This window comes from Candidatus Pelagibacter sp. HIMB1521 (genome assembly GCF_052047875.1).
GTDB lineage: Bacteria > Pseudomonadota > Alphaproteobacteria > Pelagibacterales > Pelagibacteraceae > Pelagibacter.
The window spans coordinates 57,316-114,986 of record NZ_JBNAIZ010000003.1 but is presented as its reverse complement, the minus strand read 5'-3'; the positions used below and the strand labels follow the sequence as shown (position 1 = coordinate 114,986).

Below are 57,671 nucleotides of genomic sequence, written 5' to 3'. Positions count from 1 at the left end.
AATTAAATTTGCACTCTTCTGGAGGAACAAAATCGTTATTTTGATGAATAAGTTTTTTCGCCTCTTCAAAAAGACTGTTTCTATTCATGATTTTTTTATCCTCAGGTTTTAAGTATTTTAAAGGCTCTGCTTCTACAGGAGAAGTTGCAGTTTTTGCGTATCCAATAATATCAAATACTTTTAAAGGAGCATAATCAGGATCAGATTTTGCCTCATTAGTTTGTGACCATCTCCATAACATTTCTTTACATCCACCTCCAGCTGGCACTAATCCAACAATTGTTTCTACAAGACCAACTACAATATTTGTGTGTGATGCAACAAAGTTACTTTGAACTAAAACCTCAAAACCACCGCCTAAAGTAAGACCTGAAGGTGCAGAAACTACTGGGTACTTAGAATATTTTAATGTTTTACAAGTATCCTGAAAGTATTTAATAAATTTTTCTATAGATTTGAAATCATTCTTGTCTGCAAAATTCATCGTATAACTCAAATTCACACCTGCAGAAAATTGCATACTTTCATTCATAACAATGAGCGGTTTGTCAGTTGCATTTTTTAATGCATCCATTGAGTCGTAATCTAATGCACAAGCTTTTGTAGTAAATTCGACAATATTAAAATCTTTAAAACGGTGAATTTCAGCAGAATTATTTTTATCTACTTTTATTGCTGTTGGTCTAATTTTTCCTAGTGTTTCGATATCAGTATATAATTGTCTTTCTCCATAAAAGTTTTCATCTTTTGATTTAGATAAATTTTCTAAAAATTTATTATTTTCAAAATTATCTATCCTTGAAAAAAAGTTTTCAACTCCAATTGATTTTAACATTTCAAAAGGACCCATTGCCCAATTGAAACCAAGTCTCATTGCTTCATCTATATCGTTGAATTTGTCTGTAATTCCTGGAACTAAAGAAGACGCGTATTTAATTATTTTAGAAATTACTTCCCAAGCATATTCTCCATATTTATCTTTTCGATTAATTAAATTATTAATATCTATAGTCTCAACTCCTAAATCTATTTTTTTTGAGGTTGTATATTCACCTGTTTCTAAATTGATAGCTTCTAATACTTTTTGGTTTCCACTTTTATTCATTCTGTAAAAACCACCTTTTCCTTTTCGTCCAGTGTAACCAGTATCAATCAATTTTTTTACAAGTGGTATTTCTTTTGCGACAATTTGAAATTCATCATTATCAGAAAGTTCTTTAATAAAGCTTTTTAAAACATCAGCCATCAAATCAATTCCAATTAGATCATATAAGCCAAAAACTCCTGTTTTAGGTATACCCATTGGTCTTCCAAAAACTGCGTCAGCTTCTTCAATTGATAATTTCATTCTAAATGCTTCTGTCATTGCTACCTGCATTGCATAAACACCTATTCTATTTCCTAAGAAACCAGGTGTATCATTACAAACGATCGCACCTTTACCTAATTCAATTTCACAAAATTTTTTAAGAGAATTGATTTTATTCAAATCATTATTTTCATTTTTTACAATTTCTAATAATCCCATGTATCTAACTGGATTAAAGAAGTGAGTTATGCAAAAATCCTTTTTTTCTTCTTCAGTTAATTTTTCTGACAAAACTTTAATTGGGATAGATGATGTGTTTGATGAAACAATTGCCCCCTGTTTTCTGTTCTTAAATATTTTTTCATAAATATTGTGCTTTATATCAATTCTTTCAACAACAGCCTCAACAACCCAATCAGCTTCTTTTACTACATCAAAATTATCATTAATATTTCCAACTTTAATATTTTCAATTTTGGTTTTATCTAAAAGCAATGGAGGTCTTGATTTATGAATTCTGTCTCTAGCTTTTTCAGATATTTCTGTTGTTAAATCTAAAAGAGTTACAGGCACATTTGCGTTACACAGGTGTGCTGCAATTCCACTACCCATCGTACCAGATCCAATAACAACTACTTTTTTAATATCCATAATAAATAAACTTCTATTGAATTAATCAAAAACTTGAAATAAGACAAATTTCCTGATTAATTAAATTGGTAAGCTATATAAATTAACACAATATTAAAGAGAAAAATGTATAATTCAGTAATAGCTGGTTACTCCAGATCACCTTTTGCAATGGCAAATAAAGGAAAATTAATAGATGTAAAACCAGTTAATCTGCTAGCTGAAGTAATAAAAAATCTTGTTTCACAATCAAAAATTAACCCAAAAGAAATTGATGATGTTGTTATTGGTTGCGCTTTTCAGGTTGGTGAACAATGTTTTAATATTGGAAGATTGGTAACTTTTTTATCAGATCTAGATATGAGAGTTCCTGGTATGTCTGTAGACAGATGGTGTGGATCTTCAATGGAGGCAATTCATATTGCGGCAGGAAAAATAGCAATGGGATCAGGCAAGATATTTATTTGTGGAGGTGTTGAAAGCATGACTAGAGTTAGAACTGGCTTTGATCCTTTACCCTACCCTTATTCTGATGAAGAAAAACAAAATCCACATTTATATTTATCCATGGGAATTACTGCTGAGAATGTTGCTAAAAAATATGATATTTCAAGAACAGAACAACAAGAGTTCTCTTTAGAAAGTCATAGAAAAGCAAATGAAGCCCAACAAAAAGATAAATTCAAAAGTGAAATTACTAAGATAGGTGATTGTGAAATTGATGAAAATATTAGACCTAATAGCACAATGGAAAAACTAGATAGTTTAAAGTTAGTATTTGATCAAAATGGAACAGTAACAGCTGCAACTTCATCTCCTCTAACTGATGGAGCTGCTGCAACTCTTATATGTGAAGAAAACTTTGCTATAGAGAATGGTTTAGAAATTCTTGGGAGAATAAAATCTACTGCTGTTGAAGGATGTGATCCAAACTATATGGGCTTAGGACCAATTTCAGCAACTAAAAAAGCTTTGGATAGAGCTAAAATTTCAATAAAAGACATTGATATTGTGGAGTTAAATGAAGCTTTCGCATCTCAATCACTAGCTTGTATCAAAGATTTAGAAATAGATATTAATAAAGTAAATTTAGATGGGGGTGCAATTGCTTTGGGGCATCCTTTGGGTGCAACAGGTGCGAGGATTACAGGAAAAGCTGCACAACTTTTAAAAAGAGAAAATAAAAAATACGCTCTTGCTACTCAATGTATTGGTTTAGGAATGGGAATTGCAACAATAATTGAATCAGTTTAATTTTATCTATTAATTCCTCTTAATCTTTCAGATCTTCTTCTTAATAGTTCTGCACTAATTAATATTAAAGTTGAAAGAATAATTAAACATGTTGCAACAGCTAAAATTGTTGGACTAAGCTGTTCTCTCAAACCAGTCCACATCTGCACTGGAATTGTAGTATTTTCTAAACCAGCAAGAAATAAAACAACAACTACCTCGTCAAATGAAGTCACAAATGCAAATAGACCTCCTGAAATTACACCTGGTAATATTAAAGGAAGAGTAATTTTCATAAAAGTGTTTACGGGGTTGCTTCCTAGGCTAGATGCCGCTCTTGTTACACTATGATCAAATCCTGATAATGTTGCTGTTACAGTAATTACAACAAATGGAGTTCCTAGGATTATATGAGCAAAAACTATTCCAGTATGTGTTGCTGCTAAACCAACTTTGGCCATGAAAAAGAATATTGCAACACCTGATATAATTAACGGAACAATCATTGGTGAAATTAAAGTAGCCATTATAATTCCCTTATAAGGCATGTGCCTACTGCTTAAACCTAACGCAGCCAATGTACCAAGTATTATCGATCCTATCGTTGCAAATATTGCAATTATAAAACTATTTTTTGCAGCTAGTCCCCAAGGGTTTTTAGTTCCATAGACCATATCTTTATACCATCTTAGAGAAAAAGCGTCAGGATCGAGATTTTTCATTCCCTCAGAAAAAACTAAAAATTCTTCAGCATTAAATGATAATGGAAATATTACGAATAAAGGCGCAACTAAAAAGAAAAATACAAAAGCACAAATGGCTAAATAAACATAATGCCAAATTCTATAACGAGTTTCTGTATAACTTGGTAATGCCATCTTTATCCTAATTTAATATTATCAACTCCAACTAATTTATTATAAATCCAATACACAACTAAAACTCCAGTTAACAACATTAATCCCATCGCAGATGCAAAACTCCAGTCCAAAGTTGTTTTCATATGGTATGCAATCTGGTTACTTATCAAAGTTCCAGAGGCGCCTCCTACTAATGCTGGAGTAATGTAATATCCAATTGCCAATATAAATACTAATAAACATCCCGCTCCTATACCTGGAATAGTTAATGGGAAATAAACTTTCCAAAAAGCAACAAAAGGTGTTCCTCCTAAAGATTTTCCAGCTCTCATTAAACTAGGAGAGATTGTTTTCATAACACTGTAAAGTGGAAGAACCATAAATGGCAATAATATCTGTGTCATCGCCACATAAGTGCCTACTTTATTATACATCATTTCAGGCCTGTTATCGTCTGCAACTAATCCTATCATGACAAAGAAATCATTAACGACTCCTTGCTGCTGTAATAAAATCATCCAACTTGCAGTTCTGACTAATAATGAAGTCCAAAATGGTAGAAGAACACAAATCATTAATAAATTAGAGTACTTCATTGGTAATGTAGCTAATAAATGAGCAATAGGGTAACCCATTGCAAAGCAAAATAGAGTTACAAAAAAAGCAATTTCAAGCGTTCTTAGCCACAAAATTCTATGAATTCTTCTATCTTCATCTACTTGAGCAATACTCCCATCAGCAGCATAATACATGTCCATACCTTTTAGATACTTGGCTAATGTGTAAGGTGGCGCTGTTCTTTTAATAGCTTGCCAATACTCAACTTTACCCCAGTTTTTATGGACCTTCATCATCTGCTCTTTAATACTTGCGCTTTCGTCAATCTTTTTTCTTTTAATATTTCTAAACAATCTTTTAGTTGTTGAATTAAACCCGTTTTTTTCTTTATTTAATCTTTGACCAAGTTTTCCGTGTTCTTGTTTTTCAACAAGGGCTTTGTAATCATAATAAAAAGCAGAAAAAACTTCCTCAGGAGGTAGTTCTTGTCCATCCCAATTTTCCATTTCCTTAAATGTTTTAGGAAGCATATTTGTAATCATTTTGTCATCAATACTTCTCGTAAACATCTCACCAATTGGAAATATATAGGTGATGACTAAAAATAATAACAAAGGAGCAACTAGAAGAAAGGCTTTAACCTTATTCTTCCGTTCGGCTTTCTTCAAACTGACCTCTAATGGTATTCCGTCAGTTGTTAAAATTTGTTTTGCTTCAGAGCTCATAAAAAAATAGGGCGGTTAATTAATAACCGCCCTAAATATATTATATAAATTCAGTGATTAAAACTGAAATTATAGGCCTGCTTTGAAAGCTTCCCACTTCTCACCAATCTCTGTTCCATAGTCAGCCCAGAAGAATGGGTCTACTAAGAAATAGTTTTTAGTGTTAGCAGGAGCAGTTGGCATTTGAGGCATCATTTCTGTTTTACCATCTTTGTACCATGGCTCACCAGCAGTGATTACATCAAGAGAAGATTTTCTCCATGGAGCGTATGCAATGTACTTCGCGCTACCAGCTAACATTTCAGTGTTAGTCATCATAGCTAAAGCTTTTTTAGCATTCGCTTCATCTGGACCACCCTTAACTAAAGCAAAGTATTCGTAGTCAAGACCTTGACCATCCCATACTTGTTTAATTGGAGCACCTTCACCAACTTCAGCATTAAAGAATCTTCCGTTCCAACCAGTTGCCATAACAACTTCACCGGCAACTAATAATTCAGGTGGTTGAGCACCTGCAGACCAGAATACACATCCACCATTTGGATCTGTACATAGTGTTTTAATTTTAGCTAACGCTCTGTCGATTCCACCGTCTGATAAAAGTTTTCTATAAACTCTTTCACCGCCGTCACCTAACTTCACGCCATCCGCAGCTAAAGCAATTTCTAAATTAGTTAAAGCACTAGTGTAGATTGCTCTTTTTCCTGGGAATTTTTTAGTGTTAAAGAAGTCTTTAATAGTTTTAGGCTCTTTACCACCGAATGCTCTTGTGTCAAAAGCATAGTTCCAAGAATATAAGATGTTTCCTACAGCACATTCACTTGGCATTTCTGTGAAGAAGTCTTCACTTGCAGGAGTTCCATCTGGTGCAGCTGGGAAGTCTTTGTCAAAATCAAATTTAACAAATAAACCTTCGTCACATCCGTTAATTGTATCGAATGCAAATAAGTCTATGATATCCCAAGTAATAGCACCTGCTTCTTTTTGTGCTTTAATTTCTGACAAACCACCAGAATAATCAACCCAGTTGATTTCTACTCCTAGTGCCTTAGCAGTCGGATCACCATACCCTAACTTTTGAGACTCTGTATAAGCTCCACCCCAAGATGCAACAGTAACTGCAAATGCTGATGAAGTTATTGAAAGAGCAAAAGAAAGAGCAAGTAATAATTTACTTAATTTTTTCATTATTCCTCCGTTTAAACGTTAATATAAATTAATTTATATAAAGAAAGTACACCAAAATGAGCAAGTGAAGTCAACAGCTCATTTTATCTAATATTATTTCAGAATTTATTTGAAACTATTTAGGATCTAAAGCTCTAGCATCAACACTGTTCCAACCAATGTTGATATCTTCTTTTACTTTTAGCTCAAGGTTTGAGGTGCTATTTGGTACTTTTAAAATAAACTCAGAACTACCAAGTAAATCCAGTCTAACTCTTGTGTGGTCACCATGGTAAATTACCTCTTCTATTTTTCCAGTGAACATATTATCCATTTTGTCAGTTGGATTTATCAATGCTCTTTCTGGTCTTAAAGATACTGTAGTTTTTTCACCTTTTGATTTTACCGAAATAGGATTAGCTAATATTTCTGCTTTACCTAATTTAACTTTACATTTATCTTTATCTATATCAGAGACTTCACCATTAAATGTATTATTTTCACCAATGAATTCTGCAACAAAAGAGTTAACTGGTTTCTCATACAGTTCTGCTGGATCAGATAACTGTTGAACTTTACCATCATTAAATACAGCTATTCTATTTGACATAGTAAGAGCCTCACTTTGGTCATGAGTTACATAGACAACTGTTACACCAATGCTTTCATGAATGTGTTTAATCTCATACTGCATACTCTCTCTTAAATTTTTATCTAATGCACCAAGTGGTTCATCCATCAAAACAACAGCAGGATCAAAAACAAGGGCTCTTGCAACAGCTACCCTTTGTTGTTGTCCTCCAGAAAGTTGTGCTGGCATTCTAGACTCAAATCCATTTAAAGAAACCATCGACAAAGCTTTATCTACCTTTTTATCAATTTCATCTTTTTCAACTTTTCTAACTCTTAAAGGAAAAGCTAAATTTTCATAAACTGTCATATGTGGAAACAGTGCATAATTCTGGAACACCATTCCAATTCCTCTTTTATGAGGTGGAATGTTTGAAATAATATTTCCGTCTAATAAAATTTCTCCATTAGTTGGAGTTTCAAATCCAGCTAACATCATTAGGCAAGTTGTTTTACCTGAACCAGATGGTCCAAGCATCGTTATAAATTCACCTTCAGCAATATCTAATTGAAGATCTTTAACGACAAGTACTTTACCGTCATAACTTTTATCGACTTTATCAAATTTTACGAATTCTGGATTTTTAGACATAAAGTTGATTATTAAACATTTGTGAAAGTAGAATTCAATAGTAAATTAACTCTTGATATGAAGCTCTTTTGGAAAATTACAAAATAACTCTGAACCGTTTTCTGTAACTCTGATAGCCTCAGACGCCTCTACGCCCCAATCTCCAAATTGCATCACAGCAATCATATGAAAACAAACATTTGGCTGAAGCACTGTCTTGTCTCCTTTATATATATTAAGTGTATGCTCTCCCCAATCAGGAGGGTAACCTATCCCTATTGAATAACCAGTTCTTGATCTTTTTTCGATGCCATATTTATCGAGTATTTTCCAAAAAGCTTGAGCAACATCATCTACAGTATTTCCTGCTTTAATTGCACTAATACCAGAGTTTAAAGCTTCAATAGTTTTATTCATCGTATCAATTTTTAATTGATTAGGCTTTCCAAGTAAGACTGTTCTAGCCATTGGCGCATGATATCTTTTATAAACTCCAGAAAGCTCAATAATTGTGGCTTCTCCCTCAACAAATTTATCTTGAGTAGCAGTCAAATGTGAAGCAGAAGTACCTTTTCCTGTTGGAAGAAGAGTTGCAATACTAGAATATTCACCACCAAATTCCTCTGTTCCATAAAAAAGTGCTTTTTGAATTTCACCAACTGCATCACACTGCCTTACACCAGGTTTAATAACTTCCATTGCAGTTTTCATTCCTTGTTCTGAAATTTTTGCTGCAGATTTCATATAATATATTTCTGCATCAGATTTTGTAAATCTTGCCCAATTCACTAATCGATCACTGTCTTTTATTTTAGCATTTGGCAAACCTTGTTTTATTTTTTCGTAACAAAAAGCTGTAAAATAGTGAGCATCCATCTCTAACCCAATTGATAAATTATCCCATTTTCTCTCTTTAATAATTTCAACTAATCTATGGTAAGGATGTTTTGGCCAAGTATGAATGTACTCTTCATCATACACTAAAATATTTTCATCTTTTAAATAAGTTTTTATATAAGCCCCACCTGCATCTTGAGCTCTTACAAAACATAATGGTTCATCAGCATTTACATGAACGATTGCACATTGAGCATAATAGAATGACCAGGCGTCATAACCAGTTAGATAATATAAATTATTTGTGTCATGAGAAATTAAAAGTTCGATGCCTTTTTCTTGCATCATTTTTTGAACTTTTTTTAATCTTTGTTTGTATTCTTCTTTAGTAAATGACATTAGTTTGCCTCAAATAGTTTTCCAAATCCCTCAACAGAGTTATTTTTATTTATTTTAACAAGTGTATCCCAAATTAATGCTTGATTACTAGATAAAACTATTGTGTTTAATTTTTTTTCAAGTTTATCAATAATTGGTAACACAGGTAATGCTGTGCACGAAACAAACAAAGCCTCTGCCCCATTTAAATCAATTTTAGATAATACTTCATATAAATAATCTTGATCTACTTTACCAATGTCATAATCAGCTTCGATATCAAAGTAAGAATTAGAAGTAATTTCAAAACCTTCTGTTTTAAAATAATCCAAAACCTCATCATTTAGTTTTTTACTATAAGGTGTGAACAAAGAAATTTTTTTTATATTTAATTTTTTTAAAGCTTTAATTGCTGCAGTGCTCGGCGTTGTAACATCAGCCATTGGTTTTGCTGCTTTTACTTTTTGTTCAATAGAATAATATCCAGCTGCAATGGTCCCAGAGGTACAACCATAAACAACACAATCAATATCTTGATCTGGTAAAATATCTTTTGTAACCTCAGTTACTTTATTAGACATTTTAATCAGGTTTTCTCGAGTTAATGGATTGTAACACTCAATACGGTTTACAAAAAAATCAATTTCTCTGTCTTTTATGACATTGATGAAATCTCTCTCAATCATAAAATCACTTGCAAGAGCTATTAAACCAACTCTTGGATTTGATTTACTAATATATTTTGGATCTATTTTTGTTGAATTCATATTTTAAAAGATGAATATATCAGAAGTTCTTTAATAATCATTAATATTAAATTAACGAAATGAATTTAAAAGATACCTTCATTGCATCACTGGTTCCAATTTTTTTAGGCTTTGGTTTTGTCATTGCAAAACCAGCATTCGAATCTTTTCCACCAATTTTATTAATGGGTTTAAGATTTGTATTTGCAGCATCAATTTTAGTCTGGTGGTTTCCAATACCTAGAGGATATTTATTAAAAATATTCATAGCATCTTTAATAGCTAATACTTTGCAGTACAGTATTACTTACTCTGGTTTAGACTTGATTGATGCATCTTCAGCAGTTTTGTTGGTACAAATGGAGGTACCGTTTGGAGTTATTTTTGCTTACTTTATGCTTAAAGAGAAACCAACAGTTAGGGCTTTAATTGGTATTGGTATAGCGTTTATCGGTGTTTATGTTTTAACTGGCTCACCAAATTTAGACGGAAAAATTATTGGTATTGGATTGACGATATTAGGTTCTGCTATTTGGGCTCTTGGGCAAGTAATGGTGAAACCTTTAAGTAAAGAAATTAACCCATTAGCATTAGTTGCTTGGATGGCATTATTTTCTGGTCCAATTTTAATTTTATTATCAGCAATCATTGATGGAAATACTATTGAATATTTTGCTAATGCAGAAATTAATCATTGGATAATTGCAATCTACATTGGTTTTATAATGCAGCCGGTTACATATGGTTGCTTTTATTATGTCATAAAAAATAATCCAATTTATAAAGTTCTACCCATTGTAACCATGGGAATTCCTCCAACAGGATTATTGGCTGCGATTTTTCTTTTAGGAGAAGAACCGACAAAAGAATTGTTCATTGGTGGAGTAATAATAATTATTGGTGTCATATTAATAGTTTTTACAAAAAATAAAAAAGAAGAGGTAAAATAATGAAGATAGGTTTTATTGGTCTAGGAAATGTAGGTGCTAAACTTGCAGAAAGTTTACTGAGAAATGGATTTGATTTAACTGTAAGAGATTTAGATCAAAATTTAACAGATCAATTTAAAAGTTCTGGTGCAAAAGTTGCAAACTCTGGAAAAGAACTTGCAGAACAAGTTGATCTTATAATTACTTCTTTACCATCAATAAAAGTAAGTGCAGAAGTTATGGAAGCTGAAGATGGAGTGCTTCAAGGCCTTTCTGAAAATAAAATCTGGCTTGAAATGAGTACTACCGATGAAGCTGAAGTTAAGAGAATTGGGGAAAAAGTAATTGCAAAAAATGCTATACCTTTAGATGGTCCTGTAAGTGGTGGATGTCATAGAGCTGCAACAGGAAATATTGCAATTTTTGTTGGTGGTGAGAGAAAAGCATTTGAAAAAATTTTACCTGTCTTAACAGTCATGGGTAGAAAGGTGTTACATACTGGTGAATTAGGTACAGCAAGTACTCTTAAAGTAATTACAAATTATTTAGCTTCAGTACATCTAGTTGCTTTAGGAGAAGCTTGGACAGTTGCAAAAAAATCTAACCTAGATCTTGAAAAAACATTCAAAGGAATTGCTGCATCATCAGGAAATTCATTTGTTCACGAAACAGAAAGTCAGGTAATTTTAAATGGATCTTATAATATAAATTTTACAATGGATTTAGTTTTAAAAGACACAGGCTTATTTGATGATCTAGCGAAGAAGTTAAATGCTCCACTAGAGATATCTCCAAAAATTGTTGAAATATTTAAAGATGGACAAAAAAAATTTGGGTCTAGAGCTTGGTCTTCTATGATTGTAAAACGAATGGAAGATTTAAACAACATTGATTTTAGAGCCAAGGGTTTTCCAGAGGAATTAGTTGATAATGAACCCGAGGAAAAAGGATATGAAATTTAAATATTATGCTAAAATAAAATCATGCTAGATAAAAGAAAATTTTATATTGATGGTGAATGGGTAGATCCAATTAAGAGGAATGATTTTGATGTTATCAATCCATGTAATGAAGATCCATGCGCAGTAATTTCTCTAGGATCCACTGAAGATACAAATAGAGCTGTAAAAGCTGCAAAAACAGCATTTGAAACTTGGAAAGAAACCTCAAAAGAAGAACGAATTACATTATTAGAAAAATTATTAACTATTTACAAAAAAAGATTTAATGAAATGGCAGAAGCTATTTCATTAGAAATGGGTGCTCCAATGGATTGGTCGACTGATGTTCAAACAGCATCAGGAAGAGATCATTTAGAAGATTTTATATTAAGACTTAAAAACTTTAACTTTGAAGAACATTTTGATGAAAAATCAAATAATCATATTTGTTATGAACCAATTGGAGTTTGTGGATTAATAACTCCTTGGAATTGGCCAATAAATCAAATTGCTCTTAAAGTTGCTCCAGCATTTGCAACTGGTTGTACAATGATTTTAAAACCCTCAGAAATTGCTCCTATATCGGGAATGTTGTTTGCTGAAATGATCCATGAAGCTGGTTTTCCTAAAGGAGTTTTTAATTTAGTAAATGGTGATGGAGCTGGAGTTGGAACAGATATTTCAAGTCATCTAGATATTGATATGGTTTCTTTTACTGGTTCAACAAGAGCTGGTAAATTAATTTCTAAAAATGCCGCTGATACAATTAAAAGAGTTTGTCTTGAACTTGGAGGCAAAGGTGGAAATATTGTTTTTGCTGACAGTTACAAAGATGCAGTAAGGGATGGTATTCGAAATGTAATGAGTAATTCAGGACAATCTTGTGATGCACCTACAAGAATGTTAGTTGAAAAATCTATTTATGAAAGAGCAGTAAAAGAAGCTGTTGATGAAGCTAATAAAATTAAAGTTGATCAAGCGACTAAAAAAGGAGATCACATTGGTCCTGTAATTTCAAAAGTTCAGTACGACAAAATTATAAATCTTATTGAAAGTGGAATTTCTGAGGGAGCAACTTTGGCTGCTGGAGGACCAGAATTGCCAAATGGTTTAAATAAAGGATATTTTATTAAACCAACTATTTTCACAGATGTTACTAATGAGATGAGAATCGCAAAGGAAGAAATCTTTGGGCCTGTTTTATCAATTATTCCATTTGATACTGAAGATGAAGCTGTGAAAATTGTAAACGATACTTCTTATGGTTTAGGAAATTATCTTCAAACAGATGATAAAGAAAAAGCACGTAGAGTTGCAAAAAAATTAAGATCAGGATGTGTCTATATAAATGGTAATGCAGCTGATGTTGGAACCCCTTTTGGTGGCTACAGACAATCTGGAAATGGTAGAGAGGGAGGAGTTTGGGGATTGGAAGAATTTTTAGAGGTAAAAAACGTAACTGGTTGGAATTAATTTGAATTTCTCAAATACCTTAATCTTCCAATAATTTCATCACGATCCATGTAATATCCTTGAAGGTGCCTATGACCTGAATTTGGATCAAATTCAGTTCTCCCATGAAGCAATCTTCTATTGTTGAAAGTAAATATATCTCCTGGCCCTAATCTAAATTTAATTTGAAATTTATCATCGTGTAATAAATTTCCAAATCGATGATGAGCTTTGTAAACTTTGTCCATTAAATCAGGATGGCAATCTAGGGCATCCATAGTTGCAACACTAAATCTAATGTCATGATAATCATTATCTTTAGTCAAAGAAATTGCTGGTGCATAATAACTTCTTACCGATTCTTGAGTATAGTCCATGTCTCTAAATTTAAGGTGAACATTAACTAGTGTATCAAAAATTTCCTTTTCATTTTTTCTTAAATAATCTGCTACTGCAAATCCATCTACAGCTGAGGAATCTCCTCCACTTGCAGAATTAACTAAACAATGAAGAAATTGATATCCTGGAGGTGTTTCAAACCAAGGTAAATCCATATGATTTCTAAGAGCATGAGCTGTGTAAGCAGAATTATTTGGTTTTGGAATATTAATTACCTCAAATGGAGTTTTAAAAAAAGTTTCTCTAGTATGACTAATTCTATTTAAAACTTTAAACCCAGAGTTCTCATCTGTCGGTGCATTTTTTACAATTGCAATTCCAGTATGATGCAAAAGTTCCAACCATTTTATTAATCCTTCATCTGAATTAATAATCTCATCATGATCAATCTCTACAGTTTTTAAGTGATCCTGGAGAGAATTATCCCAAAGCTTGTAGGGTGATATGTATTCTAAATTGTTTTTAATTGTATAACAATTATCTCTCAGCCATTTTTGATCATAATAACTAACATGATTTCCTTCACTCCACTCAATTTGGAGTTTACCATCATTGTTCAAAGAAAATTTTTTAGGATTTATATCTTTAGATACTTTGAGAATGTTAAACATTCTATGACGAGAATCTTTATCGTGTGCTGTAGGACAATTATCTCTTAACCACAAATAATTAAACTTACTTTTTTTTCCATCACTCCAATCAACTTCTAAATTAGTAGAATTTTTAGTTATATTTTCAATTTTATAATTTTGTTTCATCAACTTTTATAATTTGAATTTTCACGATCTAATTTTCTTAATAATGCAGCCCACTCTGTTTTTCCATCATAATTATAATCATCTGAACTACTCATATTGTCCCAAAAATAAGCAGCTTTTTGTTTGTCTATTTCATGCTTACTTAATCCCATTGATAAATTTTTAACTTGAACAGTACATGCTTGTTCTAAATAATAAGCTCTAAAAAAAGCTTCTGCAGCAGTTTTACCTACGGTATAGTATCCATGATTTCTTGTAATTAAAATATCGTGCTTACCTATAAGGTTTTCGAATTTTTTTCCAAAATCTTTATCCTCAACAAATTCATAATCAATATATCCAATTAAATGATTTAAATAGACTGCTGCTTGTGAAAGGCACATCAAACCTTCTTTTGTCCCTCCAACTGCCATAACATCGTTGGCGTGTCCGTGAACATAAAAGTTAACATCAGAACGTGAATTAAAAATCCATTGTGCAAGATTAATACAACCATCATTTAACCATGGTCCATCTGAATTTATCTTTCTTCCATCTTTATCAATCTTTATTAAAGATGACGCTGTAATCTCTTCATAAAACATTCCATAAGGATGAACAAAAGAACAATCTTTATCCTCGGCTGATCTAGCTCCTGCACATTGATTGGCTAAATCAGTCATCCCATACATATGTAAAATTCTATAAAGAGCCGATAGTTCGCAACGAACATCTTGATCTGATTTGGTCATTAGTTAAATGATTATTTAAATGACTACTAAAATCAAATAAAATCGAATTAATAAAAATCAATTAATAGTTGTATATAAATTGTTTTACATTGTACTCAATGAACTGTTAGAACTTAACTGATGTCAAAAATCGAAATTAACAACGTATACAAAATCTTTGGTAATAATCCAAAATCAGTACTTCCAATGGTGAAGGAAGGTTCAACTAAAGATGAAATATTAGAAAAAACTGGGCACACTGTTGGATTAGATAATGTTTCTCTTAAAATTGAAGAAGGTGAAACGTTTGTTTGCATGGGTCTTTCGGGCTCAGGAAAATCTACATTAATTAGACATTTAAATAGACTTATAGATCCAACTGATGGTGAAATTTTGGTTGAGGGCACAAATGTGATGTCGCTTGATAAAGAAAAGCTAATTGAGTTTAGAAGACACAAAATGAGTATGGTCTTCCAAAGGTTTGGTTTGTTCCCACATAAAACAGTTTTACAAAATGTTGGATATGGTTTGGAAATGCAAGGCAAAACAGAAGATGAGAGAAATAAAATCTCAATGGAAAAAATTGATGCTGTTGGATTAAATGGATTTGAAAATCAATATCCAAATCAATTATCTGGTGGAATGCAGCAGCGTGTTGGTTTAGCAAGAGCATTAGCAACAGATACAGACATAATGTTAATGGATGAAGCTTTTAGTGCTCTAGATCCACTAATAAGAAGTGATATGCAAAAACAACTTATTGATCTTCAATCAGAATTAAAAAAAACAATTGTATTTATTACTCATGATCTTGATGAATCATTGAGACTAGGTGACCATATTGGAATTTTAAATTCAGGAAAATTGGTACAAGTCGGAACTCCAGAAGAAATTATAATGCACCCTGCAGATGATTATGTAAAAGCTTTTGTTAAAGATGTTAATAGAGCAAAAGTAATCAAAGCAAAAATAATTATGAAAAATTTAAATGAGTCTGAAAATATCGATAAATCAAACGTCATTAAAGTAAATGAGGATCAATTTATTGAGGAATTTTTACCTCAAATAGTTTGTTCAGATTCAAATTGTGAAGTGGTTGATAAGAATGGTAATATCAAGGGCTATATTACTAATCAAGAACTACAATCTTCTTTAACTAAATCTTAAAATAATATTATTTAGCAAACCTTTTATATTTCGGAAGTTTGTCATTAATTTGATAAAAATCCGACTTTGAACCAACAAATATATTTCTAAAAGTTTTTAGTTTTGTTTTACCATCAAGCATTCCTGCAGAAATTGAAACATTGTCAGATTTGTCAACTTTAAAAAATATACTTGCTCCACATTTATTACAAAAACCTCTCTTAGAATTCTTAGACGACTTAAACCACTTTAAGGTAGTTTTATTTAAAAATTTAATTTCTTTGTCTTTAATATTTGTATAGGCACCAAATATACCATGAGTTTTTCTGCATTGAACACAATGGCAATTTGATACACTTCTAAGTTTATTAAGTGTTTTAAACTTTACACCTTTACATAAACAACTAGCTGTTAATACTTTTTTCATAAAACTTTATTATATGATATTAATATTAAATTAAATTATTAAATGTCTGTTTTTCTTAAAAGCTTCACTATCACAAATAATTGGGTTGATTATAACAATCACATGAATATGGCTTACTATGTTTTAATATTTGATGAAGCATGGGAAGTGGCGCTTGAAAAGTTTAAAATGGGAGCAAGTGCAGCAAAAAATCTAAATAGAAGCACGATGGTAGTAGAGACTAATACTAAATATCTTAATGAGGTCAAAGAAGGTGAAACTGTTGATATAAACCTAACTTATTTTGACCATGATAAAAAACGATTACATTTAAAAATGGAAATGATTGCAAAAGAGACTAAAAAAATTTCAGCATCGATGGAATGGATATCTCTATATATTGACCTTAGCAAAAGAAAGGTAACAGAATTTGAAGAAGAAAAGTTGAAGTTGATGGCTTCTTTTATAGAGGAAAATGAAGCTGAATTTTCAAGTGAAAATCTTTTGTTCTCTTCAAAACTGAAGAAATAATTAAATATTATTCATTATCTTATTTTGGTATAGGTGCGAAATGAGTACCGATAATAACTCTAAAGGAATTGTTCTTATTATTATTGCAATGACTTTATTTGCAATGCAGGACTCATTAATCAAATTTATATTTGAAAAAGCAGCATTATATGAAATTTTTTTTGGCAGATACTTTGTTGCTGCAATTTTATTGTTTTGCTACATCAAATTTAAAAAGCAAAAGGTTAGTTTAAAAACTCATTATCCAATATTAACTTTGGTAAGAGTAATTTTACATTTTTTAGCTTTTTCTGCATTTTTTATTTCTCTAACTTACATGCCATTAGCAACAGCTAATGCGCTTTTTTTCTCCTGCCCTTTTTTTGTATCAATCTTTGCTAAATTTTTTTTAAAGGAATTTATTGGAATTAGAAGATGGTCTGCAATTGTATTTGGTTTTATTGGTGTGTTTATAGTTTTAGATCCAAATTTTTCAGATTTTGAATACAAAAGTCTACTTCCTGTCGGATGTGCATTTTTTTATGCAGCCTCTATGACAATTACAAAATATACCTCCGACAAAGATGATGTAAATACTCAACTATTTTATTTCTATTTAATTGCGCTCATATTATGTGGAGCTATTTATCTGTTTATGGGCAATGGTCAGTTTAACAATTCTAATTTTGACCCAACAACTCAATTTATTTTTAGAGAATGGTTTTCTAACTTTGATTACACATGGAAATTTATATTATTTTTTGGTGTAGCAGCATCAATTGCTTTTCTTTGTATATTTTCTGCATACATAGTTGCATCTCCATCAGTTGTTTCTTTATTTGAATACTCTCTAATTATAATGTCGATGATACCAGGGTATTTCCTATTTAACGAGATTCCATCTGGAAGAACATTTCTAGGTGTTGCGTGTATAATAGCAGCTGGAATATACATATATTTAAGAGAGAAAGTCAGAGAGCAATACATTGCTACAGAAACACCTGTTAGAAGATGACCAAAAATTATATACCCACAATTAACATATCATCACTTATCAAAAATAATTTTGAGACCCGGAGTGCGTTAAAAACAATTAAAGAAATTGAGAAAGCTTGTGTAAATATAGGTTTTTTTCAAATGATTGGACATGGTCTCAATTTGAAAGAAATTAATAAAATATGTGGAATAGGAAACAAGTTCTTCAATTTGTCAGACAGTAAAAAAAGGAAATTATCACCAAAAAAATGGAATAAAAAAAATAACAATCTTTACAGAGGTTATTTTCCAAATGATGTAAATGGAAAAGAGGGTTTGGATATAGGAGATTTAAAAATTACTAAGAAATATTCTTCAAAAACTAGAAACCAATACATTGAATATTTAGATCTAAATAAATGTTTTAACAAAACTTCTATTGAGGCCTTGAATAAATATTTTGAAAATATTTACAATTTAAGTGAAACTTTGTTTAAAAGTGTAATTAAATTAAATAAACTTGATCCAAATATTTCAAACAAAGCTTTTTCAAGGTTAAAAACTTTAAGTACTTTAAGATTTAATTATTATCCAAATCAAACAAGCCCAGTTGAGATATCAAAACAAGATGGAGTTGCACTTGGATGTGAAACGCATGTAGATAGTGGAATATTTACAGTTCTATATCAAGATAAAAAAGGTGGTCTTCAAGTACAGAATAGAAAAACGAAAAAATGGCATGATGTACCATTTAATAAAAAAGCTTTGGTAGTAAATACAGGAAGAGCTTTAGAGTTTTTAAGTAAAGGTAAATTTAAAGCTACAAATCACAGAGTACTATGGAACAAAAGCAAGAGACTTTCCGTTCCATTCTTCTTTGAGCCTTCTTATGACTTTAAAATGAATAAATCTTTCCTTAATTCAAAAAAATATTCTAACACAGGTCAGATTTACGAAAAATTTCTAAATCAATCTTTAAAAAAATTTATTGAATATCAGCGTTAAAATAATTTAAGTCGTTGAAAATTTATTATTACATTTTATAAACAATTCAGTTTGATGGCTAAAGTATTTGATTTGTTCATAATAGGTGGCGGTATAAATGGAGCTGGTATAGCAAGAGATGCCGCTGGTAGAGGTATGTCGGTATGTTTAGCTGACAAAGGTGAAATAGGAGGTGCAACCTCTTCTTGGTCAACAAAATTAATTCATGGTGGTCTTCGTTATCTAGAAAATTATGAATTTAAATTAGTAAGAGAGTCACTTAAAGAAAGAGAAATTGTTTACAAAATTGCAAAAAACATCTCAAAGCCAATTCCATTTATTATTCCTCATACTGATAAAATTAGACCAGCATGGTTAGTTAAATTTGGTTTACTTTTGTATGATAATTTGGGTGGGAAAACTAGCATTCCAAAATCAAAAAAATTAGATCTTAATAAAAAATTTCCAAATATTCTTAAAGAAAAATACAAAACAGGTTTTCAATATTATGATATTCAAATTGATGATAAAAAATTAACAAAATTAAATGCTAAAGATGCAAAAAGAAATAAAGCCAAAATACTAGAATACAACAAAGTTAAAAAAGCTGAAATTATTAACAATGAATGGGTCATTAGTCTTCAAAATAGAAAAAAAATAAAATCGAAAGTTTTAATCAATGCATCTGGACCATGGATAAATGAAACTTTACATAAAAATATAAAAATAAAATCTAAAAATAAAATAAGATTAGTTAAAGGAAGTCACATCATTACAAAGAAATTGTATAAAGAAGATGTTGCATTTACATTTCAAAACACAGATAAAAGAATAATATTTGTAATTCCCTACAAAAAAAAATTTTCATTAATTGGAACAACTGAGGTGGAAGTTAAATCGCCAGAAAATACTGTAATATCAAAACAAGAAACTCAATATTTAATTCGATCAGTAAATAATTATTTAAAAAAACAAATTAGCAAAAAAGATATAGTTGATACTTATTCAGGAATAAGACCTCTAATAGAGGATTTTAAAGAGGCCTCAAAAGTTACAAGAGATTATGTTTTTGATTTAAATATTGTAAAAAAATTACCCCTTTTAAACATTTATGGAGGAAAACTTACTACATACAGAAAGTTGTCTGAAAAAGTCCTATTAGATCTTAAAAAGTTTTTACCCAAAACAAAAAAAGGCCAATGGACAGACAAAAAGAAGCTTTTTTAGATTTCCACTACTATTAAAAAGTGATATCGTTACTTTATAAAGCGATACATAACTCGTCGTTAAAATCAAAGATTTACGAAAGTGGGATCGGTCGTCTTTAAATTAACTTTTAAAGGAGGCTTTATGAAATTTGGCTATTTTTGCAATACCACTAACTGGACACACAAACCATATCATCAATTATTAGACGAAACTAAAGAAATCACAGAATATTGTGATCAAAGTAATTGGAACTCTATTTGGTTTACTGAACACCACTTTAATCATGAAGGAATGGAGTCATGCACTAACCCAATAATGATGGGGGTAGATGCAGCTGCAAGAACAAAAAATATTAGAATCGGACAAGCTGCAAATGTAATTACATTTCACAATCCTATAAGATTGGCAGAAGATATTGCTACACTAGATCAACTTTCAAAAGGGAGAGTTGAGGTCGGTGTTGCTAGAGGAATTTATGGAAGAGAAGCAATCAATTTGAACAAAGAAGCTGATCTTAAAGACCAGGCAAAAAACTTCAGATTGTTTGCTGAAACACTTGAAGTGCTAAAAAAAGCATGGAGTGAAAAGTTTTTTAGTCATCAAGGTGAGTTTTATACATATCCCTCTCCAAATTATGTTTGGCAACATGATATGAGTCCACCAAGTGAAGAATTTATGAATATGGAAGATAACACGATGAAAAAAATTAGTGTATTGCCACAACCTTTTCAGAAACCTTATCCTCCTATTCATCAAGTAGTTGATGGAATTAGATCAATTGAGTGGGCAGCTGAGAATAATATTAATATTATAATGTGGATACCAACTGTAAAAGCTCTAAAGGCAAAATTTGAAGCTTACAAAAATAAAAGATCTGAGGTAACCAAAAAAAATATTCCTTTGGGTGAAGGTGTATCTCTTGTTAGAGATATGTTTGTAGCTGATACAATGGAAGAAGCTAAAGAAAAAGCTGGCGAACATATGGTAAATTATATGCGTTGGGTTTGTCATTGGCGTGGTCTAGGCAATCATATGGATCCAGGTGAAGAACTTCCAGAAACTAAAGGTAAGCTGGATTTATTGAATTATGAATTTTTACACAAAAGAAATATGTTATTTGGAACACCTGAATATGTGATTGATAAAATTCATGAATTAAAATCTGAATTAAATTTACAAAACTTGCAAGTTTGGTCAAACTTTCCTGGGGTAAAACATAAAGATTGTATGAAAAGTATTAAACTTTTTACAGAAAAAGTTATGCCTCATTTTCAAGATGATTTAGGAACTGAAGTTAAAAAAGTTTCGTGATCAACTCCAAAAAAAAAATAAGCGGTGGTCATGCTGCCGTTAGAGCTCTTAAGAGAGAACAAACTAAACACGTTTTTGGTTTAATTGGTTCTGCGACAATGGAAATGTTTGATGCTCTTTATCATGAAAAAAGTATAAAATTTATTGGAGTTAGAGATGAGCGAACTGGAACACATATGGCTGATGGATATGCAAGAGCATCAAATAAGCATGGTGTAATTATTGCAGGTCAAAATGGACCGGGCGCAACAAATTTAGTAACTGGAGTAGCTCAAGCAAAAGCCGCTTTCTCTCCCGTGGTTGCAATTGCAGGTTCTTACTCAACAAAAGATAAAATGGAAGATGCTTTTCAGGGGTTAGATCAACAATCCTTATTTGCTCCAATTACAAAAAAGACTTGGACTGTAAAAAATTCTAAGATTGTTCCTAAAGTAATTGGCGATGCATTTGATTTATCAATGAAACCAAGAAGAGGACCTGTTTGTATCAATCTTCCAAGAAATATATTGGCGGAAAAAAATGCTTACAATATTAATTTAAATAAACCTTCGTTCTCAAGTGAAATTAATCTTAAAGGAAATAAAGAGAGAATAAATAAAGCAACTAAATTGATACTAAAATCAAAAAATCCAACAATAATTGTTGGGGCTGGAATTAAATATAACTCAAAATATAGAGAAGTTATTAAGTTGGCAGAATTGCTTAATGTTCCAATTGTTACAGCCGCAGGTCATGGAGATGCAATACCATTTAATCATAAATTAAATGCAGGGCAAATGGGACCAAGAGGTAATCCTGTTGCATCAAGATTAGTCAAAGAAGCAGATGTTATTTTGGCTATTGGTACTCGACTAGGATTTAATTCAACATTTTATTCTTATGAGAATATAAATAAAAAAGCAAAAATAATTCAAATTGAATTAGAGAAAAAAATGATTGGAAAGTATTTTCCAGTATCAATAGGAATTCATGCAGATGCTGCAACAGCCACTGTTCAATTATATAAAGAAATTAAAAAAGAAAAAATCAAATTAGATGTAAAAAAATGGACTGATTTGTATTTTAAAGAAAGAAAAGAATTTTTAAATAATAGAGAAAATGAAAATTTAGGAAAAAATTTTCCAATCCAACCAAAAAGTTTGTTTAAACAACTAAGAAAAGTTTTACCTAAAAATACAGCGATCACTTTAGATGCAGGAACCTTGTGCTTACAAGCAACAGACGCTTTAGAATACTATGATCCCCCTTCTCTATTCACACCTTTGGATTTTGGCCTAGTTGGTTTCTCTTTTGCTTGTGGACTTGGAGTTAAAGTAGCAAAACCAAAAAAAACAGTAGTAAGTTTGATGGGCGATGGTGGTTTTGGAATGACTATTTCTGAATTAAGCACAGCTGTTGAATATGGAATAAATACAACAACTATAGTGATGAATAATCAAAGTTGGGGAGCCGAAAAAGCTTATCAAAAAGATTTTTTTGGTAAAAGATATTTAGGTGCTGATATAACAAGTCCATCTTTTGATAAAGTTGCTGAATTATATGGGGCAAAAGGATTTAAAGTTAAAAAAATTTCTGAAATAAATGAAGCAGTTAGAGCTGCAATAAAAAGTAATAAACCTGCTGTGATAGATGTTGATGTAGATCCGAAAGCATTATACAGTTTTAGAAGAGATAGTTTTCAACATAGAATTAAAAAATGAAATTAGAGCTAAGAAAATTTTCAAAATTTGTAGACAAAACTTTTATTGAAGGAGGCAAGGAAGCAAAAGAGCCTGTATTATTAGTATCTGTTGCTGCAGTTTTTAAAAATCCATGGCATGGTCAAGGATTTATTGAAGACTTAAGACCAACAATTTTAGATCTGGCTCCTAAGTTAGGTGATTTACTTGTTCCAGAATTAATAAAAGAAATAGGATCTCCAGAAAAAATATTAGCATATGGTAAAGCAGGAGTAGTTGGACTGGATGGAGAAATAGAGCATGCATCAGCTTTTATTCACACTTTGAGATTTGGAAATAAATTTAGAGACGCTGTGGGAGGCACATCTTATTTAAGTTTTACAAATACAAGGGGACCAGCTGGATCAAAAATTTCTATTCCAATGATGCATAAAACTGACTCTGGGTTAAGACCTTATTATCTAACACATGAATTTACTATACATGATGCACCATTTAATGATGAGGTGGTAATTGCGATAGGTGGGGCATCTAGTGGAAGAGCACATGCTAGAACAGGTGATCGATATCAAGATATGAAAGAAATGGGAATTGAACCCAAATAAATCTTGATGACCACTGGAACTACTGCTTCTGGAACTTTTTACTCGTATAATAAGAAAGACCAAGAAATTCCAATTGTATTTGTTCATGGTGTAGGTTTAACCCACGAGATTTGGAAACCTCAATTAGATTTTTTTAATGATCATAGTACTCTTGCATATGATATTCTTGGTCATGGAAAATCATCTTTAGATAAGGAAATAATTTCGTTTGATGACTTTTCGGATCAATTAATTGATTTAATTAACCACCTTAATATAAAAAAAATTCATTTGGTTGGTTTTTCAATAGGTTCTTTGATTGCGAGGAATTTTGCTATCAATCACAGTTCACATTTACAATCACTAACTCTTTTATGCTCAATATATAAAAGAACCGAAGAGCAACAAAAAATTGTAAATCAAAGATTTGAACAAGCAAAGAAAGATCTTAAATTGTCAAGACAAGCTCTTAAAAGATGGTTTACAGACAAGTATATTGAAAACCATCAAAGTATTTATGATAAAATTAGCTCTATTTTAGCAGCTAATAATATGGAGCATTTTCTGAAAGTTTATGAGCTGTTTGTAAAACATCAAAATGATGAGGATTTTAATAAAATTCAAAATCACACTTTAGTTATGACTGGAGAATATGACATAGGCTCTACAGTTAAAATGTCTCAAGAATTAAATGCTTTAATACCAAAAAGCCAATTAAAGATAATCAAGGATGGAAAACATCTTTGTGGTATTGAGTGTGCCGATGATGTAAATTTATCTCTTAACAATTTTATCAAAGAAAATGAGTAAACTTAAAAAATATCAAATGTATATTGATGGACAGTGGGTAGATGCTGAAAACAATAAAACATTTGAAACTTTAAATCCTGAAAATAATGAACCTTGGGCAATTGTTCCCGAAGCAAGTGCTAAAGATACTGATAAAGCAGTTAAAGCTGCACAAAAAGCATTCGAAGGTGAATGGCCTAAATTACTTCCTAAGGAAAGAGCAAAATTTTTAAGAGCTATTGGGGACCAATTAAGAGAAAATGCAGAAATGCTTGGGGAAATAGAAACAATAGATACAGGAAAATTGTTTAGAGAAACAAAAAAACAAGCAATCTATATTGCAGAATACTATGATTACTACGCAGGTTTAGCTGATAAAGTTGAGGGTACAGTTTTGCCAATTGATAAACCAAATATTCAAGCAATAACCACTAGAATACCAATAGGTGTGGTAGCAGCCATTATCCCTTGGAACTCTCAAATGTTTTTAACTGCTACTAAATTAGCTCCAGCACTTGCAATGGGAAATACTGTTGTAATTAAATCATCAGAGCTAGCACCTGCGGTATTATTTGAATTTGCCAAATTAATTGAAAAAACTGGGATACCCAAAGGAGTAGTAAATGTCATAACTGGATTTGGAGACCCATGTGGAAAAACTTTAACAACACATGATTTAGTTGAAAAAATTGCTTTCACAGGTGGACCAGAAACCGCAAGACATATAATTAAAAATTCAGCAGAAAATCTTTCTGAAGTGAGTTTAGAACTTGGAGGAAAAAGTCCAGTGGCTGTTTTTGATGATGCCGAGCAAGAAAATGCAATTAATGGAATTACAGCAGGAATTTTTGGAGCAAGTGGTCAAAGTTGTATAGCTGGTTCAAGACTTTATATTCAAAAAGGTATCTATGCAGAATTTTTAAACAAACTTTCTGAAAGAGCTTCTAAAATAAAAATAGGAGCACCTATGGATCCTGAAACTGAAATGGGTCCTTTAAGTAATTTTAAACAATTAGAAACAATAGAAAAAAATATTAAAGAAACTATTGATCAAGGTGGAAAAATTAAATGTGGTGGTGAGAGACATTCTTTTTCAAATAAAGGTTATTACTTTCCGCCAACTATAATTGAATGTGATAATCATAATTTACCTGTTGCAGAAAATGAATTATTTGGACCTGTTTTATCTGTAATGAAATTTGATACTGAAGAAGAGGTTATCTCAAAAATGAATGACAATCAGTATGGATTATCTTCTGGAGTATATACCAGCAATTTATCTAGAGGTATGAGAGTATCAAAAGCAATTAGAGCTGGAATAACATTTGTTAATACTTACAGATTAATTTCACCGTCAGCTCCATTTGGAGGTATCAAGGATAGTGGATACGGTAAAGAGGCAGGAATTGACTCAATTAAAGATTATACAAGAGTAAAAACAACTTGGTTCTACACATCAGATGAACCATCTTTAGACCCGTTCTCTATTAGATAATAGTTTAAAATAAGCCAATTTTGTCATTGAATATTCAAATTATTCATACTTAAATTAGATTTTATAAATTGTTAACAATAATGAGGAAGATAATGAGAAAACTATTTATCGCTGCATTTATGTTTGTATCAAGCTTTGGTTCAAACGTTATGGCAGACGGACATTCGATCAAAATGGGAATCATTTTAGGATTTACAGGTCCTATTGAATCTCTTACTCCAGCTATGGCTGCATCTGCAGAGCTTGCATTTAAAGAAGCTTCAGATTCAGGTTCATTACTTGGTGGAAAAAAAATTGAAGCAATGAGAGCAGACTCAACTTGTGTTGACTCAGCAGCAGCAACAGCAGCAGCTGAAGGTTTAATTTCAGGTGGTGTAGCTGCAATTATGGGAGCTGACTGTTCAGGTGTAACAGGTGCTATTGCAACAAATGTTGCTGTACCAAACGGTGTAGTAATGATTTCACCTTCAGCAACTTCTCCAGGATTAACTACTCTAGATGATAATGGATATTTCTTTAGAACTGCTCCATCAGATGCTAGAGGTGGTCAAATTTTAGCTGACATTACTAAAGACAGAAAAGTAAAAAGCATTGCAATCACTTATACTAACAATGACTATGGAAAAGGTTTAGCTGATGTTTACAAAGCAGCAGTTGAAGCTCATGGTATTAAAGTTACAACTGTAACTGCTCATGAAGATGGTAAAGCAGATTACTCATCAGAAGTAGCAACTCTTGCTTCTGCTGGCGGTGATGCTGTAGCAGTTATTGGTTATCTTGACCAAGGAGGAAAAGGAATTATTCAGGCTTCTTTAGACTCTGGTGCGTTTGATACTTTCGTTTTATCAGATGGTATGATTGGTCAATCATTAGTTGATGCATTCGGAAAAGACTTAAGCAAGTCATTTGGATCTCTACCAGGTTCTACCGGTAAAGGTGCTGGTGTATTTGCGGAAGTTGCAAAAGCTGGTGGTATAGATTCATCTGGTCCTTACACTGGAGAGTCTTACGATGCAGCTGCTTTAATCGTTCTTGCAATGCAAGCGGGTAACTCTGCTGATAGAGCATCTATTGCGAAAAATGTAATGGATGTTGCTAACGCTCCTGGTACTAAAATTTACCCAGGTGAATTAAAGAAAGGTCTAGACTTACTAGCAAAAGGTAAAAAGATAAATTACGAAGGTGCTACTGGAGTATCTTTTACTAGTGTTGGTGAAGCTGAAGGTTCTTTCTTAGAACAAGAAGTTAAAGGCGGAAAATTCAAAACTAAAAAACAAAGATAATTTAAATCTTATTTTAAAAAGCCCTGGTAAATTAGTTTGCTGGGGCTTTTTTTATATCTGCTCTTAAAATTACAAATAAAATAATTATCAAAAAAGGAATACACATAAAATTCACTATTTTCCAACTCAACAATGAAATTAAAATTCCTGCTGATAAACTTCCAATTGCTGTAGCAGAAAAAACTATTAGATCATTAAATCCTTGGGCTTTAAATTTTTCTTGCTCATTATAGGTGGTTACTAACAAGCTAGTTCCTGAGATATATAGAAAATTCCATCCTATACCTAAAAATATCAATGAGGCAAAATAATTTATAAAAGTCGGTTCAAATAAGCTTAATGATATTGTCAAAGCATAAAAAAATACTCCCATGTACATTATATTTGAAAAACCAAATCTCTTTATTAGATTGCCTGTCAAGAATGATGGAAGAAACATTCCAAGTACGTGAAATTGGATAACCAATCCAACTTTGTCTACACTTAATTTATGGACATAATGCATACTAATTGGAGTAGCTGTCATTAAAAATGCCATAACCACATAACCAAAAGTAGCAGCTACCATTGCTTGTAAAAATTTTGGATCAGAAACAAATTCTTTGTAAGTCCTAACATTGGAATATGTTGAATTATTTTTGTTAGTAATTTTTGAATTTTTATAAAAACTTAAAAAAATTGCAGGCATAATAGTCAGACATGCTAATGCAATATACGATCCAACATAAACATGATCGCTAATTAAATCTTTTGTTTTATTTGCTAAAGTAATTCCTATGAATGCTGAGACAATTCCAGCTAACAAAAGCATAGAAACTGCCTTAGGTGCTTTATCTTTTTCAACTGTTTCAGCTGCTGCGAATCTATACTGATGTATGAAAGCCATTCCAGTACCAAGCAAAAAACAAGAAAAGGAAAATATTATAAAGCTATTAATGAAAATTGAGTACGCAGCAAGTAAACAAGCTAAAGAGCTACCTATAGATGCTAAAACAAAACCTAAACGTCTGCCAATAATTGACATAACTTTTGCAGCAAAAATAGTAGAGATTGCTATACCAACTACATAAATTGAAGGAGGAAAAGTAGCTAGTGATTTAATAGTTGAAAGCTGACTTCCGATTATTCCACTTAAAAAAACTGTTACATTGGCTGCTGTGAAACCAAAAACCTGACTTGAAATAAGTAGCGAAAGATTTCTGTTCATTAAAACATATACTTATCAGCCATATACATAGCCCAAGCAATTGCGGCACCTAAAATAATATATTTCATGTTTAATTATTTTATTTCTATTTTTTCTGGAAGTATACCTTTAGGTCGGTATCTCATTATGAATAACAAACCTAAACCCATCAATAAAAATCTAAAATAAGGAACACTTTCAATAAGATGAGCTTTGATAGCATTTGTTTCAGGAATACCTGCTGTAAAGAAGTTGATTAAAAACATTGAAATTGGTGCTGCTTCAATCCATAAAAACCATACAACAAAACCACCTAAAATTGCACCAAAGTTGTTTCCACTTCCTCCAACTATGACCATTACCCAAATTAAGAATGTATATCTCATTGGTCTATAACTTCCTGGTGTAAATAACCCATCCTGAGTTACTAGCATTGCTCCTGCAATACCAACAATTGCTGAACCTAAAATAAATATTAGCAAGTGTTGTTTCACAACATTTTTACCCATAGCATTTGCTGCTTCTTCATTATCTCTTATTGCTCTCATCATTCTTCCCCATGGAGAATAAAGAGCTTTCTGCGTAAGAATTAAAAGTATTATAACGACAACTAAAAATAAACCTGAGTAACAAAGTTTAACAAATATTGAAGAGCCTTCTATTACGAATTGATTTAAAGCTGCTTGTCTTTCGGATAAATCAGTAATTAGATCTAACTTACTAGATTTAAACTTTTCTACTAAATTTATAAACCAATCTGTAGTCTGTAGATCGACTTCATATGGAGCAGGTCTCTTTAAGCCGATTACATTTTTAACACCTCTAGTTAACCAGTCTTCATGCTTAATTATTGCTATTACAATTTCTGAAATCAATAGTGTTGCAATTGCTAGATAATCAGCTCTTAAACCTAAAGCAACTTTTCCAACTATAAAGGCTAATCCTCCAGCAAATAATGCACCTACGATCCAGGAGAAAATGATAGGTAAACCAAACCCGCCGAGAAAACCAGTAGTTGCAGGATTTACAGCTTCAATTTTTTCAATACCTGGTTCCGCTGTGACTCTGATAATTATGATAGCTGCAATAATTAGAGCTGCAATACTGTAAGTTCTTAATTTTGATTTTTCAAAATTTTTCAAAATAAATTTGATAACTAAAACCATTACAATGATGAGCCATAAGCACATTAAAATATCAAATCCACCAGCTCTCCATGCTTCTTGAACAGGATCAACTGAAATTATTACTGCAGCAAGCCCCCCTAAAGCAGTGTATCCCATTATTCCAAAATTAATTAAACCAGCATAACCCCATTGTATGTTTGCACCCATGGTCATGACTGCTGAAATTAAGCAAAGATTAAATATTGATAATGCAATATTCCATGATTGAAAAATTCCAACTAATAGAATTAGAACCATCATGATACTATATGCTGCAATAACGTTTAGATTTTTTCTCACAATACTTTCCCTTTAAATATCCCTGATGGTCTATAAAGTAATACAATCACCAAGATTGAAAATGAAACTGCAAATTTGTAATCGGTCGAAAGTAATTGAACTAGGCCTTCTGGCTCCATACTTTCAGGTAATATGTACATAAAAAATTTCTTATATGCATATGTTAATAAAATTTCTGAAAAAGCAATCACATAGCCACCCAAGAACGCCCCGAAAGGATTTCCAATTCCTCCGACGATTGCTGCAGCAAAAATAGGAAGCATATTATTAAAGTAAGTGAAAGGTTTAAAACTTTTATCTAAACCATACAAAGCTCCTCCAATAGTGGCTAAAATTCCTGCAATTACCCAGGTTACCAATACTATTTTCTTAGGATCTATTCCTGAAAGCAAAGCAAGATCTTCGTTATCAGAGTAAGCTTTCATGCTTTTTCCTGTTTTAGTTTTATTTAAAAACCAGAATAATAAAGAGACTAAAACTATTGTAACAAAAATAGTAATGACCTGAGTAGATTTAAGGGCAAGTCCTTCGTTTAAACCTGTCATTTCTTTAAATTCTCTAGCCTTGATAATGAATTTTTCTCCATCAAAAAACCTTCTATCTCCTGGACCTATTATAATTCTAACAACTGCTTGAGTTACAAACATCACACCGATACTAACCATAGCAAACTGAACTGGCGGACTTTTTTGAGTTCTGTAATACTTAAAAACAAATTTATCAATTGTAAGCATGTATAAGATCATAAAAAAAATACCAAATGGAAGTGCAATTAATGCTGTAGGAAGAACTCCAAGAGAAATACCTAAAGATTGAAAATACCAAGTGAATAAAATTGTCATCATGGTTCCAAATGACATCATGTCTCCAGTTGCAAAATTAGCAAATCTCAGAATTCCATAAATTAAAGTAACAAAAATTGCACCTAAAGCTAATTGAGAACCGTAAGTAAGTCCTGGAATAAAAATATAATTTAGTAAAAGAATTATTGCATTAATAAGATCCATACTATCCTCCTAAGAAAGAGCTTCTTACTCTTGGATCGTTCAATAATTCTTTGCCAGTCCCTGAATAACGATTTTCTCCAGTAACCAATACATAGCCTCTATCAGAAATATTTAATGCTTGTTTAGCATTTTGCTCTACCATTAAAATAGCAACATTAGTTCTTTTAACTTTAACGATATGATCAAACAATTCATCCATAACAATTGGTGATACGCCTGCGGTAGGTTCATCCAGCATTAACACTGTTGGTTTAATCATTAACGCTCTTCCAAGTGCAACTTGTTGTCTTTGACCACCAGATAATTCACCTACCATTTGGTTTCTTTTTCCTCTAAGGATCGGAAATAGTTCGTAAATTTCCTCAATAATATTTTTTATCTCAGAGTTTACTAAAAAGGCCCCCATTTCTAAATTTTCCTCAACTGTCATTCCCGCAAAAACATTTTTGGTTTGAGGAACAAATGAAATTCCTTGTTTAACTCTATCTTGTGGAGAAAGTTTTGAAATATCTTTACCATCAATTTTAACCGATCCTGATTTTAAATTTAATAAGCCTAACATTGCTTTCATAGCTGTAGATTTTCCAGCACCATTAGGTCCTAGGATAGAAACAATTTCTCCTTTGTTTACTTCGACAGAACAAGAATTAATTATATCTGGTCCATTTCCATAACCACCAGTCATCTCTATTCCTTCAAAATATGCCATTAAACTTCATCCTTTAATTTTGATCCTCTGCCAAGATAACTTTCTATTACCTTTTCATCTTTTTTAGCTTCATCAACAGAACCCTCAAATAAAACTGACCCTTCAGCCATAACAATTACAGGATCACATAATCTCCCTATAAAATCCATATCATGCTCAATCATACAAAAAGTATAACCTTTTTCTTTATTTAGCTTTTCGATTGCAGTGCCGAGATCTTTTAGCAAAGTTCTATTTACTCCTGCTCCCACTTCATCCAATAACACTAATTTTGCATCAACCATCATGGTTCTTCCAAGTTCTAACAATTTTTTTTGTCCTCCAGAAAGATTACCTGCAAGCTCATTTGACAGATGTCCTAAATTTAAAAATTCAACTACTTCTTTTGCTTTTTCTTTAACTTCTGCTTCCTCTTTTGCAACTAACCCTGGCTTAAATAATGCTGTCATTAGCTTTTCACCTGATTGATTTCCTGGAACCATCATTAAGTTTTCTAGAACAGACAAATTTGAAAACTCATGTGCTATTTGAAAAGTTCTAAGCAATCCTTTTGAGAACAATTCATAAGATGGAACATCTGTGATATTTTCTTCATCAAATGTTACACTCCCACCTGAGGATTTTAAATTTCCAGCAATTAAATTAAATAAAGTTGTTTTACCAGATCCATTTGGACCAATTATACCCGTTATAGTTCCTCTTTTAACTTTAATAGAGCAATCAGAAACTGCAGCAAGTCCTCCAAAATACTTTGATAAATTATTTATCTCTAAAATATTTTCAGACATTTATTTATCTAATCTTTTGTAAATACTATTTAAAGTTTTCTCTAATGATTTATAAAAACCAGCTTTTGTCAATTCATTGACACCCTGCTCGTTTAATCCCTTAGGTGTTTGTGATTCTTTAACTAACTCTCTTAAGTTTTCTTTAGAATGTATAACAGCATCTTCTGACAAAGCTAAAAACAAAGAAGTTATATATTTTTGAGCATTATTTCTTTTTACCCCTTTTTTAATTAACCAATCAGACATTACTCTTTGCATTTCATAAAAAGGTGCCATCATTCCAGAAGTAGACCAAAAGTTTATTGAAGATTTTTCATTTTTAATTTCTACAGTAGTTCCTAAATGATTAAAAAAAGCTTTTACTTTTGAATTTGGTGGACATATTGGAACTGGTCCTTTCTTTAATGATATTGGTGGCAAAGGAATTGCTCTTACTATTTTTGCTTTTACTTTAATGGCTTTTTTTAACTGTGATAGAGTTATTGTAGATATAAAGCTAACAATTGTTTGACTAGACTTAAATTTTAAATCTTTAATTATCTTCTCTCCCACCGTAGGTGTAATAGATAAAAATACCCAAGTAGATTGATCAACAATTTGTTGATTATCTTTAGCAATAACTATTTTTTTGAACTTTTTTTTTAAACTTTTGGCAATCTGCTTATTCCTTGGAGAAATTATTATTTTTTTATATTTAAGGTTAGATTTACATATTCCAGTTATTACTGAAGATGCAATTTTACCCGTACCAATAAAACCTAAAATCATAATATTTTGGTTACTTTATATTGATTATATTGAATTAATTAACAAAAAAAGATCCTCTAATTCTCAACAATTCTCTGCTTAATTCTTTATTTTCTTTGAAAGGTTTTCTTCCATGAAGCCAAAAATAATTATTTGCAATTATAGAGCAACCAACCGGTAACTTTGTAATTACTTTATTTTCACTTCCTTCAAGAGCATCAGATAATCTCTGTAAAAAATTGCCTTGTTCCATGTTTTTTGGTTCGGGAAATTGGTCAATATATGAAATATGTGGTCTTCCTTTATCATCTGAAGAAAAAACTGGATGCTCAACTTTATAATCTACATTTTTACTCTTAGGTGAGCTCCAAAGAAAATCTTGTTTACCCACAGGATCATTTGATAGTTCTTTGCAATGTTCCCAATCATCTAAATGCAACATCGCAGTCTCTCCACCCTCTACATTTTCTTCTTCTAACTTTGTCATAATTAACCAATCAGTAATTTCTTTAACATAAGTTCCATCTGTATGAAGATCCATATTACGGTAAGCTTTTCTTAAATAAGAGTCACTCGCGTCTTCGTGTTTAACATGAAAACGAGCATAGTATTTTCCTGCCATTGAATCATGGTTAGGATTTCCAATTAAATAGGCAATAGCTGTTGATAATTTTACTAAAAATTTATCATTAATTTTTGGTGAAATATTTTTTGGTCCAATTATAAAACAACCAGTTGAACGATCTCTAATTATTGAGTTCATTAGTTTACTAAGTTTATTTTCTGTTAAATCGTCTAAACTTTTTGCTATTGTAAACCTTGTAAAAGGCTTTAGTTCTAAAGCTGTTAAGTCAAATTTATTAAATGGAAAAACTAATTTCTTAATAATCTCATCAGTAATTTTAATATTCAAAATTCTTTTTGATTTATCATGTTCTTGAATTTCTAAACCAGGTATTTTTTCCATAAGAAACCTTAAGTTAAGTTTTTTAATAAATCAATTTTATTTAGAAATAATTAACTAATATTGCCATACTTATGGCAGAGAAAATTGTGGGATAAACATAATTTTTTTTAGAAATAAAAAAAACAGTTAAGGATAGTACAACAACAACAAATCTTACTAAGTAGCTTGAGTCATCCATTACACCAACTGGAAAAATTATTGTTCTTGCAATTAGGGCTGCTAAAGTTGCATAAGCTAAACAGTTAAACCATTTAAATATCTTAGAAGTTTCTTTTATACCTTCTGAGCTTATTGCTCCAAGAAATCTTGATAAAAAAGTTGCAAGGGATGTCACCAAAATTGCTAAAACGATACTAGTTGACATTTTTTTCTCCTATTAAGTAAGCAATAGTGCCACCAACTACTCCACCTAATAAAATAGACCATTCAGGTGAAAAAAAATAAAAAACAGGTCCCAAAATAATTCCAAGTAAAACTGATAAAGTTACTTGTCTTGTTTTTGACGCTCCTACCATCATGCATAAAAAATATACAGGATTTAAAATAGCTAAACCCATCATCATTTCTTTGTTTAAATATTCTGAAAAATAAAAACCTATTAAAGTCCCAATTACAGCAACACTCCAAGTAGCGCTTCCAATCCCTATCCAATAATCAATTCTATATTTTTCTGGAATAGTCTTATAATTACTCTTCATAATCAACCAAGCTGATACAGCTATGAAATGGCATGAAAAATAATATTTCCACTTTGGTTGATCTTCATGCATCATTAATGGAAACAAAGAAACAGCCATTGGATATAAACGAGCATTAACAAACCAAACTGCTAAAAAAATATTTAATAAAGAAGCACCAACCAATAAAGACTCTGCCATAACTAGAGATCCTGGCAATGCATAAGTCAGCATGGTAGAAAAAATGCTTTCTTGAATATTGAAGCCAAGATTTTTTAAAAGAGCTCCTATAGCAATAAAACAACAACCTAAAGCTATTGCTGGGCTATCGTGAGCTAGTATTGATTTATAGCCTTTAAAAAAGAAATCTTTATTTATCATTAGCCACCAAGGAATAGTCTACCAACATCAGGGTTTTGCAATAACTCATCCCCTTTGCCAGCAATTGCAGTTTGTCCAGATACTAATACATATCCAATGTCTGCAAATTCTAGTCCTTTTTTGGCATTTTGTTCAACTAATATAATAGTTTTCTTTTCATTTTGTTGAAGATCTCTCAAAATTTCAAAAACCATGTCAATATATCTTGGTTCTAAACCAATTGAAGGTTCATCAACTAATAGAACGGATGGTTTCATAACTAAAGCTCTAGAGATTTCTAACAATCTTCTTTCACCACCTGATAAAACTTTAGCAGGCTGATTTCTTCTATTTCTTAATCTCTCGTATTTTTCTAAAATTCTTTCAGCTTCTTCAAAAGACTCTTCGGTTTTATCTTTAATATATCCACCCATTAATAAGTTTTCTTCAACTGTCATATCTGGGAATACAGAATTATCTTGTAAGATATATGCAATTCCAACTGATTTTAATTTTTCAGCTGGTGTAAGATTTGTAATTTCTTTTCCTTCTATTTCAATTTGACCAGAGAAGATGTTTGTAAATCCATAAATTGAGTGAAGAATTGTAGATTTACCAGCTCCGTTTGGTCCAATCAAACACAATGATTGTGCTTTGTTCACGAATAAATCAAAATTATGTAAAATTTCCATTTTACCATACCCAGCATTTAAATTTTTAATTGTCAGATGTATTTCATTTGGAGATAGTTTTTTTAAATCTTCTGGTGTTGGAGCTTTTCCTAAAACTTCATATTGATTTGACATTATTGGGCTCCTAGGTATGCATCGATAACACGCTTATCGTTTTTAATTTCATCTGGTGAACCATTTGCTAACATTTTACCGTGAGCTAAACAAAATATATTCTCCGCTAATTGCATGATCACTCTCATATTGTGTTCAATAACTAAAAGAGTGATACCAAAATCTTGATTTACTTTTATCAATCTATCTATAATTCCATTGATTAAAGTTGGATTTATTCCTGCTGTTGGTTCATCTAGTAAAAGCATTTCTGGTTCATTCATTAATGCCATAGCAAGTTCTAAAAGTTTTTGTTGTCCAAAAGATAAATCACCTGCTCTAAGTTTTCTCTTTTGATATAAACCAACAAAATTTAGTAAATTTTCTGCTTTTTCTGTAAGCTCTTGAGGTATTTTTGAAAACAGTTTTAATATATTTTCATCACTACCCTTATGGCTAATTAGCATATTATCAATGCAGTTCAGTTTTCCATATATTCTTGTTTGTTGAAATGTTCTTAATAAACCTAGCTTTGCTATTACGGGAACAGGAAGTTCAGAAACTTCTTTTCCATTAAATTTAATTGAACCCTGGTCTATTGGATAAGTGCCTACAATTGAATTAAATAAAGTTGTTTTTCCTGATCCATTTGGGCCAATTAATCCCACTATTTTACCTTTTTCAACTGACATGGAGATATCAACATTAGCTTTTACTCCTCCAAAAGATTTACTAACATTATTAACTTCTAAAATACTCATTTTATCTCTACCTGAGCCTTTCGATCAGCTTCATCAACTACCTCTCCAAATCTGTGAGGATATTTTTCTCTTAACCATCCCATTAATCCCTCAGGGAAATAAATAACAATCACCACAATTAATACGCCCAAGGCTACATACTGCCAGCCTAGGAAGAATGTCCAAAATCCTTCTTTAAAAATATGGAATATTGTTGCACCGATAACTGGTCCCCAAAGAGTTCCTTTACCACCTAATATTGCCATTAAAACCATGAACACTCCCATTTCTCTTCCATCAAAAGCAACATCTGTTGAGTCGATATATCCAACTAGTCCACCCATTATTCCTCCAGCTAAACCACAGAAAAATGCAGAAATCATCCAACCAATAATTTTATATTTCATTGTTGCAATTCCCATAGCTTCAGCCTTGTCTTCATTGTCTCTGATTGCATTAAGGATTAACTTAAATCTAGTAGAGTAAATCGCTTTCACAGTTATAAATGTCAAAACTAAAACTATAAAACTTAAAAAGTAAAAGAATTCTCCTCTAGCTTCTAAGCCTCCTACATTAGGAAATGGTGGAGTTGTAAAACCTTGTCCTGCTCCAATAATTTCAATTCCTCCAGAAATTTCACCAGCAGCTACTCCTAATCCTAGAGTACAAATAGCAAAGTAGTGACCTCTCAATCCTAAAATTGCATAACCAATTAAACCAGCTACAATAGTTGGAACTACTGCAGCAACAACAAGTCCCATCGCCATACCTTGGAAAAATTGTGTAGGAGTATGTACAAATGTTTTTTCACCACCACTTTCTGTCCATTCTGCTAATGGAAAAAACATTCCAACCTGAACTGAAGCACATAAATACATACCCAGTCCATAGAACAAAATATTTCCAAATGTATTGTAGCCCATCTCTCCTCCTTGAATATTCCAAGTAGTTGCAAGAACAATTAGAATGCAAAGAATTGATAATTGTACTTTAAATGCTGGAAATATAAATGGTGCTGCTAAACCAAATATTAAAATTCCTATGTAAAGTATTAAATTATTTTTGTTCATATAGACTATTAATTTTTTCTCTGAAATTTTGATCTACTGTAAAATAATGACCATCTTCATCATGTACACTTGAGCCTGATGAATGATATTCATCTAAGTGTTTTTTAAATTTATCTATGTCAACTTCAACTGTTTGACCTTGATTATCATTAATTTTAACTTTCCTCATTTTAAGTACTCTCTCTTTCTAGAAAGTTTAAATCTTCGATAAACTAAAATTAATACTAGTAATAAAAATACTGATCCAATTCTGAATTCTGTTCCTAAAATATAATCTGCAAATTCTTCAAAAACTCCTAATCCCATACCTGACATTGCAACACCTGGTAAATTTCCTAAACCAGCAACAATTACAATCATAAAAGATCTAATCGTATAAGGTAATCCCATATAAGGGTGAATAGTAAATGTTATAGAAATTAAAGCTCCGGCTACACCACATAAAGCAGCATTAATTCCAAAAGTTGCTGCATATACTTTTTCAGTATCTACACCTAAAATTTTTGCAGCACGTGCATTTTGAGCAGTTGCTCTAATTGCTCGTCCAAGCTTAGATTTTTTCATATAAATCACTAAGCAAACTGCAAATAAAATACTGATAAATGCTGAAAATATTTTTGAATTAGGAAGAACAACATTATTATCAAACAACATTGTTGTACCATAATGTGAATTTGCAAGTACAACATCTGCACCAAATGCAAAGTTCATTAATTGCATGAATAAAATACTTATTCCAAATGTAGCTAAAATTGAGATAAATAAATCTCTATCGACTACTTTATTTATAACCAGTTTATAGATCGCAATACCTACGAAATACATTATAATTGGAGCAACAATTACTCCCCATGCTGGATGAATACCATAAAGATACATAAAGTACGCAATGTATCCTCCTAAAATAACAAGATCTCCTTGAGCAATATTAATTATATTCATAACACCCCATTGAAGTGCCATTCCATAAGCAATTAATGCGAACAAAACTCCTAAAAGAATACCATCCAAGCAAGCTTGAACAGTTATCATTGGGTATTGAAATACAAGAAAATCCATAAAATCTTTTTTGGTTTATATAAAAAAAAGCCCCCTATTACCAGGGGGCTCAATTTTTAATTATTATCTTTCAGACCACTTAGGCATTGGGTGAATTAACTTAGCAGATGCCCATTTTAATGGAGCAACAACTTTGTTTTCACACTTACCAGCATCATCACACATTACTTGGAAAAGTACCATTGGCTTATCAACGTTCTGACCGCCAGGTGCAAATTTAATATTTCCATAGAATGTTTGCATGTTAGTAGCTGCAAGAGCATCTCTTACTTTCTTTTGATCAAAAGAATTGGCTCTTTCAAATGCATCTTTGAACACCAATAACGCAGCTGAAGACTCGGCAGATTGGTATGGTGGATCATATCCAAACTCTTTCTCAAAGTCTGCAGCATAGGTCATTCCATCTTTAAAGAAATCATCTTTATAAGTCAGAGATTTATGCCATTGAGAAGCACATAGTGCATACTGAGAATTAGCACCATGTTGTTTTGATAATTTCGCTGCATCACAGTGAGTCATAGCCAACATTGGAACATCAACCTTCATTTCAGCAATTTGTCTTACTGCAGTCAATGCACCTTTAGTATGACCTGATACAACTAAAACATCTGGTTTCATTTGTTTAACTTTAACCAAAGTTGCAGCCATATCATTTAACTCTTTAGGCAGTTTGTCATCGATGATGATTTCAGATCCAGTTCTTTCTGCGGCATCTAAAATACCTAATCTAACATCCTGTGAAAAAGCATCTTGTTCAAATGCTTGAGCAATTCTTACTGGTTTTCCACCATTTAGCTCAACTGCTGTTTCAATTGCTACATCAAGATATAAGTTTGCCGGAGCTAATACTGCAAATAGATATTTGTAACCTTTGGTAAACAAAGATCTAGAAGCACCATTCGCCTCTACCATTGGAACACCATATTTTTCAGTTACAGGTGCAATAGCTTTTGTAAGACCTGAACTGTATGGGCCAAGCATAAACTCAACACCATCTTGTGAAATTAATCTTTCTGCAAGCTGTGCAGCTCTCTTAGGGTTTGATTCATCATCGTAATAGATAATGTCAAACTTATAAGTTTTTCCACCAACTTTTACACCACCCATGCTATTAATTCTGTCAACGGCCATGTTATAACCATTTTGAGTATGAACACCATTTGATGAGTACTTACCAGTTAAGGAAATTGCAGCACCTAAAATAATTTTGTCACCAACTACTTTTGCAAAAGATGCAACAGAAGTTGAAAATAAAATTACTAATGCAGAAACAAAACTTAAAATTATTTTATTTAACTTCATTTTATTTCCCCTTTAATTAATTAATTAATGACTAATTAAATAAACAATTTTCACACAATGCAAGTAGGAATAAAGACTTAGTATGAGTTTAATACTGTTGTGTAATAACAATAATTCCAGCAATAATGACTAAAACACTCGCTGAAATTGTATTAATAGTTTTCGGATTTGCAGTAATCCATTTAATCAATTTTTGTGCAAGTATTGCATAACCAATCAGAGATAAAAAATCTAACACAATGTAAGTTGTAATTAAAATTATAAATTGACTTAAAAGATTAGAACTAAAATCAATAAATTGTGGAAATATAAAAGGAAAAAACATCCAAGCTTTAGGACTGGTTCCTGCAACTAAAAATCCATCTCTAAAAAAAGATAAATTACTTTTTGTGACTTCTTCCTTATCTTTTAAATTTTTTGGACGAGACTTATAAATATCATAAGCAAGATATAAAATGTAAAGAACTCCAATCCATTTAAAAATATTAAGAATTAATGAATTTTCTGAAAAAAAAGAACCTATTACAAAAATTACCAAAGTAGCTTGAATTAAATTTGCAGTAACATCTCCAAGCGCTGACCAAACACATTTCCCTACACCATAATTCATTGAGTAAGAAATTATAACTATTCTAGGAGTGCCAGGAGTAATGAATAAAAAAATGATAATCTGTAAATAAAGTATGAATTCTAAAGGAAGCATATTTTTAGAGAAGATAGTCCTTAAAAACCGGGAGCTAAAGATGGCTAAGAAGGACTACCTAAATCATAATATCAGAGGGTAAAAAAAATGCATTAAATTTTTTTTTCAAATATAAAGGATTTATGAAAAAAAAAGGCTACACCCCAGTAACTAAAGTTAAAAATCCTGAACCCAGTATTGATGACCCAGACTGGGTAATTTGGGCGGCATGGGCAGACAGAATTACTTTTGAGGAAATCGAGAAAAAAACAGGGAAGCGAGAATCTGATGTAATTAAAATTATGAGAAGATCTTTAAAACCATCATCATTTAGATTGTGGAGAAAAAGAGTAAATCAAAAAAGTATCAAACATAGAAAAAAATTTAAATATTCTAGAAAAGAAATCACTAGTAAAATTAAAAAAGGTGACTATCTATAAGTTATGAAAAAAATTACCATGTATACTGGCCCCCTATGTAACTATTGTGAGGCTGCAAAAAGATTATTAACAAGAAACAATGCTCCATATAATGAAATTGATATTTCAAAAGTTGAAGGTGCAATGGATGAAATGATTAAAAAAGCAAATGGAAAAAGAACAATTCCACAAATTTTTTTTGATGAGCAGCATATAGGTGGCTATGATGAAGTAAGGGCTCTAGAAAAAGAAAATAAACTTCAAGATTTGTTAAAAAATTAAAATTATTTTTAAGCTTTTGGTTTAAAAACTAAACAGACACCATTATTGCAATATCTTTTTCCAGTTGGCTCTGGACCGTCATCGAATATATGTCCATGGTGACCACCACATTTTTTACAATGATACTCTGTTCTTCCATAACCTAAATGATAATCTGTTTTTGTTTCAAAAACATCTGGTAAAGATTCATAAAAAGATGGCCAACCAGATCCACTTTCATATTTAGTATTTGAGTCAAATAACTTCTCACCACAATTTGCACAGTGAAAACTTCCTTCTCTTTTTTCATGATTAAGTTCACTTGATCCAGCAAGTTCTGTGCCTTCCTCAAATAAAATTAATTTCTGTTCAGCGGTTAGGTTAGGGTTAATTTTTTTTGTCATATTCAAATATACTTAGCACAAGTTTGATGCAACAAAGAGTGCAATTCTACTAATTTTTCAAAATCTTTATTGTATCCTCCTCCTAAAACTCCACAAAAAGGTATTCTTTTTGAATAAAAATTTTCTATTACAAGCTCATCTCTAAACTTTACACCTTGATCGGAAATTTTTAATTTTCCTAATCGATCATTAAAATGAATGTCTACTCCTGCGATATAAAATACAAAATCAAAATTTTCTTGATTTAACTCTGTTAAATAGTGCTTTAAAGTTTTGATGTAAGTATCATCCTCTGTGTTGTCTTCTAGCTCTACATCTAAATCACTAATAGATTTTTTTGCAGGATAATTAGTTTTTGAATGCATGCTAAATGTAAAAACGTTTCTATTTTCTTTAAAAATATCTGAATTGCCATTTCCTTGATGAACATCAAGATCTACAATTAAAATTCTATTGGCCAGACCCCTGTTAAGTAAATAATGAGCTGCAACTGCTACATCATTAAATACACAGTAACCAGCACCACCATTGTAATTAGCGTGGTGACTCCCTCCAGCCGTATTACAAGAAATTCCATAATTAATTGCAAGTTTTGATGCCAACACAGTACCCCCTGTTGCAACCAAAGATCTCTTAACAACACTATCTACCAAAGGAAAACCTATTTTTTTAACACCATCTTTATCTAAAGTTTTATTTTTGATATCACTTATATATTTTTCAGAGTGAGCAAACTTTAATGTTTCAGATGAGCATGGATAAGGTTTATGAAACTTTTTGACTACATTTTTTTTAATTAAATAATTTGCAAGTTCACTAAATTTATTTATTGGAAATTTATGATCATCTCCAATTTTTGCAAAATAATCTTCGTGATTTACAACTGGTAACTCCATGGTTACTCTAAAACTCTGATTGGCTTTCCATTAACACAAGCCTCTAATCCCTCGATCATTTGATTGTAAAAAATACTGTAATTTTCTGCTGTTACATATCCTATATGCGGAGTTAACAAAGCGTTAGGTAAAAATCTTAATTTATTATTTTCAGGCAGAGGTTCTTTTTCATAAACATCGATTCCAGCTCCAGCAATTACATTAGTTGATAATGCTATAATCAAATCATCTTCATTAACTATTGGACCTCTTGAGGTATTAATTAAAAAAGCTGTCTTCTTCATATTGTCTAACTCTTTTAATGTTATGCAATCTTTGTATCTCTCTCCACCTTGCACATGAATGGATAAAACATCTGAGTTCTTAATTAAATCATCTTTGCTACATGGCAAGACATCGAGCTCTTTGCATTTATCTAAACTTAAATTTTCACTCCAAGCCATAACTTGCATTCCAAAAGCTTTTCCAATTTTTGCAACTTCACTCCCTACTCTTCCCAATCCTATTAATCCTAATATTTTTCCTTTTAGCTCAACACCAATAGTAGTTTGCCAGTATCCTTGATACATATTATCAAACTCTTCTTTAAAATTTCTAGCTAAGCCAAGAATTAATGCCCAAGTTAATTCTGGTGTTGGATTGATATTAATATCTGTTCCACAAACTATAATTTTTCTTTTTTTAGCAGCCTCAAGATCTATAGATCTATTTCTTAATCCACTTGTGATAACAAATTTTAAATCACTTAAATTATCAATAAGATTTTTTGTAATTGGAGTTCTTTCCCTCATTATCAAAAGAGCCTCAAAATCAGCTAATTGTTCAATAGCGTCCGCTTCGTCTACAAAAGGTTCACTGAAAATTTTAAATTCATATTTTCCAGATAATTTTTCTAAATCAACAAATTGTTGAGCAACATTTTGGTAATCATCTAATATAGCTACTTTAAGCATTTTTAATTTTTTTGTTTGATAAAAATAGACCTAATATAATTAAAATAGACCCAATTAAATGAAAAAATAAAAATTTTTCATTAAAAAGTATAATTGCAAAAATTGTGCTGAATAATGGAATTAATGATAAAAAAATTCCTGCCCGATTAGCTCCAATTATCGCAACAGCACCAGCCCAACAATAGTAAGAGCCAATACTTGGAAACAAAGCAATATAAAATAAAATATAAAAAAAGTTACTATTTATCTCTACAACTTTATCTTGAATTATATCTATAAAAAATAGAGGTAAAAGAAATATTAGGCCAAAAGTGCATATGATTTGTACAAGGGCAAGTAGAGAAACATCAAAATTTCTTTTTCTTAAATATGCTGAATAAACTCCCCATGCAATTATCGCACCTATCATAAATAAATCTCCTTTATTAAAATTTAAAGAAAGCAAAATATTAAGATCCAATCTTGTGATAATAGCTAAAATACCTAATACAGAAATAAACAGGCCTGATAATTGAAAAATATTTGTTTTTTCAATTTTTAACAAAAAACAAACTAAAATTATTGTGACTGGTATTGCAGTATTAAAAAGAGATGCATTGATTACTTGGGTATGATTTAAAGCATTATAAGTAAATGAAGTAAATATACAAACACTGGTAAAGCCAAGGATAAAAAATAAAGATAAATTTTCTTTAATTTTATACTTTAATTTAAATATCTCCTGATAGGTAAAGGGAAATAAAATTATCCACACAAGACACCATCTTAAAAATGAAAGAGTATTTGGTGGTATGTTTTGCAAGTATGCAAACTTCGCAATTGTAAAATTGCCTGCCCAAAACAATGTTGCACAAACCAACATTAAATATGCTTTGGCGTTCTGACCCACTTAGCTAAATCTTAACGAACTATAAGGTTTTAAATCTAAGTTTGTATTTTCGTTCGCAATCATTCCTGAAACAATCTTTCCAGAAATTGGGCCTAAAGTCCATCCTAAATGATGATGTCCAAAACAATAATAAACATTTTTATAATTTTTTGATGGCCCCATGACAGGTAAAAAGTCTGGTAAAGTTGGTCTAAATCCTAACCACTCATCCTCATGCTCGGGTAAATCACCAAGCATATATTTTGCATTATTAATTAAATTTTTAACTCTAGATTTTGACAAAGGATTTTCCAATCCACCAAATTCAACTGTACCAACTACTCTTAATCCTTGTTCCATTGGTGTAATACCAAAACCACGGTTTGAAAATATTACTGGTCGGCTTAATAAATGATCACAGTTTTTAAAATGAACATGATATCCTCTTTCAGTATCTAGAGGAATTTGTTCATCTAAATTATCAGTCAATTTTTTAGAAAAAGCGCCACAAGCAATTACTGCTTTATCAAAAACATAACTTTGTGTTTCAGTTTTAAAAATAGGTTTTTCATCATCAAATTTTATATCTTTAATATTTACTTTGTTAAACTTTCCACCTTTTTGTAAAAATAGATCAAATAATTTTAAAAGGATTCTTTTTGGATTTCGAGCATGTCTTGCATAAGGATAGTAAACTCCAGCATGATAGAAAGGTTTAATATGGGGTTCTAAATCATGAATTTCAGCTTTATTAACTAGTTGCTGCTTTACTCCCAATTCATCTCTAACTCTAATTTCTAATTCCCTACTTTTTAAATCCTGATCATTCCAGATATAAAGTATTCCTTTGTTTTCCACTAATCCTTCAAGATCTATTTCATCAAATAATTCATCATACGCCGGTAGAGCTAAATCTAAAATTTGATGCATATTTTTTGCTGTGTGCATCATCTTAGTTTTTGTGGTGTTCATGATAAATTTTATGAACCATGGAATCATTTTTGGAACATAATTCCATTTTAAAGCTAGAGGACCTGTTGAACTTAATAACATAGCCGGAACATCCGCTAAGACATCAGTTCTATTTAAAGAAAGTGAAGCATAAGGCGAAAAATGTCCTGCATTTCCATACGATGCTGCTTGGCTTCCAGGATTATCTCTATCAAATATTGTTACATTAAATCCCTTTTTTTGAAGGAACAATGCATTTGAAACACCTTGGATACCTGCACCAACTATTCCTACCTTAATGTTCTTATTCATAAGGACTTTATACAATTAAAAAATTAAAGTTTCATAGTGACAAATTATGCTTAATTAAATTAAATATTTTAAGCAATCATCTGTTTGTGATTTATCTTGGCGCTAAGAACAATACCAAATCCGATCATAGTTGCTAACATAGAGGAACCTCCGTAGGACATTATCGGTAATGGAGAACCAACAATTGGCAATAAACCTAAGACCATTGAAAGATTTACAACAATGTAAATGAATATTGCAAAAGCAAATCCAAAACAGAATAACCTTGAAAAATTACTTCTTGAGATAGCACCTATTCTCAAAATTCTGATAATAATAATTGAATACAAAATTAATAATCCTACTGATCCTATAAATCCAAACTCTTCAGAAAATAAAGTGAATATAAAATCAGTATGTTTTTCAGGTAAAAAATCCAAATAACTTTGCGTGCCTTTTAAAAAACCTTTCCCCTCTAAGCCACCAGAACCTATTGCTATTTTTGACTGAATTATTTGATAACCAGCGCCCAATGGATCTCTATCAGGGTCTAAAAAAGTCAATATTCTCAATTTTTGATAAGGCTTTAAGAAAGAAATTACAAAAGGTAGTGATATTAAAAAAACTATAAAAGAATAAATAAAATATTTTATCTTAACGCCTCCCAGCCATAAAACAATTAGTCCACTTGATGCAATGAGAATTGAAGTTCCTAAATCTGGTTGTGAGAGCACCATAATAATTGGTATTAAAATTATAGTAATAACTGTCATGATACTTGTAACTGAGTTTACATTTTCAATTTTAACCCTGTGATAATATTTTGCTAAGCAAAGTATAATTGCTATTTTCATTAACTCGGATGGCTGTAAATTAAATAAATATAAATCCATCCATCTTCTTGAGCCTGATGATTTTATTCCAAAAAAAGAAACATAAATTAGTAGAAGAATTACAGCTATATAAAACAAGTATGATAAGTTGTGCCACCATCTAATATTAAAAAACGCAATTAAAATCATTAAAGGGAAAAAAACTACTATTTTACTAAAATGACTTTTTGTATGAAATAGAATTTCTCCTCCATCTGTTGAGTACATCACAAATAAACTTAATATTGAAAGTAAAAATATACTTATCAGTAAAATATAATCTAACTCTTTAACCTTTTGCCAGAAAGTAAGTTCGTTATTTAATCTATCGTGTTGAAACATCAAATTTCTATTTCCTCAAAATTTTTTTGTTTATTTCTTAGATCGTTTCTATCAATTATTAATTTGAACAATTCTTTTGCAATTGGTGCTGCAGTTTTACTTCCTGAGCCACCATGCTCAACTATAATACTTAATGCGTATCTTGGATTAATATACGGACCATAAGCAACGAATAATGCGTGATCTCGATCTTTATAAGGGATTTGCTCAATTTTAAGATCAAGTTCTCTTTCTCGCATACTAATTCTCTTAACCTGCGCAGTTCCAGTTTTGCCAGCAAATTGATATTTTGGATCGTCTATTCTAGATTTGTATGATGTGCCGTATAATTCATTAGTTGAACTAAACATGGCCTCTTGAACAATTTTTATATTTTTAGGATTCTCAAATAATTTTTTTTCTTCAGAAAATAAAGACCCTTCTTCAAATTTATTTTTAGCTTCTTCGAAAGAAACAGCATTATTATCAACTATTATTCTTGGTTTTATAGAGTAGCCTCCATTAGCAATCTGAGCTGTCATAAGGCATAATTGAAGTGGAGTTGTTTGAGTGTAACCTTGACCTATTCCAGTTATTAATGTTTCACCAAGAACCCAACCTTTTCCAAGATTATTTTTTTTCCATTTAGTGTTTGGAAATAAACCTGATTTTTCAAAATCAAAATAATCTCCTAACACTTTTTTACCAAGGCCAAATTTTTCAGCTGTAACATTTAATCGATCTACTCCTAGTAATCTTGCAACTTCATAAAAATAGGTATCACATGATTGTTTCATTGCATTTTTTAAACTTACAAATCCATGACCTTTTTCTTTCCAACAGTGAAAAGTCTGTCCATAGAGTTCCATCTTACCAGTGCATTTAACTTTAAAATTTGGACTAACAATTTTATTTTCTAAAGCAGATAAAGCTACAATTGGTTTTATTGTAGATCCTGGAGAATAAAGTCCTGCAAGTGTCTTATTTACCAGTGGTTTTAATGGATTATTTCTAATTAATGCCCAATCATCATTGCTTATACCAAATAAAAATTTGTTTGGGTCATAAGAAGGAGAAGAGTACATTGCGATGATATCGCCAGTATAAATATCCATTACACTTATAGATCCAGCACGATCATTTAAAAGTTTTCCACAAGCTTTTTGAACTTCAGTATCAACAGTTAATCTTACTCTTAAACCTTGTTTTCCTTTTTGATGCTCAAGTTGATTAATTCTCTTCCCATAAGCGTTTACTTCATATCTTTGAATTGCGTTTGTACCAATTAAGTAATTCTCTAAAGTCTTTTCTAAACCTAATTTTCCAATTTTCATTCCTGGTACAAATCTTTCTTGAACTGTTTCATTAGCAAGAATTTCTTCTTCATTAGGTTGGCTAACATATCCTAGAATATGAGTATAAGTTTCGCTAAAAGGGTAATTTCTTGAAATGGTCATAACTGGTTTAACACCAACTAAGTCATATAAATAATTATTTATTTTTAAAAAATCACTCCAAGATAAGTTTTCAGAAACAATAATACTTTCCCAAGGTTTTAATTTATTTTTTGATTTTACAATTTTTTCTATTTTTTTATCACTCAGGTTAAGTAGAGTTTTTAATCGAGTTAACAAATAATTGAAGTTTTCAACTTGTTCAGGAATTATATGAAGTTGATATACTTTTAAATTTCCGGCTATGACATTGCCAAAATAATCCACTATATCACCTCTTATTGGTGGCAACTTCCACTCTCTAATTCTATTTTTATCTGAAAGAGTAAGATATTTTTTATTTTCGTTAACTTGCAGAGAAAAAAGTCTAGCTATAATTCCTGTAAAAATAATTACTTTTGCAGCACCAATAATAAACATCCGTCTATTAATTACGTCTGTTTTTCTAATACCTGAATTACCTCTAATCATTTTGTTTATTTGAAATTTTGCTATTTAAAATGTTAAATAAAATAAAAAATAATGGGTAAAATAGAAAAGTAAAACCAGAGTTTATTAAGTAGTCCATATAATCTACCTGATATAAAAATACTAAGTCTAAAATTATTACTTGAATTGAATTGATAAGCAAAACAGCAATAATAAATGAAAGCCAATCATTTATAAATTTTGGACTTAGTGTAATTTGTCTAATATATGAGGTAATGGCACAGATTAGTAAGTAACAAAAACTACTTATTCCAATTGGAATACCAATTACTACGTCGTTAATAATTCCTGCTAAGAAAATTGAGAAATATCCTAGGTAATCTGGATTTCTTAAAGTCCAAAAAAAGATTAAAATGAAAATGAAGTTGAATGAAAAATAATCTAACTTTAAATAATTTAAGTCAAATTCATTAAACACTGAAAAAAACAAAAGAATAATCGGTAAATAAGCGAGGAATGATCTAAAAAATGTACTTTTATTCAATGAAGCCATTATTGACCCTCCCCTATTTTAAATTCTACAATCTTTACAAAACTTAATTGTCCAAAATCAGAAAAAAAACTTAGTTGCTCTGAACTATTTGTTATTTTACCAACTGGAATACCTGGTTTAAAAATACCAGCAAGACCAGAGGTGTACACAACAGCCTCATTTTCAATCTGATTTTCTTTGTACTCATCTTTGGTATATTCAATTATTCCATGATCCTTACCAGTTCCAGAGGCTACAGCTTGTAGAAATGGGGGCTGAATTACTACTGGTATTTTGCTATTTAAATCTGACAAAAGTAGAGCTCTTGAATTTGAATAATTTACCTCAATAATCTGACCGACCAAATAATTTCGATCCATTACTGTCATTCCCATCTTTACATTATCTTTGGTCCCTCTATTCAAGACTATTGATTTTAAATATGGACTTTCTCTATCAATTAAAACTCTTGCAAATATATCTTCTGAACTTATGCTTTCATCAATCAATTCTCTAAGTCTTTTATTTTCAGCAGTTAAAATAGTATTTAATAATTTAATCTCATCCGTATTCTCTATTTTAATTAATTGGTTTTGATGATTTTTATAAAAATCAAGGTGTGATTTAATTTTAAATATTACCTCTTCAATTTTATTTTCTGGTACAGATACAACATAAGAAGATCTATATATTACTTCGTTAATTCCTAATTTAACAAGTTGAATTGGTTTAAAATTAAAATTACTTAAAATTATTATAAAAACAGATAAAATAATTAAGCTTATAAGCGAGAACTTTTGTTGATCTTTCTTTTTTAAAAAAACTGATCTTAAGGCAATTACAAAGTCGTCTCTGCCTTTTACCATCTTTTAATATTCAGATAACATAGTAGAAAAAGTTTCTTCCTGATCCAAAGCTTTACCAGTTCCAACTGCAACACAAGACAATGGATCATCAGCAACATGTACTGGTAAACCTGTTTCCTTTGAGAATCTTTTATCAATATTTTTTAATAAAGCTCCACCACCTGTTAAAGTAAGACCCATATCTACTAGGTCGGCGGATAATTCTGGAGGAGTATTTTCCAAAGCATCTTTTATTGCACTAACCATTTCTTTCAATATATCATTTAGTGCCTCAGCAGTATCTTCTTCGGTAATATTTACTTCTTTAGGAGTGCCTGATCTTAAATCTCTACCTTTTACTGGATAAGTGTTAGTTCCTGTTGGAACAGCTGTACCCATTTCCTTTTTAATTTTTTCAGCAGTAGTATCTCCAATGAGTAAATTGTATTCTTTTCTCATGTAATTTACTATTGCTGTATCCATAGCATCACCAGCAACCCTTAAAGATTTAGAATAAACCAATCCACCTAGTGACATGACTGCTATCTCACTGGTACCACCACCTATATCAACAACCATTGACCCTGTAGCTTCAGAAATTGGAAGTCCGGCTCCAATAGCTGCAGCAATTGGTTCTTCAATTAATTGGACTCTTCTTGCTCCCGCAGCTAATGCGCTGTCTTGAATTGCTTTTCTTTCAACTGGTGTTGAACCAGTTGGAACACAAATTAAAATTCTAGGATTAGCGAAATTACTTCCTTTATGAACTTTTTTTATAAAGTGTTTGATCATCTCTTCTGTAACTATAAAGTCTGCTATAACACCATCTCTTAAAGGTCTGATAGCACTAATATTCCCAGGTGTTCTTCCAAGCATTGTTTTGGCTTCATCTCCAACAGCTAAAACATTTTTCTTTCCGCCTTGATCAACAATCGCAACAACCGAAGGTTCATTAAGAACAACACCTTTTCCTTTTAATACTACTAGTGTATTTGCTGTTCCAAGATCAATCGCCATATCTTGGCTCCATACTTTTTTAACGCTATCGAATAATCCCATTATATTCCCCTTACCTTTTGACTTTCTTGCTCCATTGGAGCTGTTTTATCTCGTTTAATTATCATTTTATTTAAAGCATTTATGTAAGCATTTGCAGAAGCAACTAAAGTATCAGTATCTGCTGCTTGACCTACAGTAGTTTTTCCATTTTCCTCAATTTTTACACTAACAGTTGCTTGAGCATCAGTACCTTCGGTTACAGCATGCACTTGATAAAGCTGTAAATTTACATCATGAGGATAAAGAGTTTTGATACATTTAAATATTGCATCAACTGGTCCATCCCCAGTTTCTGTAGCTTGTTTTACATCTCCATATACATCTAAAGTCATTTCTGCTTTTTGAGGTTCTCCTGTACCAGCAAACACTTTTAATGATTTTAAATTAATTGCGCTTACTTTATTATCAACAATTAAACTATCATCGACTAATGCTATAATATCTTCATCATAAACATGTTTTTTCTTATCAGCTAAAACCTTAAACTTTGCAAATGCATTTCCTACTACATCGTCTGTTAAATCTGGATAACCCAAACTGTTTAATTTATCTTTAAAAGCATGACGTCCAGAATGTTTACCCATTACTAATGAGGTTTGTTTAACTCCAACACTCTCTGGGGTCATAATTTCATAAGTCTGTCTATTTTTTAACATTCCATCTTGATGAATGCCTGCCTCATGGGCAAATGCATTTTTTCCAACAATTGCTTTGTTATATTGGACTGGAAATCCAGTTGCATTTGAAACTATCTTTGATGCTTTGCTTAATAAAGTTGTGTTGATTCCAGTTTCATAAGGCATCAAGTCTGGTCTTGTCTTAATTGCCATAACAACTTCTTCTAATGCAGCATTTCCTGCTCTCTCACCTAAACCATTTATAGTACATTCAATTTGTCTTGCTCCTGCTTGAACACCAGCTAAAGAATTAGCTACTGCTAAACCTAAATCATTGTGGCAATGAGTAGATAAAATTGCTTTATCAATGTTAGGGACTTTGTTTAAAAGTGTTTGAATGATTGTTGTGAATTCAGATGGTATCGTATAACCCACAGTATCAGGGATATTAATTGTTGTTGCTCCATTTTTAATTGCAAGCTCAACTGTTTTACACATATAATCCATATCAGTTCTTGTCCCATCTTCACATGACCACTCAACATCATCAGTGAATTTTCTTGCATAAGAAACGTGTTTACCAATTGACTCATAAACATCTTCAGGTGACATATTTAATTTATGCTTCATATGTAATGGACTTGTAGAAATAAAAGTATGTATTCTAAATCTAGGAGCATGCTTTAGTGCTTCATAAGCTCTATCAATATCTTTTACTGAATGTCTAGATAATCCTGCTGGTATAGAATTTTTTAAAATCTTACTAACTTCAGAAACTGCCTCAAAATCTCCTGGTGATGCTATAGGAAAACCCGCTTCGATAATATCAATTCCCAGTTCATCAAATACTCGAGCAATCTGAATTTTTTCTTCCAAACTCATTGATGCGCCAGGTGATTGCTCACCATCACGCATAGTTGTATCAAATATAAAGACTCTATCTTTGTCGCTCATAATAAAAATTTTTGGAAAATCTATAATACAATCTATAAGAGAGATTGCAAAATAATTAGTATAAATAGCTAAATTTTTTCGTCCATTTTAGGTGATACAAAAATTAATTATAAATAGACTCAATTTTAGGCATCAAGTGTAAAAGTTCCTTTGTGTATTCATGGCTAGGGTTCAAAAATAAATCTTCAGTATTTGAAACTTCACATAACTTGCCATCTTTTAGAACTGCAATTCTATCACACATTTGTCTTACAACCGGTAAGTCATGGCTAATAAATAAAATAGTCAAATTTAATTGCTCTTGAAGATCTTTTAACAAATTTAATATTTGTGCTTGAATGCTGACGTCTAATGCAGATGTGGGTTCATCACAAACTAAGAGTCTTGGTTGAGTTGCTAAAGCCCTCGCAATCGAAATTCTTTGTCTTTGACCACCAGAAAATTCATGTGGATATCTATCTGCTGATTTTTGTGTCATTTCAACAGAGTCTAATAAATCGTAGACATAATTATTTAGATCTGAGTTAGATATAGAAGGATTGTGAAGTGTAATAGGCTCAGTGATTATATCTTTTACTTTCAATCTACCATTTAGTGATGAATAGGGATCTTGAAATATCATTTGTATTTGTTTTCTAAATTTCATCAGTTCTGATCTATTTTTTATTTTTGTAATACAAGTTTTGTCAAAAAATATATCTCCTGAGGAAGGTTTAAATAAATTAACAATCATTTTTGCAATAGTTGATTTTCCACTACCACTCTCCCCTACTAATCCAAATGACTCACCTTCTTTTATTTCAAATGAAACATTATTTACAGCTAATACAGAATTTTTAGAATTTTCTGTAAAAAAATTATCATCAAAACTTTTATTAAGATTTTTAACTTGTACCAAATCTTGGTTGGTAATTTTTTTTTTAGTCCATCTATTCAATATTTTAATATTATTTTCTTTATTTTTGTTTTCTTTTTCTACTATTACAAATCTTGAAATTTTCTTGTTAGTAGGTGGAACAGAACTTACAAGACTTTTGGTATAACTTTGTTGAGGAGTTGTTAAAATTTTTTTTGTCTCACCAATTTCAACTAAATTTCCACTTTTCATTACAGCTACACGATTAGCTGTTTCAGCTATTACACCCATATCATGAGTAATTAAAATCACAGCTAGGTTTCTTTCTTTTGTTAGTTTTTTAATTAAATCTAAAATCTGTGATTGAATGGAAACATCTAGAGCAGTAGTAGGTTCATCAGCAATTAATAATTCTGGTTCACAACATAAGGCCAAAGAAATAACTACTCTTTGTCTCATTCCTCCTGAAAACTGATGAGGATAGTCATTAAATCTTTTTTCAGCATCCTTAATTCCAACTTCCTTTAAAAGATTGATAGATTTACTTTTTGCTTCCTCTTTGCTTAAATTTAGATGAGTTTGTATAGTTTCAATTAATTGATCACCAACTGTTAATATTGGATTTAAAGACGTTTGTGGATCTTGGAATATTAATCCAATTTTATTGCCTCTATATTTAACTATACTTTCTGAATTTTCATGAATATTTAAATCTCCCAATATTACTGAGCCACTTGAAACCTTTCCTGGCTCATCAATTAAATTAATTATAGCATTTCCAACAGTGCTTTTTCCAGAACCAGACTCTCCAACCAATCCTAAAATTTCACCTTTATTTACCTCAATATTAACGCTTTTGGCTGCGTAAACAGTCTCTTTACGTATTTTATAATCAACACTTAAATTATTTATTTTCAAAAAACTCATTTTTTTAATTTAGGATTTAAAGTATCCCTCATCCAATCTCCTAATAAATTAATGGAAAAAGCTAAAATCACCAAAAAAATTGCTGGGAAAAAAGTAATCCACCATTCTCCCGAAAATAAAAAATCATTGCCTAATCTTATTAATGTACCTAAAGAAGGAGTTGTTGGAGGAACTCCAACACCCAAAAAACTTAAAGTCGACTCTGCCAAGATAGCAAGAGCTAGACCAATTGTACCGATAACCAAAACAGGTCTCATAATATTTGGTAAAATATGTTTAAACATAATTACTATATTTGAAACACCAATTATCGTTGAGGCAGAAACATAGTCTTTATTTTTTTCCACCAAAGTTGCTGCCCTAGATACTCTTGCAAACTGTGGCCATTCGGAAATTCCAATAGCAAAAATCAAAACATATATCGCCATTTCATCATGCATTTCTCTTGAAATTAATCCTCTTGCTATTCCATCAACTAAGAGTGCCATCAATATACTTGGTACAGTCAACTGAACATCTGTAAGCCTCATTACTACCATTTCATATTTGCCACCAAAATATCCAGCTGTTAATCCTAAACCAACACCAAGAACTAGACTAAATATAATTGCAGCAAAACCAACAATAAGAGATATTCTACATCCATATAAAATGGTTGATAACATATCTCTTCCTTGACCATCTGTTCCTAGAATAAATTGTGCTAAACCATCTTCTGTCCAAGACGGTGGTGTAAATGCATCCATCAAAGATAAAGATGATGGATCAAAAGGAGTGTAAGGTGTTAAAAATTCAATAAAAAAAGAACAGAAAAAAATAATAAATAAAATTGCTGAAGATATAATTGCTGTCGGAGATTTTATGAAGCTATGATAGATATCACTATCCTTAATTCTTTCCCATCTTGTTAAATTTAAATTATTATCCACTTGCGGTATCTCCTTTAACTCTAATCCTTGGATCAATAAAATAATACAGAATATCAACTATAAAATTTATCATCACAAAAACAAATGCAATGAAAACTAAATAAGCCGACATAATTGGTATATCTACAAACTGAACAGCTTGAATAAACAAGAAACCCATTCCAGGCCATTGAAAAACGGTTTCAGTTATAATTGAAAACGCAATTAAAGTTCCAATATTAATTCCAGCAATTGTTATTACAGGTATCAAACCATTTTTTAACGCATGTTTGTATTTAATACTGTCTTCACTAATTCCACGTGCTCGGGCAAATTTTATATAATCAGTTTGTAAAATTTCCATCATTTCAGCTCTTACTAGTCTGATGATATATGTCATTTGAAAAAGACTTAATGTAACTGATGGAAGAATTATCGCTTTAAGACCTGAAACTGTTAAAAAGCCTGTTGTCCAAAATCCTATATCAACAACTTCTCCTCTACCAAACGAGGGAAGCACTCCTAGAATTACAGCAAATAAGTAAATAAATAATATCCCAATTACAAATGTAGGGAGTGACACTCCAAGCAATGAAATTGCTAAAACAAAGTCACTTAAAAAACCCTTTCTATTTATACCTGTATAAACTCCTAAAAGAGTTCCTGTCACTAATGCTATCAAAGCAGAAATTACAACAAGTTCAATAGTAGCTGGTAATCTCTCAACAATCAGTTCAGACACGGGTCTTCTTAATTGATAAGAAATACCAAACTCTCCTTTAGACGCATTGATTACAAATCTTGAAAATTGAACATGAATTGGGTCCATTAAACCCAATGTTTCTCTTAATTCAGCTCTTTCTTCATCTGAAGTTTCTTCTCCAACCATGTTGTTTATTGGGTCTCCAACAAAATTGAACAAGGAAAAAGAGACAAAGGCAACAACTAGCATTACCAAAGCTGATTGAAATAATCTTTTAAAAAAATACTTTATCAATTTATGAGGATTTTAAATTTACAAGCCCCTTATAAACTTAAGGGGCTTATAATAATTTTAATTTAATTTACGCTAGCAGCTCTGAATAATGGTTCGTTATTAGGTCTGATAGGAACGTTCACGTTACTTTTAGATGCCCAAGAAATTACTTGGTGGTGTAAAGGAAGATAAGCAATATCATCTTTTACAATTTTCCAAGCATTTGCAATTGCAGCGTTTCTTTTATCTAAATCAACTTCACCTTCCATAACTCTAATTGCAGCATCTACATCAGGGTTACTGAAGTTAACTTTGTTCCAACTAGCACCAGTTTCATATAAATAATGAAATACGTAATGACTGTCTAAAGTTGGTACACCCCATCCAAGCATATAAAAATCACCTTGGTCATCTTTTAGCTCTTTGAAGTGTTTACTTTTTGTTTGAGCAAACAAGTTAACATTAACTCCAATTTTACCCAACATACCAACAACAGCTGTACAAATTGCTTCATCATTTACATATCTGTCGTTAGGACATCTTAATTCAACATCAAACCCGTTAGGATAACCTGCGCTAGCTAAAAGTTTTTTTGCAGCATCAACATCATAAGGTAATCTTTTATCAAGTTCTGCTGTGTAACCATTTACACCTGGGAATGTAATTATTCCAGCTGGCTCACTTAGACCTCTCATTACTTTTTTCTTGATAGCCTCAATGTCAATTGCTTGATAAAGTGCTTGTCTAACTTCTTTTTTCTTGAAAGGATTATCACCAGTATTTCCAGTTCTTAATTTATCTGCTGCTTGATCCATTCCTAAAAAGATTGTTCTCATCTGCGGTGTGCTTACAACTTGATGTACTGAAGAAGAACCAATTCTTTTTAAATCTTGAACAGGTGCATCAGTCACTAAATCAATCTCACCAGATAGTAAGGCAGCTACTCTTGTTGCAGCGTTTTTAATTGGAAGTAACTCAATTTGCTTTATGCCATCATCTTCCATATCACCCCACCAATGCTTATTTCTTTTAAACACTGTTTTTGTATTTGGTTCTCTTAAAGTAATTTTAAAAGGACCAGTTCCTAAAGCGTTAGTCGCTGAAAAAGTTTCTTGTCCAGCATCCCAAT

Annotated in this window: 58 protein-coding genes (2 of these 58 only partly in view); 17 read left to right on the top strand and 41 right to left on the bottom strand. The window is 31.3% G+C overall.

Annotation, left to right across the window (positions count from 1 at the left end; translation table 11 throughout):
* Positions 1-1,960: the 5' portion of a 3-hydroxyacyl-CoA dehydrogenase NAD-binding domain-containing protein gene (locus ACTTA5_RS01945; RefSeq protein ID WP_440647484.1), read on the bottom strand. It extends 263 nt beyond the left edge of the window; only the first 1,960 of its 2,223 coding nucleotides appear in the window; the start codon lies at positions 1,958-1,960; the stop codon falls past the left edge of the window.
* A 105-nt stretch (positions 1,961-2,065) separates the two neighbouring features.
* Between ACTTA5_RS01945 and ACTTA5_RS01940 the strand changes: the two genes are divergently transcribed.
* Positions 2,066-3,193, top strand: a complete 1,128-nt coding sequence (locus ACTTA5_RS01940) for a thiolase family protein (protein ID WP_440647482.1) — start codon at positions 2,066-2,068, stop codon at positions 3,191-3,193.
* Positions 3,194-3,195: 2 nt separating this feature from the next.
* Here ACTTA5_RS01940 and ACTTA5_RS01935 read toward each other — a convergent pair whose 3' ends face one another.
* The 6 genes from ACTTA5_RS01935 to ACTTA5_RS01910 form a co-directional block, all read right to left on the bottom strand.
* The gene (locus tag ACTTA5_RS01935) at positions 3,196-4,050 is read right to left on the bottom strand and encodes an ABC transporter permease (protein WP_262590369.1); all 855 of its coding nucleotides are present in this window, start codon (positions 4,048-4,050) and stop codon (positions 3,196-3,198) included.
* A 2-nt stretch (positions 4,051-4,052) separates the two neighbouring features.
* Positions 4,053-5,315 (bottom strand): ABC transporter permease, encoded by a 1,263-nt coding sequence (locus ACTTA5_RS01930; RefSeq protein WP_440647480.1) that lies wholly within the window; start codon positions 5,313-5,315, stop codon positions 4,053-4,055.
* 69 nt (positions 5,316-5,384) lie between these two features.
* Positions 5,385-6,503: an extracellular solute-binding protein gene (locus ACTTA5_RS01925; RefSeq protein ID WP_262590367.1), complete on the bottom strand. Its 1,119-nt coding sequence runs from the start codon at positions 6,501-6,503 to the stop codon at positions 5,385-5,387.
* 115 nt (positions 6,504-6,618) lie between these two features.
* The gene (locus tag ACTTA5_RS01920; protein ID WP_440647478.1) at positions 6,619-7,704 is read right to left on the bottom strand and encodes an ABC transporter ATP-binding protein; all 1,086 of its coding nucleotides are present in this window, start codon (positions 7,702-7,704) and stop codon (positions 6,619-6,621) included.
* 45 nt (positions 7,705-7,749) lie between these two features.
* The gene (locus ACTTA5_RS01915; RefSeq protein ID WP_440647476.1) at positions 7,750-8,919 is read right to left on the bottom strand and encodes a M24 family metallopeptidase; all 1,170 of its coding nucleotides are present in this window, start codon (positions 8,917-8,919) and stop codon (positions 7,750-7,752) included.
* Positions 8,919-9,665 carry a maleate cis-trans isomerase family protein gene (locus ACTTA5_RS01910; protein WP_440647474.1) on the bottom strand — a complete coding sequence of 249 codons (747 nt, stop codon included), beginning with the start codon at positions 9,663-9,665 and terminating at the stop codon, positions 8,919-8,921. Before ACTTA5_RS01910 ends, ACTTA5_RS01915 begins: the two co-directional genes overlap by 1 nt.
* 59 nt (positions 9,666-9,724) lie before the next feature.
* Between ACTTA5_RS01910 and ACTTA5_RS01905 the strand changes: the two genes are divergently transcribed.
* The 3 genes from ACTTA5_RS01905 to ACTTA5_RS01895 are packed head-to-tail and all read left to right on the top strand — an operon-like array spanning position 9,725 to position 12,987.
* Positions 9,725-10,594, top strand: coding sequence for a DMT family transporter (locus ACTTA5_RS01905; protein WP_440647472.1), 870 nt, complete (start codon positions 9,725-9,727; stop codon positions 10,592-10,594).
* Positions 10,594-11,535, top strand: a complete 942-nt coding sequence (locus ACTTA5_RS01900) for an NAD(P)-dependent oxidoreductase (RefSeq protein ID WP_440647470.1) — start codon at positions 10,594-10,596, stop codon at positions 11,533-11,535. The genes ACTTA5_RS01905 and ACTTA5_RS01900 overlap by 1 nt, the downstream gene beginning before the upstream one ends.
* A gap of 21 nt (positions 11,536-11,556) precedes the next feature.
* Entirely contained in the window at positions 11,557-12,987 is a 1,431-nt protein-coding gene (locus ACTTA5_RS01895; protein WP_440647468.1) for an aldehyde dehydrogenase family protein, read from the top strand.
* On the opposite strand, the gene ACTTA5_RS01890 is transcribed toward ACTTA5_RS01895, so the two are convergent.
* Both ACTTA5_RS01890 and ACTTA5_RS01885 read right to left on the bottom strand, forming a co-directional pair.
* Complete coding sequence (locus ACTTA5_RS01890) at positions 12,984-14,123, bottom strand: TauD/TfdA family dioxygenase (protein ID WP_440647466.1); 1,140 nt, start codon at positions 14,121-14,123, stop codon at positions 12,984-12,986. The two genes, ACTTA5_RS01895 and ACTTA5_RS01890, sit on opposite strands and share 4 nt — an antisense overlap.
* Positions 14,123-14,854: a class II aldolase/adducin family protein gene (locus tag ACTTA5_RS01885; protein ID WP_440647464.1), complete on the bottom strand. Its 732-nt coding sequence runs from the start codon at positions 14,852-14,854 to the stop codon at positions 14,123-14,125. Before ACTTA5_RS01885 ends, ACTTA5_RS01890 begins: the two co-directional genes overlap by 1 nt.
* Positions 14,855-14,974: 120 nt before the next feature.
* Between ACTTA5_RS01885 and ACTTA5_RS01880 the strand changes: the two genes are divergently transcribed.
* The gene (locus ACTTA5_RS01880) at positions 14,975-16,000 is read left to right on the top strand and encodes a quaternary amine ABC transporter ATP-binding protein (RefSeq protein ID WP_440647462.1); all 1,026 of its coding nucleotides are present in this window, start codon (positions 14,975-14,977) and stop codon (positions 15,998-16,000) included.
* A gap of 7 nt (positions 16,001-16,007) precedes the next feature.
* Here the strand turns inward: ACTTA5_RS01880 and ACTTA5_RS01875 are convergent, their stop codons facing one another.
* Positions 16,008-16,406, bottom strand: coding sequence for a GFA family protein (locus ACTTA5_RS01875; RefSeq protein ID WP_440614058.1), 399 nt, complete (start codon positions 16,404-16,406; stop codon positions 16,008-16,010).
* Positions 16,407-16,448: 42 nt separating this feature from the next.
* Between ACTTA5_RS01875 and ACTTA5_RS01870 the strand changes: the two genes are divergently transcribed.
* The 10 genes from ACTTA5_RS01870 to ACTTA5_RS01825 all read left to right on the top strand — a co-directional run bounded on the left by ACTTA5_RS01870 (position 16,449) and on the right by ACTTA5_RS01825 (position 27,204).
* The gene (locus tag ACTTA5_RS01870) at positions 16,449-16,916 is read left to right on the top strand and encodes a thioesterase family protein (RefSeq protein WP_440647460.1); all 468 of its coding nucleotides are present in this window, start codon (positions 16,449-16,451) and stop codon (positions 16,914-16,916) included.
* A 40-nt stretch (positions 16,917-16,956) separates the two neighbouring features.
* Positions 16,957-17,910, top strand: a complete 954-nt coding sequence (locus ACTTA5_RS01865; protein WP_440633661.1) for a DMT family transporter — start codon at positions 16,957-16,959, stop codon at positions 17,908-17,910.
* Positions 17,907-18,875, top strand: a complete 969-nt coding sequence (locus ACTTA5_RS01860) for a 2OG-Fe(II) oxygenase family protein (RefSeq protein WP_440647458.1) — start codon at positions 17,907-17,909, stop codon at positions 18,873-18,875. Before ACTTA5_RS01865 ends, ACTTA5_RS01860 begins: the two co-directional genes overlap by 4 nt.
* Before the next feature lie 54 nt (positions 18,876-18,929).
* Positions 18,930-20,081 carry a glycerol-3-phosphate dehydrogenase gene (glpD, locus tag ACTTA5_RS01855; RefSeq protein WP_440647456.1) on the top strand — a complete coding sequence of 384 codons (1,152 nt, stop codon included), beginning with the start codon at positions 18,930-18,932 and terminating at the stop codon, positions 20,079-20,081.
* A 123-nt stretch (positions 20,082-20,204) separates the two neighbouring features.
* Positions 20,205-21,374, top strand: coding sequence for an LLM class flavin-dependent oxidoreductase (locus ACTTA5_RS01850; protein WP_440647454.1), 1,170 nt, complete (start codon positions 20,205-20,207; stop codon positions 21,372-21,374).
* Positions 21,371-23,074 (top strand): thiamine pyrophosphate-binding protein, encoded by a 1,704-nt coding sequence (locus ACTTA5_RS01845; protein WP_440647452.1) that lies wholly within the window; start codon positions 21,371-21,373, stop codon positions 23,072-23,074. Before ACTTA5_RS01850 ends, ACTTA5_RS01845 begins: the two co-directional genes overlap by 4 nt.
* Positions 23,071-23,658 (top strand): amino acid synthesis family protein, encoded by a 588-nt coding sequence (locus tag ACTTA5_RS01840; protein WP_440647450.1) that lies wholly within the window; start codon positions 23,071-23,073, stop codon positions 23,656-23,658. Before ACTTA5_RS01845 ends, ACTTA5_RS01840 begins: the two co-directional genes overlap by 4 nt.
* A 6-nt stretch (positions 23,659-23,664) precedes the next feature.
* On the top strand, positions 23,665-24,447 hold the full coding sequence (locus ACTTA5_RS01835; RefSeq protein WP_440647448.1) for an alpha/beta fold hydrolase: 783 nt from the start codon (positions 23,665-23,667) through the stop codon (positions 24,445-24,447).
* Positions 24,440-25,921: an aldehyde dehydrogenase gene (locus ACTTA5_RS01830; RefSeq protein WP_440647446.1), complete on the top strand. Its 1,482-nt coding sequence runs from the start codon at positions 24,440-24,442 to the stop codon at positions 25,919-25,921. The genes ACTTA5_RS01835 and ACTTA5_RS01830 overlap by 8 nt, the downstream gene beginning before the upstream one ends.
* A 92-nt stretch (positions 25,922-26,013) precedes the next feature.
* The gene (locus ACTTA5_RS01825) at positions 26,014-27,204 is read left to right on the top strand and encodes an ABC transporter substrate-binding protein (protein ID WP_440647444.1); all 1,191 of its coding nucleotides are present in this window, start codon (positions 26,014-26,016) and stop codon (positions 27,202-27,204) included.
* A 31-nt stretch (positions 27,205-27,235) separates the two neighbouring features.
* Here the strand turns inward: ACTTA5_RS01825 and ACTTA5_RS01820 are convergent, their stop codons facing one another.
* The 16 genes from ACTTA5_RS01820 to ACTTA5_RS01745 form a co-directional block, all read right to left on the bottom strand.
* Positions 27,236-28,411 carry an MFS transporter gene (locus ACTTA5_RS01820; protein ID WP_440647442.1) on the bottom strand — a complete coding sequence of 392 codons (1,176 nt, stop codon included), beginning with the start codon at positions 28,409-28,411 and terminating at the stop codon, positions 27,236-27,238.
* A 74-nt stretch (positions 28,412-28,485) separates the two neighbouring features.
* Positions 28,486-29,817 (bottom strand): branched-chain amino acid ABC transporter permease, encoded by a 1,332-nt coding sequence (locus ACTTA5_RS01815; RefSeq protein ID WP_440647488.1) that lies wholly within the window; start codon positions 29,815-29,817, stop codon positions 28,486-28,488.
* A 35-nt stretch (positions 29,818-29,852) separates the two neighbouring features.
* Complete coding sequence (locus tag ACTTA5_RS01810) at positions 29,853-30,863, bottom strand: branched-chain amino acid ABC transporter permease (protein ID WP_075506237.1); 1,011 nt, start codon at positions 30,861-30,863, stop codon at positions 29,853-29,855.
* A 1-nt stretch (position 30,864) separates the two neighbouring features.
* Entirely contained in the window at positions 30,865-31,572 is a 708-nt protein-coding gene (locus ACTTA5_RS01805; protein WP_440647440.1) for an ABC transporter ATP-binding protein, read from the bottom strand.
* The gene (locus ACTTA5_RS01800) at positions 31,572-32,360 is read right to left on the bottom strand and encodes an ABC transporter ATP-binding protein (RefSeq protein ID WP_440647438.1); all 789 of its coding nucleotides are present in this window, start codon (positions 32,358-32,360) and stop codon (positions 31,572-31,574) included. The genes ACTTA5_RS01805 and ACTTA5_RS01800 overlap by 1 nt, the downstream gene beginning before the upstream one ends.
* Positions 32,361-33,128 (bottom strand): pyrroline-5-carboxylate reductase, encoded by a 768-nt coding sequence (locus tag ACTTA5_RS01795; RefSeq protein WP_440647436.1) that lies wholly within the window; start codon positions 33,126-33,128, stop codon positions 32,361-32,363.
* Between the two features lie 34 nt (positions 33,129-33,162).
* Positions 33,163-34,074: a glutarate dioxygenase GlaH gene (gene glaH, locus ACTTA5_RS01790; RefSeq protein WP_075506239.1), complete on the bottom strand. Its 912-nt coding sequence runs from the start codon at positions 34,072-34,074 to the stop codon at positions 33,163-33,165.
* A 40-nt stretch (positions 34,075-34,114) separates the two neighbouring features.
* Positions 34,115-34,438, bottom strand: coding sequence for an AzlD domain-containing protein (locus ACTTA5_RS01785; RefSeq protein WP_440634281.1), 324 nt, complete (start codon positions 34,436-34,438; stop codon positions 34,115-34,117).
* On the bottom strand, positions 34,428-35,132 hold the full coding sequence (locus ACTTA5_RS01780) for an AzlC family ABC transporter permease (RefSeq protein WP_075506241.1): 705 nt from the start codon (positions 35,130-35,132) through the stop codon (positions 34,428-34,430). The genes ACTTA5_RS01785 and ACTTA5_RS01780 overlap by 11 nt, the downstream gene beginning before the upstream one ends.
* Positions 35,132-35,917, bottom strand: a complete 786-nt coding sequence (locus ACTTA5_RS01775; RefSeq protein WP_262590331.1) for an ABC transporter ATP-binding protein — start codon at positions 35,915-35,917, stop codon at positions 35,132-35,134. The genes ACTTA5_RS01780 and ACTTA5_RS01775 overlap by 1 nt, the downstream gene beginning before the upstream one ends.
* Positions 35,917-36,657 carry an ABC transporter ATP-binding protein gene (locus tag ACTTA5_RS01770; protein WP_023854239.1) on the bottom strand — a complete coding sequence of 247 codons (741 nt, stop codon included), beginning with the start codon at positions 36,655-36,657 and terminating at the stop codon, positions 35,917-35,919. Before ACTTA5_RS01770 ends, ACTTA5_RS01775 begins: the two co-directional genes overlap by 1 nt.
* Positions 36,654-37,706, bottom strand: coding sequence for a branched-chain amino acid ABC transporter permease (locus tag ACTTA5_RS01765; RefSeq protein ID WP_075506244.1), 1,053 nt, complete (start codon positions 37,704-37,706; stop codon positions 36,654-36,656). Before ACTTA5_RS01765 ends, ACTTA5_RS01770 begins: the two co-directional genes overlap by 4 nt.
* Complete coding sequence (locus ACTTA5_RS01760) at positions 37,693-37,875, bottom strand: hypothetical protein (RefSeq protein WP_075506245.1); 183 nt, start codon at positions 37,873-37,875, stop codon at positions 37,693-37,695. Before ACTTA5_RS01760 ends, ACTTA5_RS01765 begins: the two co-directional genes overlap by 14 nt.
* Positions 37,872-38,765: a branched-chain amino acid ABC transporter permease gene (locus ACTTA5_RS01755; RefSeq protein WP_075506246.1), complete on the bottom strand. Its 894-nt coding sequence runs from the start codon at positions 38,763-38,765 to the stop codon at positions 37,872-37,874. Before ACTTA5_RS01755 ends, ACTTA5_RS01760 begins: the two co-directional genes overlap by 4 nt.
* Before the next feature lie 63 nt (positions 38,766-38,828).
* Positions 38,829-40,067, bottom strand: a complete 1,239-nt coding sequence (locus ACTTA5_RS01750; protein WP_075506247.1) for an amino acid ABC transporter substrate-binding protein — start codon at positions 40,065-40,067, stop codon at positions 38,829-38,831.
* An 88-nt stretch (positions 40,068-40,155) separates the two neighbouring features.
* The gene (locus ACTTA5_RS01745) at positions 40,156-40,770 is read right to left on the bottom strand and encodes a LysE family translocator (protein ID WP_075506248.1); all 615 of its coding nucleotides are present in this window, start codon (positions 40,768-40,770) and stop codon (positions 40,156-40,158) included.
* Positions 40,771-40,892: 122 nt separating this feature from the next.
* Here ACTTA5_RS01745 and ACTTA5_RS01740 point away from each other — a divergent pair, with 122 nt between their 5' ends.
* Together ACTTA5_RS01740 and grxC are read left to right on the top strand one after the other, a co-directional pair.
* Positions 40,893-41,189, top strand: coding sequence for a TIGR03643 family protein (locus ACTTA5_RS01740; RefSeq protein WP_440647433.1), 297 nt, complete (start codon positions 40,893-40,895; stop codon positions 41,187-41,189).
* Positions 41,190-41,192: 3 nt separating this feature from the next.
* On the top strand, positions 41,193-41,450 hold the full coding sequence (grxC, locus tag ACTTA5_RS01735) for a glutaredoxin 3 (protein ID WP_075506250.1): 258 nt from the start codon (positions 41,193-41,195) through the stop codon (positions 41,448-41,450).
* 8 nt (positions 41,451-41,458) lie between these two features.
* Here grxC and msrB read toward each other — a convergent pair whose 3' ends face one another.
* From msrB to ACTTA5_RS01660, 15 genes are all read right to left on the bottom strand, one after another.
* Positions 41,459-41,833, bottom strand: coding sequence for a peptide-methionine (R)-S-oxide reductase MsrB (msrB, locus tag ACTTA5_RS01730; RefSeq protein WP_075506251.1), 375 nt, complete (start codon positions 41,831-41,833; stop codon positions 41,459-41,461).
* 2 nt (positions 41,834-41,835) lie between these two features.
* The gene (locus ACTTA5_RS01725) at positions 41,836-42,729 is read right to left on the bottom strand and encodes a histone deacetylase family protein (protein WP_440618104.1); all 894 of its coding nucleotides are present in this window, start codon (positions 42,727-42,729) and stop codon (positions 41,836-41,838) included.
* Between the two features lie 2 nt (positions 42,730-42,731).
* Positions 42,732-43,682 (bottom strand): D-2-hydroxyacid dehydrogenase family protein, encoded by a 951-nt coding sequence (locus ACTTA5_RS01720; RefSeq protein WP_440618103.1) that lies wholly within the window; start codon positions 43,680-43,682, stop codon positions 42,732-42,734.
* Complete coding sequence (locus tag ACTTA5_RS01715; RefSeq protein ID WP_440647431.1) at positions 43,675-44,544, bottom strand: DMT family transporter; 870 nt, start codon at positions 44,542-44,544, stop codon at positions 43,675-43,677. The genes ACTTA5_RS01720 and ACTTA5_RS01715 overlap by 8 nt, the downstream gene beginning before the upstream one ends.
* A gap of 27 nt (positions 44,545-44,571) precedes the next feature.
* Positions 44,572-45,813: an NAD(P)/FAD-dependent oxidoreductase gene (locus ACTTA5_RS01710; RefSeq protein WP_440647429.1), complete on the bottom strand. Its 1,242-nt coding sequence runs from the start codon at positions 45,811-45,813 to the stop codon at positions 44,572-44,574.
* Between the two features lie 68 nt (positions 45,814-45,881).
* The gene (rodA, locus tag ACTTA5_RS01705; protein WP_440618100.1) at positions 45,882-47,006 is read right to left on the bottom strand and encodes a rod shape-determining protein RodA; all 1,125 of its coding nucleotides are present in this window, start codon (positions 47,004-47,006) and stop codon (positions 45,882-45,884) included.
* On the bottom strand, positions 47,006-48,910 hold the full coding sequence (gene mrdA / locus ACTTA5_RS01700) for a penicillin-binding protein 2 (RefSeq protein ID WP_440647427.1): 1,905 nt from the start codon (positions 48,908-48,910) through the stop codon (positions 47,006-47,008). Before mrdA ends, rodA begins: the two co-directional genes overlap by 1 nt.
* A complete protein-coding gene (gene mreD, locus ACTTA5_RS01695) occupies positions 48,903-49,421 on the bottom strand; it encodes a rod shape-determining protein MreD (protein ID WP_440647425.1) in 519 nt (172 codons plus the stop codon). Before mreD ends, mrdA begins: the two co-directional genes overlap by 8 nt.
* On the bottom strand, positions 49,421-50,266 hold the full coding sequence (gene mreC / locus ACTTA5_RS01690) for a rod shape-determining protein MreC (protein ID WP_440647423.1): 846 nt from the start codon (positions 50,264-50,266) through the stop codon (positions 49,421-49,423). The genes mreD and mreC overlap by 1 nt, the downstream gene beginning before the upstream one ends.
* Positions 50,267-50,269: 3 nt before the next feature.
* Positions 50,270-51,304, bottom strand: coding sequence for a rod shape-determining protein (locus ACTTA5_RS01685; protein ID WP_440647421.1), 1,035 nt, complete (start codon positions 51,302-51,304; stop codon positions 50,270-50,272).
* Entirely contained in the window at positions 51,304-52,875 is a 1,572-nt protein-coding gene (locus ACTTA5_RS01680) for a 2-isopropylmalate synthase (RefSeq protein WP_440647419.1), read from the bottom strand. Before ACTTA5_RS01680 ends, ACTTA5_RS01685 begins: the two co-directional genes overlap by 1 nt.
* Before the next feature lie 103 nt (positions 52,876-52,978).
* The gene (locus ACTTA5_RS01675; protein ID WP_440647417.1) at positions 52,979-54,658 is read right to left on the bottom strand and encodes a dipeptide ABC transporter ATP-binding protein; all 1,680 of its coding nucleotides are present in this window, start codon (positions 54,656-54,658) and stop codon (positions 52,979-52,981) included.
* Positions 54,655-55,587 carry an ABC transporter permease gene (locus ACTTA5_RS01670; RefSeq protein ID WP_425321972.1) on the bottom strand — a complete coding sequence of 311 codons (933 nt, stop codon included), beginning with the start codon at positions 55,585-55,587 and terminating at the stop codon, positions 54,655-54,657. Before ACTTA5_RS01670 ends, ACTTA5_RS01675 begins: the two co-directional genes overlap by 4 nt.
* Positions 55,580-56,563, bottom strand: a complete 984-nt coding sequence (locus ACTTA5_RS01665) for an ABC transporter permease (RefSeq protein WP_440614024.1) — start codon at positions 56,561-56,563, stop codon at positions 55,580-55,582. Before ACTTA5_RS01665 ends, ACTTA5_RS01670 begins: the two co-directional genes overlap by 8 nt.
* Before the next feature lie 62 nt (positions 56,564-56,625).
* Positions 56,626-57,671, bottom strand: the 3' portion of a protein-coding gene (locus tag ACTTA5_RS01660; RefSeq protein ID WP_440647415.1) for an ABC transporter substrate-binding protein. The gene runs 517 nt beyond the window's last position; the window shows 1,046 of its 1,563 coding nt (coding positions 518-1,563); its start codon lies off the right edge, out of view; its stop codon occupies positions 56,626-56,628.

What these genes read in the sequence shown, in the direction of transcription:
- ACTTA5_RS01825 (WP_440647444.1), top strand. Translation starts at nt 26,014, where the DNA reads ATGAGAAAACTATTTATCGCTGCATTTATGTTTGTATCAAGCTTTGGT.
- ACTTA5_RS01765 (WP_075506244.1), bottom strand. Translation starts at nt 37,706, where the DNA reads ATGAACAAAAATAATTTAATACTTTACATAGGAATTTTAATATTTGGT.
- rodA (WP_440618100.1), bottom strand. Translation starts at nt 47,006, where the DNA reads ATGTTTCAACACGATAGATTAAATAACGAACTTACTTTCTGGCAAAAG.
- glaH (WP_075506239.1), bottom strand. Translation starts at nt 34,074, where the DNA reads ATGGAAAAAATACCTGGTTTAGAAATTCAAGAACATGATAAATCAAAA.
- ACTTA5_RS01740 (WP_440647433.1), top strand. Translation starts at nt 40,893, where the DNA reads ATGAAAAAAAAAGGCTACACCCCAGTAACTAAAGTTAAAAATCCTGAA.
- ACTTA5_RS01755 (WP_075506246.1), bottom strand. Translation starts at nt 38,765, where the DNA reads ATGGATTTTCTTGTATTTCAATACCCAATGATAACTGTTCAAGCTTGC.
- mreC (WP_440647423.1), bottom strand. Translation starts at nt 50,266, where the DNA reads ATGGTAAAAGGCAGAGACGACTTTGTAATTGCCTTAAGATCAGTTTTT.
- ACTTA5_RS01685 (WP_440647421.1), bottom strand. Translation starts at nt 51,304, where the DNA reads ATGGGATTATTCGATAGCGTTAAAAAAGTATGGAGCCAAGATATGGCG.
- ACTTA5_RS01805 (WP_440647440.1), bottom strand. Translation starts at nt 31,572, where the DNA reads ATGGCATATTTTGAAGGAATAGAGATGACTGGTGGTTATGGAAATGGA.
- ACTTA5_RS01725 (WP_440618104.1), bottom strand. Translation starts at nt 42,729, where the DNA reads ATGGAGTTACCAGTTGTAAATCACGAAGATTATTTTGCAAAAATTGGA.
- mrdA (WP_440647427.1), bottom strand. Translation starts at nt 48,910, where the DNA reads ATGATTAGAGGTAATTCAGGTATTAGAAAAACAGACGTAATTAATAGA.
- ACTTA5_RS01920 (WP_440647478.1), bottom strand. Translation starts at nt 7,704, where the DNA reads ATGTCTAAAAATCCAGAATTCGTAAAATTTGATAAAGTCGATAAAAGT.
- ACTTA5_RS01880 (WP_440647462.1), top strand. Translation starts at nt 14,975, where the DNA reads ATGTCAAAAATCGAAATTAACAACGTATACAAAATCTTTGGTAATAAT.
- ACTTA5_RS01870 (WP_440647460.1), top strand. Translation starts at nt 16,449, where the DNA reads ATGTCTGTTTTTCTTAAAAGCTTCACTATCACAAATAATTGGGTTGAT.
- ACTTA5_RS01675 (WP_440647417.1), bottom strand. Translation starts at nt 54,658, where the DNA reads ATGAGTTTTTTGAAAATAAATAATTTAAGTGTTGATTATAAAATACGT.
- ACTTA5_RS01930 (WP_440647480.1), bottom strand. Translation starts at nt 5,315, where the DNA reads ATGAGCTCTGAAGCAAAACAAATTTTAACAACTGACGGAATACCATTA.
- ACTTA5_RS01820 (WP_440647442.1), bottom strand. Translation starts at nt 28,411, where the DNA reads ATGAACAGAAATCTTTCGCTACTTATTTCAAGTCAGGTTTTTGGTTTC.
- ACTTA5_RS01800 (WP_440647438.1), bottom strand. Translation starts at nt 32,360, where the DNA reads ATGTCTGAAAATATTTTAGAGATAAATAATTTATCAAAGTATTTTGGA.
- ACTTA5_RS01905 (WP_440647472.1), top strand. Translation starts at nt 9,725, where the DNA reads ATGAATTTAAAAGATACCTTCATTGCATCACTGGTTCCAATTTTTTTA.
- ACTTA5_RS01935 (WP_262590369.1), bottom strand. Translation starts at nt 4,050, where the DNA reads ATGGCATTACCAAGTTATACAGAAACTCGTTATAGAATTTGGCATTAT.
- ACTTA5_RS01885 (WP_440647464.1), bottom strand. Translation starts at nt 14,854, where the DNA reads ATGACCAAATCAGATCAAGATGTTCGTTGCGAACTATCGGCTCTTTAT.
- ACTTA5_RS01785 (WP_440634281.1), bottom strand. Translation starts at nt 34,438, where the DNA reads ATGTCAACTAGTATCGTTTTAGCAATTTTGGTGACATCCCTTGCAACT.
- ACTTA5_RS01910 (WP_440647474.1), bottom strand. Translation starts at nt 9,665, where the DNA reads ATGAATTCAACAAAAATAGATCCAAAATATATTAGTAAATCAAATCCA.
- ACTTA5_RS01850 (WP_440647454.1), top strand. Translation starts at nt 20,205, where the DNA reads ATGAAATTTGGCTATTTTTGCAATACCACTAACTGGACACACAAACCA.
- ACTTA5_RS01750 (WP_075506247.1), bottom strand. Translation starts at nt 40,067, where the DNA reads ATGAAGTTAAATAAAATAATTTTAAGTTTTGTTTCTGCATTAGTAATT.
- ACTTA5_RS01875 (WP_440614058.1), bottom strand. Translation starts at nt 16,406, where the DNA reads ATGAAAAAAGTATTAACAGCTAGTTGTTTATGTAAAGGTGTAAAGTTT.
- ACTTA5_RS01835 (WP_440647448.1), top strand. Translation starts at nt 23,665, where the DNA reads ATGACCACTGGAACTACTGCTTCTGGAACTTTTTACTCGTATAATAAG.
- grxC (WP_075506250.1), top strand. Translation starts at nt 41,193, where the DNA reads ATGAAAAAAATTACCATGTATACTGGCCCCCTATGTAACTATTGTGAG.
- ACTTA5_RS01890 (WP_440647466.1), bottom strand. Translation starts at nt 14,123, where the DNA reads ATGAAACAAAATTATAAAATTGAAAATATAACTAAAAATTCTACTAAT.
- msrB (WP_075506251.1), bottom strand. Translation starts at nt 41,833, where the DNA reads ATGACAAAAAAAATTAACCCTAACCTAACCGCTGAACAGAAATTAATT.
- mreD (WP_440647425.1), bottom strand. Translation starts at nt 49,421, where the DNA reads ATGGCTTCATTGAATAAAAGTACATTTTTTAGATCATTCCTCGCTTAT.
- ACTTA5_RS01915 (WP_440647476.1), bottom strand. Translation starts at nt 8,919, where the DNA reads ATGTCATTTACTAAAGAAGAATACAAACAAAGATTAAAAAAAGTTCAA.
- ACTTA5_RS01830 (WP_440647446.1), top strand. Translation starts at nt 24,440, where the DNA reads ATGAGTAAACTTAAAAAATATCAAATGTATATTGATGGACAGTGGGTA.
- ACTTA5_RS01840 (WP_440647450.1), top strand. Translation starts at nt 23,071, where the DNA reads ATGAAATTAGAGCTAAGAAAATTTTCAAAATTTGTAGACAAAACTTTT.
- ACTTA5_RS01940 (WP_440647482.1), top strand. Translation starts at nt 2,066, where the DNA reads ATGTATAATTCAGTAATAGCTGGTTACTCCAGATCACCTTTTGCAATG.
- ACTTA5_RS01760 (WP_075506245.1), bottom strand. Translation starts at nt 37,875, where the DNA reads ATGAGGAAAGTTAAAATTAATGATAATCAAGGTCAAACAGTTGAAGTT.
- ACTTA5_RS01775 (WP_262590331.1), bottom strand. Translation starts at nt 35,917, where the DNA reads ATGTCAAATCAATATGAAGTTTTAGGAAAAGCTCCAACACCAGAAGAT.
- glpD (WP_440647456.1), top strand. Translation starts at nt 18,930, where the DNA reads ATGGCTAAAGTATTTGATTTGTTCATAATAGGTGGCGGTATAAATGGA.
- ACTTA5_RS01780 (WP_075506241.1), bottom strand. Translation starts at nt 35,132, where the DNA reads ATGATAAATAAAGATTTCTTTTTTAAAGGCTATAAATCAATACTAGCT.
- ACTTA5_RS01770 (WP_023854239.1), bottom strand. Translation starts at nt 36,657, where the DNA reads ATGAGTATTTTAGAAGTTAATAATGTTAGTAAATCTTTTGGAGGAGTA.
- ACTTA5_RS01810 (WP_075506237.1), bottom strand. Translation starts at nt 30,863, where the DNA reads ATGGATCTTATTAATGCAATAATTCTTTTACTAAATTATATTTTTATT.
- ACTTA5_RS01925 (WP_262590367.1), bottom strand. Translation starts at nt 6,503, where the DNA reads ATGAAAAAATTAAGTAAATTATTACTTGCTCTTTCTTTTGCTCTTTCA.
- ACTTA5_RS01680 (WP_440647419.1), bottom strand. Translation starts at nt 52,875, where the DNA reads ATGAGCGACAAAGATAGAGTCTTTATATTTGATACAACTATGCGTGAT.
- ACTTA5_RS01720 (WP_440618103.1), bottom strand. Translation starts at nt 43,682, where the DNA reads ATGCTTAAAGTAGCTATATTAGATGATTACCAAAATGTTGCTCAACAA.
- ACTTA5_RS01900 (WP_440647470.1), top strand. Translation starts at nt 10,594, where the DNA reads ATGAAGATAGGTTTTATTGGTCTAGGAAATGTAGGTGCTAAACTTGCA.
- ACTTA5_RS01795 (WP_440647436.1), bottom strand. Translation starts at nt 33,128, where the DNA reads ATGATTTTAGGTTTTATTGGTACGGGTAAAATTGCATCTTCAGTAATA.
- ACTTA5_RS01815 (WP_440647488.1), bottom strand. Translation starts at nt 29,817, where the DNA reads ATGATGGTTCTAATTCTATTAGTTGGAATTTTTCAATCATGGAATATT.
- ACTTA5_RS01865 (WP_440633661.1), top strand. Translation starts at nt 16,957, where the DNA reads ATGAGTACCGATAATAACTCTAAAGGAATTGTTCTTATTATTATTGCA.
- ACTTA5_RS01715 (WP_440647431.1), bottom strand. Translation starts at nt 44,544, where the DNA reads ATGTTGGTTTGTGCAACATTGTTTTGGGCAGGCAATTTTACAATTGCG.
- ACTTA5_RS01710 (WP_440647429.1), bottom strand. Translation starts at nt 45,813, where the DNA reads ATGAATAAGAACATTAAGGTAGGAATAGTTGGTGCAGGTATCCAAGGT.
- ACTTA5_RS01745 (WP_075506248.1), bottom strand. Translation starts at nt 40,770, where the DNA reads ATGCTTCCTTTAGAATTCATACTTTATTTACAGATTATCATTTTTTTA.
- ACTTA5_RS01895 (WP_440647468.1), top strand. Translation starts at nt 11,557, where the DNA reads ATGCTAGATAAAAGAAAATTTTATATTGATGGTGAATGGGTAGATCCA.
- ACTTA5_RS01860 (WP_440647458.1), top strand. Translation starts at nt 17,907, where the DNA reads ATGACCAAAAATTATATACCCACAATTAACATATCATCACTTATCAAA.